General features: G+C 70.3%; 49 protein-coding genes and 3 tRNA genes. 26 read left to right on the top strand and 26 right to left on the bottom strand.

The genetic code is table 11. From position 1 onward, the window contains the following. Nucleotides 1-177: 177 nt before the first annotated feature. Both H2038_RS12600 and folE read right to left on the bottom strand, forming a co-directional pair. A complete protein-coding gene (locus tag H2038_RS12600; RefSeq protein WP_292113808.1) occupies nt 178-621 on the bottom strand; it encodes a biopolymer transporter ExbD in 444 nt (147 codons plus the stop codon). A gap of 162 nt (nt 622-783) precedes the next feature. After that, nucleotides 784-1,401, bottom strand: coding sequence for a GTP cyclohydrolase I FolE (folE, locus tag H2038_RS12595; RefSeq protein ID WP_292113806.1), 618 nt, complete (start codon nt 1,399-1,401; stop codon nt 784-786). A gap of 160 nt (nt 1,402-1,561) precedes the next feature. On the opposite strand from folE, the gene cysS reads away from it, so the two are divergent. Next, nucleotides 1,562-2,971 (top strand): cysteine--tRNA ligase, encoded by a 1,410-nt coding sequence (cysS, locus tag H2038_RS12590; RefSeq protein WP_292113804.1) that lies wholly within the window; start codon nt 1,562-1,564, stop codon nt 2,969-2,971. Nucleotides 2,972-2,992: 21 nt separating this feature from the next. Here cysS and H2038_RS12585 read toward each other — a convergent pair whose 3' ends face one another. From H2038_RS12585 to H2038_RS12575, 3 genes are read right to left on the bottom strand one after another with little or no spacing between them, the layout of a single operon-like run. Next, complete coding sequence (locus tag H2038_RS12585; RefSeq protein ID WP_292113802.1) at nt 2,993-3,205, bottom strand: hypothetical protein; 213 nt, start codon at nt 3,203-3,205, stop codon at nt 2,993-2,995. Between the two features lie 9 nt (nt 3,206-3,214). Next, nucleotides 3,215-3,685: a hypothetical protein gene (locus H2038_RS12580; RefSeq protein WP_292113798.1), complete on the bottom strand. Its 471-nt coding sequence runs from the start codon at nt 3,683-3,685 to the stop codon at nt 3,215-3,217. 34 nt (nt 3,686-3,719) lie between these two features. Continuing rightward, on the bottom strand, nt 3,720-5,525 hold the full coding sequence (locus H2038_RS12575; protein WP_292113795.1) for a tetratricopeptide repeat protein: 1,806 nt from the start codon (nt 5,523-5,525) through the stop codon (nt 3,720-3,722). A 131-nt stretch (nt 5,526-5,656) separates the two neighbouring features. Here H2038_RS12575 and flbT point away from each other — a divergent pair, with 131 nt between their 5' ends. The 3 genes from flbT (at nt 5,657) to H2038_RS12560 (ending at nt 7,444) form a co-directional block, all read left to right on the top strand. Further along, nucleotides 5,657-6,079, top strand: a complete 423-nt coding sequence (gene flbT / locus H2038_RS12570) for a flagellar biosynthesis repressor FlbT (protein WP_292113793.1) — start codon at nt 5,657-5,659, stop codon at nt 6,077-6,079. Further along, nucleotides 6,039-6,410, top strand: coding sequence for a flagellar biosynthesis regulator FlaF (gene flaF / locus H2038_RS12565; RefSeq protein WP_292113790.1), 372 nt, complete (start codon nt 6,039-6,041; stop codon nt 6,408-6,410). Before flbT ends, flaF begins: the two co-directional genes overlap by 41 nt. Nucleotides 6,411-6,613: 203 nt before the next feature. Next, on the top strand, nt 6,614-7,444 hold the full coding sequence (locus H2038_RS12560) for a flagellin (protein ID WP_292113788.1): 831 nt from the start codon (nt 6,614-6,616) through the stop codon (nt 7,442-7,444). A gap of 56 nt (nt 7,445-7,500) precedes the next feature. Here the strand turns inward: H2038_RS12560 and H2038_RS12555 are convergent, their stop codons facing one another. The 8 genes from H2038_RS12555 to H2038_RS12520 all read right to left on the bottom strand — a co-directional run bounded on the left by H2038_RS12555 (nt 7,501) and on the right by H2038_RS12520 (nt 13,478). Beyond that, complete coding sequence (locus H2038_RS12555; protein ID WP_292113786.1) at nt 7,501-8,133, bottom strand: exopolysaccharide biosynthesis protein; 633 nt, start codon at nt 8,131-8,133, stop codon at nt 7,501-7,503. Between the two features lie 109 nt (nt 8,134-8,242). Beyond that, entirely contained in the window at nt 8,243-8,431 is a 189-nt protein-coding gene (locus H2038_RS12550) for a DUF3008 family protein (protein WP_292113783.1), read from the bottom strand. 47 nt (nt 8,432-8,478) lie between these two features. Then, complete coding sequence (locus tag H2038_RS12545) at nt 8,479-9,642, bottom strand: isovaleryl-CoA dehydrogenase (RefSeq protein WP_292113781.1); 1,164 nt, start codon at nt 9,640-9,642, stop codon at nt 8,479-8,481. 37 nt (nt 9,643-9,679) lie between these two features. Then, on the bottom strand, nt 9,680-10,969 hold the full coding sequence (locus H2038_RS12540) for a lysozyme (protein ID WP_292113778.1): 1,290 nt from the start codon (nt 10,967-10,969) through the stop codon (nt 9,680-9,682). A 106-nt stretch (nt 10,970-11,075) separates the two neighbouring features. Beyond that, nucleotides 11,076-12,491, bottom strand: coding sequence for a magnesium transporter (mgtE, locus tag H2038_RS12535; RefSeq protein WP_292113776.1), 1,416 nt, complete (start codon nt 12,489-12,491; stop codon nt 11,076-11,078). 62 nt (nt 12,492-12,553) lie between these two features. Further along, nucleotides 12,554-12,638, bottom strand: a tRNA-Leu gene (locus tag H2038_RS12530). Nucleotides 12,639-12,713: 75 nt separating this feature from the next. Continuing rightward, nucleotides 12,714-13,106 carry a four helix bundle protein gene (locus tag H2038_RS12525; RefSeq protein WP_292113774.1) on the bottom strand — a complete coding sequence of 131 codons (393 nt, stop codon included), beginning with the start codon at nt 13,104-13,106 and terminating at the stop codon, nt 12,714-12,716. Between the two features lie 75 nt (nt 13,107-13,181). After that, nucleotides 13,182-13,478 (bottom strand): FliM/FliN family flagellar motor switch protein, encoded by a 297-nt coding sequence (locus tag H2038_RS12520; protein WP_292113772.1) that lies wholly within the window; start codon nt 13,476-13,478, stop codon nt 13,182-13,184. A gap of 29 nt (nt 13,479-13,507) precedes the next feature. Here H2038_RS12520 and lipB point away from each other — a divergent pair, with 29 nt between their 5' ends. Beyond that, entirely contained in the window at nt 13,508-14,227 is a 720-nt protein-coding gene (lipB, locus tag H2038_RS12515) for a lipoyl(octanoyl) transferase LipB (RefSeq protein ID WP_292113770.1), read from the top strand. Between the two features lie 2 nt (nt 14,228-14,229). Here the strand turns inward: lipB and H2038_RS12510 are convergent, their stop codons facing one another. From H2038_RS12510 to H2038_RS12500, 3 genes are all read right to left on the bottom strand, one after another. After that, entirely contained in the window at nt 14,230-14,406 is a 177-nt protein-coding gene (locus tag H2038_RS12510) for a hypothetical protein (protein WP_292113768.1), read from the bottom strand. 63 nt (nt 14,407-14,469) lie between these two features. Continuing rightward, nucleotides 14,470-16,389, bottom strand: a complete 1,920-nt coding sequence (locus tag H2038_RS12505; RefSeq protein WP_292113766.1) for a BCCT family transporter — start codon at nt 16,387-16,389, stop codon at nt 14,470-14,472. A gap of 60 nt (nt 16,390-16,449) precedes the next feature. Beyond that, nucleotides 16,450-18,099: an HWE histidine kinase domain-containing protein gene (locus tag H2038_RS12500; protein WP_292113764.1), complete on the bottom strand. Its 1,650-nt coding sequence runs from the start codon at nt 18,097-18,099 to the stop codon at nt 16,450-16,452. A 162-nt stretch (nt 18,100-18,261) separates the two neighbouring features. On the opposite strand from H2038_RS12500, the gene H2038_RS12495 reads away from it, so the two are divergent. Then, nucleotides 18,262-19,605: an MFS transporter gene (locus H2038_RS12495; protein ID WP_292113762.1), complete on the top strand. Its 1,344-nt coding sequence runs from the start codon at nt 18,262-18,264 to the stop codon at nt 19,603-19,605. Between the two features lie 22 nt (nt 19,606-19,627). Here the strand turns inward: H2038_RS12495 and H2038_RS12490 are convergent, their stop codons facing one another. The 5 genes from H2038_RS12490 to H2038_RS12470 all read right to left on the bottom strand — a co-directional run bounded on the left by H2038_RS12490 (nt 19,628) and on the right by H2038_RS12470 (nt 24,876). Continuing rightward, entirely contained in the window at nt 19,628-20,011 is a 384-nt protein-coding gene (locus H2038_RS12490) for an ammonium transporter (protein ID WP_292113759.1), read from the bottom strand. Then, nucleotides 20,008-20,322 carry an autorepressor SdpR family transcription factor gene (locus tag H2038_RS12485; RefSeq protein WP_292113755.1) on the bottom strand — a complete coding sequence of 105 codons (315 nt, stop codon included), beginning with the start codon at nt 20,320-20,322 and terminating at the stop codon, nt 20,008-20,010. The genes H2038_RS12490 and H2038_RS12485 overlap by 4 nt, the downstream gene beginning before the upstream one ends. 128 nt (nt 20,323-20,450) lie before the next feature. Continuing rightward, nucleotides 20,451-21,665, bottom strand: coding sequence for a cation:proton antiporter (locus H2038_RS12480; RefSeq protein ID WP_292113752.1), 1,215 nt, complete (start codon nt 21,663-21,665; stop codon nt 20,451-20,453). A gap of 607 nt (nt 21,666-22,272) precedes the next feature. Continuing rightward, nucleotides 22,273-22,725, bottom strand: a complete 453-nt coding sequence (locus H2038_RS12475) for a hypothetical protein (RefSeq protein WP_292113750.1) — start codon at nt 22,723-22,725, stop codon at nt 22,273-22,275. A 165-nt stretch (nt 22,726-22,890) separates the two neighbouring features. After that, on the bottom strand, nt 22,891-24,876 hold the full coding sequence (locus H2038_RS12470; protein ID WP_292113747.1) for an acetyl/propionyl/methylcrotonyl-CoA carboxylase subunit alpha: 1,986 nt from the start codon (nt 24,874-24,876) through the stop codon (nt 22,891-22,893). Nucleotides 24,877-25,056: 180 nt separating this feature from the next. Here H2038_RS12470 and H2038_RS12465 point away from each other — a divergent pair, with 180 nt between their 5' ends. Continuing rightward, nucleotides 25,057-26,550 carry a hypothetical protein gene (locus H2038_RS12465; RefSeq protein ID WP_292113744.1) on the top strand — a complete coding sequence of 498 codons (1,494 nt, stop codon included), beginning with the start codon at nt 25,057-25,059 and terminating at the stop codon, nt 26,548-26,550. Nucleotides 26,551-26,613: 63 nt separating this feature from the next. Here H2038_RS12465 and H2038_RS12460 read toward each other — a convergent pair whose 3' ends face one another. Further along, nucleotides 26,614-27,906 (bottom strand): sorbosone dehydrogenase family protein, encoded by a 1,293-nt coding sequence (locus H2038_RS12460; protein ID WP_292113743.1) that lies wholly within the window; start codon nt 27,904-27,906, stop codon nt 26,614-26,616. Then, nucleotides 27,903-28,328 carry a DUF2231 domain-containing protein gene (locus H2038_RS12455; protein WP_292113741.1) on the bottom strand — a complete coding sequence of 142 codons (426 nt, stop codon included), beginning with the start codon at nt 28,326-28,328 and terminating at the stop codon, nt 27,903-27,905. The genes H2038_RS12460 and H2038_RS12455 overlap by 4 nt, the downstream gene beginning before the upstream one ends. Before the next feature lie 117 nt (nt 28,329-28,445). On the opposite strand from H2038_RS12455, the gene msrB reads away from it, so the two are divergent. Then, entirely contained in the window at nt 28,446-28,922 is a 477-nt protein-coding gene (gene msrB, locus H2038_RS12450; protein ID WP_292113738.1) for a peptide-methionine (R)-S-oxide reductase MsrB, read from the top strand. A gap of 49 nt (nt 28,923-28,971) precedes the next feature. Then, nucleotides 28,972-29,541: a hypothetical protein gene (locus H2038_RS12445; RefSeq protein ID WP_292113735.1), complete on the top strand. Its 570-nt coding sequence runs from the start codon at nt 28,972-28,974 to the stop codon at nt 29,539-29,541. Between the two features lie 4 nt (nt 29,542-29,545). On the opposite strand, the gene H2038_RS12440 is transcribed toward H2038_RS12445, so the two are convergent. Both H2038_RS12440 and H2038_RS12435 read right to left on the bottom strand, forming a co-directional pair. Further along, nucleotides 29,546-29,950, bottom strand: a complete 405-nt coding sequence (locus tag H2038_RS12440; protein ID WP_292113731.1) for a response regulator — start codon at nt 29,948-29,950, stop codon at nt 29,546-29,548. A gap of 64 nt (nt 29,951-30,014) precedes the next feature. Further along, entirely contained in the window at nt 30,015-33,275 is a 3,261-nt protein-coding gene (locus H2038_RS12435) for an EAL domain-containing protein (RefSeq protein ID WP_292113728.1), read from the bottom strand. Between the two features lie 221 nt (nt 33,276-33,496). Between H2038_RS12435 and H2038_RS12430 the strand changes: the two genes are divergently transcribed. The 4 genes from H2038_RS12430 to H2038_RS12415 are packed head-to-tail and all read left to right on the top strand — an operon-like array spanning nt 33,497 to nt 35,936. Further along, nucleotides 33,497-33,943, top strand: coding sequence for a PleD family two-component system response regulator (locus tag H2038_RS12430; protein ID WP_292113725.1), 447 nt, complete (start codon nt 33,497-33,499; stop codon nt 33,941-33,943). Beyond that, entirely contained in the window at nt 33,940-35,208 is a 1,269-nt protein-coding gene (locus H2038_RS12425; protein ID WP_292113722.1) for a pilus assembly protein TadG-related protein, read from the top strand. The genes H2038_RS12430 and H2038_RS12425 overlap by 4 nt, the downstream gene beginning before the upstream one ends. 14 nt (nt 35,209-35,222) lie before the next feature. Then, the gene (locus tag H2038_RS12420) at nt 35,223-35,654 is read left to right on the top strand and encodes a hypothetical protein (protein WP_292113719.1); all 432 of its coding nucleotides are present in this window, start codon (nt 35,223-35,225) and stop codon (nt 35,652-35,654) included. Nucleotides 35,655-35,699: 45 nt separating this feature from the next. Continuing rightward, on the top strand, nt 35,700-35,936 hold the full coding sequence (locus H2038_RS12415; protein ID WP_292113716.1) for a hypothetical protein: 237 nt from the start codon (nt 35,700-35,702) through the stop codon (nt 35,934-35,936). 110 nt (nt 35,937-36,046) lie between these two features. On the opposite strand, the gene H2038_RS12410 is transcribed toward H2038_RS12415, so the two are convergent. Then, nucleotides 36,047-36,121 (bottom strand) — tRNA-Thr (locus H2038_RS12410). Between the two features lie 99 nt (nt 36,122-36,220). On the opposite strand from H2038_RS12410, the gene H2038_RS12405 reads away from it, so the two are divergent. From H2038_RS12405 to H2038_RS12345, 13 genes are all read left to right on the top strand, one after another. Next, entirely contained in the window at nt 36,221-36,394 is a 174-nt protein-coding gene (locus H2038_RS12405) for a hypothetical protein (protein ID WP_292113714.1), read from the top strand. 100 nt (nt 36,395-36,494) lie between these two features. After that, entirely contained in the window at nt 36,495-37,784 is a 1,290-nt protein-coding gene (murA, locus tag H2038_RS12400) for a UDP-N-acetylglucosamine 1-carboxyvinyltransferase (RefSeq protein ID WP_292113709.1), read from the top strand. Then, complete coding sequence (locus tag H2038_RS12395; protein WP_292113707.1) at nt 37,774-38,256, top strand: DUF2948 family protein; 483 nt, start codon at nt 37,774-37,776, stop codon at nt 38,254-38,256. Before murA ends, H2038_RS12395 begins: the two co-directional genes overlap by 11 nt. Then, nucleotides 38,253-38,717 carry a UPF0262 family protein gene (locus H2038_RS12390; protein ID WP_292113704.1) on the top strand — a complete coding sequence of 155 codons (465 nt, stop codon included), beginning with the start codon at nt 38,253-38,255 and terminating at the stop codon, nt 38,715-38,717. Before H2038_RS12395 ends, H2038_RS12390 begins: the two co-directional genes overlap by 4 nt. 122 nt (nt 38,718-38,839) lie before the next feature. Then, nucleotides 38,840-39,058: a translation initiation factor IF-1 gene (gene infA / locus H2038_RS12385; protein ID WP_003164348.1), complete on the top strand. Its 219-nt coding sequence runs from the start codon at nt 38,840-38,842 to the stop codon at nt 39,056-39,058. A gap of 9 nt (nt 39,059-39,067) precedes the next feature. Further along, on the top strand, nt 39,068-39,646 hold the full coding sequence (locus H2038_RS12380) for a Maf family nucleotide pyrophosphatase (protein ID WP_292113701.1): 579 nt from the start codon (nt 39,068-39,070) through the stop codon (nt 39,644-39,646). Further along, the gene (locus H2038_RS12375) at nt 39,643-40,686 is read left to right on the top strand and encodes a ribonuclease E/G (protein ID WP_292113697.1); all 1,044 of its coding nucleotides are present in this window, start codon (nt 39,643-39,645) and stop codon (nt 40,684-40,686) included. Before H2038_RS12380 ends, H2038_RS12375 begins: the two co-directional genes overlap by 4 nt. Before the next feature lies 1 nt (nt 40,687). After that, nucleotides 40,688-40,852: a DNA gyrase inhibitor YacG gene (gene yacG / locus H2038_RS12370; RefSeq protein ID WP_292113664.1), complete on the top strand. Its 165-nt coding sequence runs from the start codon at nt 40,688-40,690 to the stop codon at nt 40,850-40,852. A gap of 63 nt (nt 40,853-40,915) precedes the next feature. After that, nucleotides 40,916-40,991, top strand: a tRNA-Phe gene (locus tag H2038_RS12365). 377 nt (nt 40,992-41,368) lie between these two features. Further along, entirely contained in the window at nt 41,369-42,274 is a 906-nt protein-coding gene (locus H2038_RS12360) for a MotA/TolQ/ExbB proton channel family protein (RefSeq protein ID WP_292113661.1), read from the top strand. A gap of 5 nt (nt 42,275-42,279) precedes the next feature. Next, nucleotides 42,280-42,717, top strand: coding sequence for a biopolymer transporter ExbD (locus H2038_RS12355; RefSeq protein ID WP_292113659.1), 438 nt, complete (start codon nt 42,280-42,282; stop codon nt 42,715-42,717). A 14-nt stretch (nt 42,718-42,731) separates the two neighbouring features. Then, a complete protein-coding gene (locus H2038_RS12350) occupies nt 42,732-43,352 on the top strand; it encodes an energy transducer TonB (protein WP_292113656.1) in 621 nt (206 codons plus the stop codon). A gap of 116 nt (nt 43,353-43,468) precedes the next feature. Further along, on the top strand, nt 43,469-44,212 hold the full coding sequence (locus H2038_RS12345; RefSeq protein WP_292113653.1) for a M48 family metallopeptidase: 744 nt from the start codon (nt 43,469-43,471) through the stop codon (nt 44,210-44,212). The last annotated feature ends 73 nt before the right edge of the window (nt 44,213-44,285 follow it).

Genomic DNA, 44,285 nt, shown 5'->3' with positions numbered 1-44,285 from the left:
GGTAGGGACGCCCGCCGAGCCCACCGGCGAGCGTCCCTACCAGCCCACCGCCGAGGCCGCCCCCGCCCAGCCCCGCCAGTCGGTGCAGTAGGGCCGCGCGACGGCCGACCATCCGGGCGATAAAAAAGGGCCGCGTCCCGGAGGACGCGGCCCTGATCGTCTGAACCGGCGCGAAGCCTATTCGATGTCCTCGTTCAGCAGACCGACCTTGAAGAAGCCGTTCTCCTGGAGGTTGTTCATGACTTCCATGAATTGGTTGTACGACACCTCGGGCTGGGCCCGGACGAAGATGCGCTCTTCCTTGCAGGCCGGGAAACCGCCGCCCAGCGAGGTGCAGGCGTCGGCGGCCAGCGTCTCGAGCGAGGTCTGGCGGTCGGCGAGGAAGATCGAGCCCGACTCCTGGATGGTGATGTAGACCGGTTCCTTGGGGGTGTCGTTCGGATCCGGCGGGGTGGCCGGCGGCAGGTCGAGGCGGATCGACACGGTGGCCAGCGGCGCGGCGACCATGAAGATGATCAGCAGCACCAGCATGATGTCCACGAACGGCGTGACGTTGATGTCCGCGTTCTGCTCGATCGTGTGGGCCTTGCCGCCGCCCGGTCCCGAAAGTTTGGCGCCCATGCGCGTGATCTCCGTCAGGCCCGGCGCGTGGTGCGGCGAGCGTCGCTGAAAGCTTCGGTCCGTCTCTTGGCGTCCCGGAACCGCCTTGTAAAGCGGCTTCGGTCCTCCCGGGGTTCCGGAAGCGCATGTCGCTTCCGATTACGCCCGGCAGGCGAACCGGCCTCAGCCCCTCGCGAGCTTGAGGAAACGGTCCTTGAGCGCCCCGTCGGACTTGAAGACGCCAGTGAAACGGGTGGTGATGGTCGAAACGTGGCGATGATGGACGCCGCGCGTGGTCATGCACTGGTGCTCGGCGTCGATCAGGATGGCCACGCCCTGCGGCTGCAGGTTCGATTCGATGGCCTCGGCGATCTGGTTGGTCAGCACTTCCTGGGTCTGCAGGCGGCGGGCGTAGATCTCGACCACGCGGGCCAGCTTGGAGATGCCCACGACCTTCTCGTTCGGGATGTAGGCCACATAGGCCTTGCCCAGGAACGGGGCCATGTGGTGCTCGCAGTGGCTCTCGACCTCGATGTCGCGCAGCAGCACCATGTCGTCGTAGCCCTGCACGTCCTCGAAGGTGCGGCTCAGCTCCTTCGCCGCGTCGGCCTCGTAGCCGTCGAACCATTCGGCGTAGGCGTCGACCACCCGCTTGGGCGTGTCCCGCAGACCTTCCCGGTCGGGGTTGTCGCCGGCCCACGCCAGCAGGGTGCGGACCGCCTCCAGGGCCTGCTCGCGGCTGGGACGCTGGACCTCGTCAGGATCGCCGACCAGGACCGGCTTCACAGGGGTGACGCTCATTCTGTCTCCGAAGCGGCGAAGTAGCGCCGGGGCGAAGGCCGCCGGAAGGACGCGCGCCGCTCTCCTCAATCTCGGCCGAAACCCTGTCGAGTCTACGGCAAGGCGGCTATATGGGCGATCCCGTCCGTTCCGCAAGAAAACTCAAGGCGCCTGCAGCCCGATGCCGCTGACGATCTACGACACCCTGGAGCGCGAGAAGCGCGTGTTCGAGCCGCGCGATCCGGGGCGGGTGACGCTCTACGTCTGCGGCCCGACCGTCTACGACTACGCCCACATCGGCAACGCCCGCCCGCCGGTGGTGTTCGACGTCCTGGTGCGCCTGCTGCGCCGGACCTACGGCTCCGACCATGTGATCTACGCTCGCAACGTCACCGACGTGGACGACAAGATCAATGCGAAGGCGGCGAAGGAGGGCGTCCCGATCGGCGACGTCACCGCCCGCTACGAAGCCGCCTATCTGGAGGACATGGCGCGGCTCAACGTTTCGCCGCCGGACACCGCGCCTCACGTCACCGATCACATGGACGCCATCGTCGCCCAGATCGCCGCGATCATCGACAACGGATGCGCCTACGCCGCCGAGGGCCACGTCCTGTTCGACGTGTCGGCCTACGAGAGCTACGGCCGCCTGTCCGGCCGCAACCTCGACGACATGATCGCCGGCGCCCGGGTCGAGATCGCGCCCTACAAGAAGAATCCGCACGACTTCGTGCTGTGGAAGCCGTCGAAGCCGGGCGAGCCTTCGTGGCCCTCCCCGTGGGGCGAGGGGCGGCCGGGCTGGCACATCGAGTGCTCGGCGATGATCGAGGCGGAGCTCGGCCTGCCGATCGACATCCACGGCGGCGGCATCGACCTGGTGTTTCCGCACCACGAGAACGAGATCGCCCAGGGCGTCTGCGCCCACGGCCACGCCCACGGACCCGACGCCCACGCGGCCTACAGCCGCTACTGGATGCACAACGGCTTCCTGACCGTGGACGCCGAGAAGATGTCGAAGTCGATCGGCAACGTCCTGTTGTTGCATGATCTGGTCCGCAACATGCCCGGCGAGGTGGTGCGCTGGGCGCTGCTGTCGGCGCACTACCGCCAGCCGCTGGACTGGAACCAGGGACTGCTGGAGCAGAGCCGCAAGTCGCTGGACCGGCTGTACGGGGCGCTGCACCGGGCGGCAGGCGTCGAGGCGTCGACCGACGAACCGCCCGCGGACTTCCTCAAGGCGATCGAGGACGACCTCAACACCCCCGGCGCCATGGCGACCCTGTTCGGCCTCTCCAGCGAGATCGAGCGGGGGATGACGGCGGGGGACCGGATCGCGGTCGCCGAGGCCAAGGGCCGGCTGCTTGCGGCGGGACGTCTGCTGGGCGTTCTGCAGGCGGAGCCGGCGGCCTGGCTGGAGGGCGAGGTGTCGGACGAACTGCGACAGGAGGTCGAGGCCCTCCTGGAGCAGCGCGCCAGCGCCCGCGCCGCGAAGGACTGGCCGGCGGCGGATCGCATCCGGGACCGGCTCAATGCTCTCAATGTCGTGGTGATGGACGGGCCGGAGGGAGCGACCTGGCGGCTGAAAGGCTGAGCCGCTCCCCCGGACGCCTGGTCAGGTGATCCGCTTCGCCGCGACCGGGTCGCTGGCGGGGAAGGTCTCTTCGACGCCTTCGTCGACGAGCGCTTCCTGGCGGCTCTCCGCCTTGCGCTCATCCTCGCACAGCTGGTCGGTCTTGCCTTCTTTCGGCTCGGCCTTGCGGGCGTAGGCGATGTCGTCGGCCGGCGCCTGCTGATGCTCCGGGTTGTGGGGCTTGTTATCGGTCATGTCGGCTCCTCAGCTCGAGGGGTGATCTTCGTCGCCGTCCGGGCCGTAACCCAGATCGTCGATGTCATCGTCGGACAGGCGTTTGGCCTCCCAGTGAGCGGCGCTCGCCTGGGCGCCGCGCACGTCTTCCATGAGGCCGGCGTAGACCAGCTCGACCTCGTCGTGCGTCCGGATCTCGCCGCCGCCTTCGTCGATCTCGGAGATGCGGGGACTGTCGGTGCCGTAAAGGGGGTCGGCCTCGGGCTCGACTCCCGTCGCCGACAGCTCGTCGTCGATATCGGCGTCGGCGCCGTCAGCGTCATCCGCATCTTCCGAGTCAGCGTCGCCTTCGGCCCGGGTGACGTCGAGCACCTCGGGCAGTTCCTCGAAGGTCCTGAACTCGTTGCTCGGCGCGCCGGCGTCGGCCTCGTCGAAGTTGTCCTCGTCGAACACCTCGGAGAAGTCCTGGTCGTCGGGGCCGTTGTCGTCGATCTCGGGCATGGCGAAGCTCCTTCGCCCGATCAACGCCCTGGAGTCAGGCGGTGTTCCGCTGGTTCCGGGCGAACGCCGGTTGCGCGGCCAGCGCCTCAAGCGCCTCCCGCACCCGCGCCAGAGTCGGCTCCCAGGAGTCGAAAGCCTCGCGCCGGAAGAACCGGAGGTGCGGATAGAACGGATAGCGCTCCGTGCCGAGGAAGTGCCAGTCGTCGGGGGCGGCGATCATCCAGGTGTTCGCGCCGACGGCCGCGGCGAGGTTGGTCCCGGCGATGCCCGGGCCGATGACGAGATCAAGCGCCACCGACAGGGCCGCCACGTCCTCCAGGTCGTCCTTGAGGTCGATGGGCGGGGTCCAGATGCTCACGCCGGCGGCCTCCGCGGCCGCCAGATCCTCGCTCACGTCGCCGCACTGCAGGTTGACCATCACCGCTCCCGGGGTGGTCAGGACCGGGGCCCATCGCTCGAAGTTCGAGAAGTAGCGGGCCCGCGAGCCGTTGAGCACCAGACTCTTCCAGTGCAGCCCGACCTTGAGACCCGGGCCCAGCCGCTCCAGCTCCGCCCGCCAGCGCGCCACCCGCTCGGGATCGGCCGGAAGGTAGCCGCCGGCGGCGGGAAACCGCTCGACCGAGGGGCGGAAGGGAGCGAGCAGCGACGCCATCGGAACCCAGGCGTCGACAGGCTCCGGCAGCGCCTCGACGAACGGAACGTAGCGGGTGATGCGGCCGTCGAGCTTGATCGACCGGTGCCCGCCCACCTCCACGGAGGGGAAGGCGCGCTGGAAGAGGCCGACGAGGCGCGGCTCGACGGCGAGGAAGACCTTGCCCTGCGGCCCCACCGCCTCGAGGGCGTCGGCGACGCAGGTTCCGAACACCATCTCGTCCGCGATCCCCTGTTCGCCGACGATCAGCAGCCGCTTTCCGGCCAGGCTCTCCGGACGCTGGTCCCAGCGCGGCGCGTCCACCGCCACCCGCATCGCGTCCGGGAGGTGGGGGTCCAGCCGGATCTCGTAGGCCTCGAAGCCTTCCGGGATGCGGCCCAGGGTCATCAGCAGCATGGCGCGCGCCATGTTCATCATCGCCCGCTCGTAGGGGCTCTCGGCTCCCGGAAGGGCCGCCTCGAGGTCCTCCAGGGCGCCGGCCGCGTCGCCCATGGGCTGGCGGGCGTTGGCCCGGTTGTAGCGGGCCTTGGCCAGCTTCGGGTCGAGGCGCAGGGCTTCCTGGTAGAAGGTGAGGGCGGTCGCCATGTCGCCCTGGTCGCTGAGCACGGTGCCGAGGGTGTTCCACAGCACCGCCGATTCCGGCTCGAGCGCCAGCAGGGCGCGCAGGGTCTCGACCGCGTCGCCGTAACGCTTCTGGTCGCGCTGGACGCAGGCCAGGTTGTTGGTCGCCTCGATGTGACCCGGGTGGGCGGCGAGGTATTTGAGCAGCAGCTTCTCGGCGATCTCGAGGTAGCCCAGCTGCTGCGCCAGCCGGCCGAGGTCCTGGGCCACGTCGGTCTCGTTCGGCAGCAGCTTCAGCGCCGCCTCATAGGCGTGCAGCGCCTGGCCGAAGGCCCCCGACTTTTCGCGGCAGATCGCCAGCACGTGCCAGGCGAGGCCGCTGGTCTCGTCGAGCTGCAGGGCCTCGATGGCGCGCCGCGAGCCGGCGGCGTAGTCGCCGGTGCGCACGGCCGCCAAAGCGGCCTTCAGCCTGTCGATAACCTTCTGGCGGGTGCGCGCGCTCCTTGTTCCGGCCAGCTGCCGCGACAGGCGGCGCAGGGCCTCGGGCGAGGCGGCGTCCCCGGCTGCGCCCTGGGCCGTGGGCGCCGGGGCGTGGACCAGTTCGGGGGCGAGCTCGGGGGCGGACATGGCGCGACTCCTGCGGTGGCGCGACCAGCTTCGCCGGACGGGTCACAAGACATGGTTAACCACGTCTGTTTATTCTGCGTTGGTCCCCGGCTTCCTAACCTCCGGACCGGGCGCGAGGGGAATCCGCCGAGATGCCGTTGAAGCTGTCGCTCAAGCCGGGCGAGAAATTCGTGCTGAACGGGGCCGTCGTCCAGAACGGCGACCGGCGCGGCGTGCTCATCCTGCAGAACAAGGCGAGCGTGCTGCGGGAGAAGGACATCCTGCAGCCCGAGGACGTCAATACGCCGGCGAAGCGCATCTACTTCCCGGTGATGATGATGTACCTCGACGAGAGCGCGGCGCCGAAGCTCTACGACGAGTTCGCCATGCGCCTGACAGAGTTCATGGGGGCCACCCGCAACCCGGCCGTTCTGGCCGACTGCGTGGCGGCGTCCCGGTACGTGATGGGCCGCGAGTACTACAAGGCGTTGATGGCGGCCCGGAAACTGGTCGATTACGAGGAAGGTCTGGCGAATGTCGCTTCAGGCGTACAAGGCGGCGGCCACCCGGGCTGAGAACCCGCGTGAAATGGAGTACCGGCTGTTCGGGCAGGTGACCCGGGCGCTGATGCACGCCGCCACGGTGGATCCCAAGGACATCGCCACCCGCATCGACGCGCTGGACTGGAACCGGCGCCTGTGGTCGACGCTGGCCACCGACTGCGCCAATCCCGACAACGCCATGGACCAGGCGCTGCGGGCGCAGATCATCTCGATCAGCCTGTTCGTCGGCCGCCATTCGTCGGCGGTGATGCGCGGCGAGGAGGACTTCGAGCCCCTCATCGACATCAACCGGATGATCATGCAGGGCCTGGCCGGCCCCGGCGCGCCGGCCCAGGCCGCCTGACCCGGCAGGCCCGGCAATTCTGACCCGGCGACGGCGGCGATTGCCGCCGCCCGACGGCCGGGGGTCGAGCCCTGGCCCCTGTAAAGCCTCGACTTTTCCGCTTCCGTGGACGGGCATGGTTCTTGCGCCAGGGCGTGTGAACCAGAACCGGTTCGACGGCCAGAAGGCCGTTAGCCACCCGACCAGAATGGAAGGAACAGCCGATGGTCATGTCGGTCAACACCAACGTGGGCGCGCAGATCGCGCTCCAGAACCTGAACGCGACCAACGCCCAGTTGGCGACGACGCAGAGCCGGATCAACACCGGGAAATCTGTGGCGAACGCCAAGGACAACGGGGCCATCTGGGCGATCGCCCAGGGCCAACGAGCCGAGATCGGGGCGCTGACCGCGGTGAAACAGTCTCTCGATCGCGGCGTCGCCGCGGTCGATGTGGCGCTGGCGGCGGGCGAGACGGTCTCCGACCTCTTGCTCCAGATGAAGGAGAAGGCTCTCGCGGCGACCGACGCGTCGCTAAAGACCGCGGCCCGGGCCGCCCTGAACGAGGATTTCGTCGCCCTGCGCGACCAGATCGCCTCGGTCACCGCCAACGCCGAATTCAACGGGATCAACCTGCTGGAGACGGGCGCGACGGGGTTCCAGGCGCTGGCCAATGCGCAAGGCTCGTCGACGCTCACCGTCGGCGCCGAGGTCATGGCTCTGGGCAGCACGAACGTCTCGGTCGCGGCGACGCAGACGATCGACACCCTGACGGACGCGACGAACGCCCTGGCGGACGTCACGGCCTCCATCGACACGGTCTCGGGCGCGCTCGCGCGGCTGGGCACCAAGTCGAAGGCGCTCTCGACCCACATCACCTTCGTCGGCAAGCTGACGGATGCGCTGGAGGCGGGAGTGGGGAACCTCGTCGACGCCGATCTGGCGAAGGAAAGCGCCAAGCTCCAGGCCCTGCAGACAAAGCAGCAGCTGGGGGTTCAGGCGCTGGGAATCGCCAACCAGACTCCGCAGCTGGTCCTGTCGCTGTTCCGCGGCTGATTCACGTCAGGCTCTCGCAGGCGCCGGGGAGGGAGACCTCTCCGGCGTCTCGCGTCTCAGCCCAGGCCGAACATCTGGTACACGGCGACGAAGGCGCGGCTGACGATCTCCCAGGCCAGCCAGATGAACAGCGCCACTCCGGTCACGCCGACCCAGCCGATCAGCACCACCAGGCCGTCGCGCTGCATCAGGCCGAAGCCGAAGGTGGAGATGATCAGGGCCGGCACCAGATTGCCGCCCCAGATCGGCAGGATGAGAATGCAGGCGAGGGCGACGGTGGCCAGGCCGATCAGCACCTCGGAGACCTCGCTGGTCATCGCGTGCAGCCGCGGCCGGGACAGGCGCTCGACCATGCGCACGCGCGGCAGGACCTTCTCGACCCCCTCGCGGTAGGCCTTGCGCTCGATCCAGCGCTTCAGCGCCCAGCGCGGCAGCCACAGCTGGTCCTGGCGGGTGGCGAGCTGCAGCCCCATCAGCAGCAGCGGCGCCCCCAGGATGGTGGTGGTGCCGGGGATGATCCCGATGGCGATGTTGAGCAGGCCGAAGAACAGCATCAGGGCCCCGAAGCCCCGCTCGCCGAAGGCGTCGACCAGCTCGCCCAGGTAGAGCTTGCGATCGTCCTTGCGGCCGATGTCCTCGATCACCTGCGAGAACGGCCGTGTGTCGCTCTGGTAGTCGTAGTCGGGCATCGGGCGACGGCTCGGCTGGACGGTTGTATCGGCGATCTATGCACGTCGGGGCGCAAGCGCCACTTAACAAACATCCACATGCGGCGCCGCCGGCCGAGGGGGGCGGCGGTCAGGCGTCGGACTTGTGCTCCGGCTTGTCCTTGCGACTGGTGCTGGCCATCTTCTCCAGCTCCTTCTCGCTCATCGATTCGGCCATCGACTTCGACGGTCCCTGGAGCTTCGACTTCGGCGTGTCGCCACGCTTGGCCGACAGGGCGGCGCCGGCGGCCTTCTGCTGGGCGGCGGATTTGGCGGGCATGACGGTCTCCTTCCGCTTCCGGAACCGCGACGCCCGCCTGCCGGTTCCTAGCTCCCCAGCAACTCCCGCCCGATCAGGAAGCGCCGGATCTCGTTGGTGCCGGCGCCGATGTCGTAGAGCTTGGCGTCGCGGACCAGACGCTCGACCGGCCATTCCTTCGTATAGCCGGCGCCGCCGAGGGCCTGCACCGCCTCAAGGCTGACCTTCACCGCGTTCTCGGAGGCCAGCAGGATGGCGCCGGCGGCGTCATAGCGGGTGGTCAGGCCGGCGTCGCACGCGCGGGCGACGGCGTAGACGTAGGCGCGGGCCGAGTTCAGGGCCACGTACATGTCGGCGATCTTGCCCTGCATCAGCTGGAACGACCCGATCGCCTTGCCGAACTGCTTGCGCTCGCGGACGTAGGGCAGGACGACGTCCAGCGCCGCCTGCATGATGCCCAGCGGGCCGGCCGAGAGGACCGCGCGTTCGTAGTCGAGGCCGGACATGAGCACGGCCGCGCCGCGGCCCTCGCCGCCCATGATGTTCTCCTCCGGGACCTCGCAGTCCTCGAACACCAGCTCGGCGGTGTCCGAACCGCGCATGCCCATCTTGTCCAGCTTCTTCGAGACGCTGAAGCCCTTCATGCCCTTCTCGATCAGGAAGGCGGTGACGCCGCTGTTGCCGTCGCCGGTGCGGGCGTAGACCACGAGGGTGTCGGCGTGGGGCGCGTTGGTGATCCAGAACTTGGTCCCGTTCAGGACGTAGCGGTCGCCCTTCTTCTCGGCCCGGGTGCGCATGGACATGACGTCCGACCCCGACCCGGCCTCGGACATGGCCAGCGACCCGACGTGCTCGCCCGAGATCAGCTTCGGCAGATAGCGCTGCTTCTGCTCCTCCGTGCCCCAACGCCGGATCTGGTTGACGCACAGGTTGGAGTGCGCGCCGTAGCTGAGGCCGATCGAGGCCGAGGCGCGGGACACCTCCTCCATGGCCACCACGTGCTCGAGGTAGCCGAGGCCGAGGCCGCCCCATTCCTCCTCGACGGTGATTCCGTGCAGGCCGAGCTCGCCCATCTCGGGCCACAGCTCGCGCCGGAACTCGTTCTTCTCGTCGATCTCGGCCGCCAGCGGCGCGAGCCGGTCGGCGGCCCAGCGGGCGGTCGTTTCGCGGATCATGTCGGCGGTGTCGCCGAGGCCGAATTCCATCGACTGGGGGGCGTTGGGAATGCTCATGAGGCCGGGCGTAGCACCGCCGGCGCGCCGGGCAAAGTCAGTCGCGCCGCCCCCAGCGACGATAGAGGTTCCACGCGGACACGCCGACGCAGGTCAGGCCGATCAGCGCCAGCACCCAGCCGATGAGGGTGAAGTCGCCGATGAAGGAATCGTCGGTCATCGCCTTGCGGAAGGCGGCGGCCGAGAAGGCGCAGGCCGCCAGGCCGATGGCGCCCATGATCATGAAGGCGCCGGTCTCGCCCCAGTCGAAGCGACGCGTCGACGGGACCCCGGCTTCGTGCCGCAGGACGGGAGCGGAGGGCGGCTCGTCGAAGAGCTCCCCCGCTTCCGGATCGGCCGGAGCGGCGTCAGGCCACGGCTCGCGACCCGGGTGCACGGCTTCCGCCTCGGCGGGCGGCGTCAGGACCAGCGGCTCCCCGAACGTCGGGACGATCGGGGCGCTGTCCTCGGCAGCCGGGAACGGGGCAGGCGGCGGCGCAGCCTCTCCCGCGGCGGGGGGCCAGGCAGGGAAGGGCTCCGGCGTTTCCGCAGTCCCGGAGTCCGGAGGCGCGCTCTCCGGGGCGGGGCTCTCCGAAGCGGGGGCCTCCGCGACGGACGGTTCCGCGGCCGGCGGACCCGGATCGGCAGGCGGCCCCGGCGGCGGCGCTGCGGACGGAAAGCCCGGCAGCGGACCGGGGGCGACGCCGGCGTAGGGGGAGAACCACTGGTGCACCAGCGTCGGGCGCGGCGGCAGGAAGGCCCGTTCCTGAGGCGCCCAGGCGGGGGCGGTCGCCCCGGCCTGCGGCGCAGGCGCGGCGTCTGGCGCTTCGGCCGCCGGCGTTCCCTCGTCGGCGGCGTCTTCAGCCGGCCCGGAGCCGGCCGGCGCAGGGATCTCCGGCGGAGGCAGGGGCGCGGCCAGCAGGTCGGCGAGGTGTACCGGCGACTGCGGATCGGCGAAGAACAGGGCGCGCTCGGCCGCGCGGCGGCGCAGGGCGTTGTCCGCCGACGGCGGCTCCGGCCAGCCGATCAGGGCGTCCGCGGCCTCACCGGCGCGGCCCGAATTGAGACGCTGCAGCACGTCCGAGGCGAGAAAGCGCTCGACGCCGACAGAGATGGCGAAGCTGGCGAGGGCGTCGAACTGGTGCTGGTTCAGCGGCGTCTCGACCCGCTCGTTCAGCGCCTTGACCACCGGCAGGAGGTCGTACTGCAGGAGGAGCTCGGCGTCCTGTTCGCCCACGGTCAGCCCCTCGCGGGCCGAAGCGGTGTGGCCGTAGCCGATCACCCAGCGGCCGTCGTCGCCCCTCGCCGCGCGCGGCCGGAAGCCTTCGAAGCTCTTGATGAGGATCATCCCTTCGCGGGAGACCTTCAGACGTGGCCTGGCGGGTTCGGACACCGGATTGATCCAAATCGAGACGGGAGACGCTCGCTTGAGACGGGAGCAGCAAGCTCCGCGCCTACAGGAGCACGATCGTCGCCAGTCCGAGGAAGATCAGGAAACCGAAGAAATCGGTCGTCGCTGTGACAAAGACCGCCGAGGACACCGCCGGGTCGAACTTGAGGCGGGAGAGGGTGAGCGGCGTGAGCACGCCCACGGTGGCGGCCACCAGCAGGTTGAGCACCATGGCGGCGGCGATGACCAGGCCGATGCGCCAGTCCTCGTCCCGGAACCAGAAGGCGGTCGCCAGACCGATGAGCGGCGCCAGCACCAGCCCGTTGGCCATCCCCACCAGCAGTTCGCGCCAGAAGGTGCGGGGGGCGTTGGAGCTGTTCAGTTCGCGGGTGGCGAGGGCCCGCACGGTCACCGTCAGGGCCTGGGTGCCGGCGTTGCCGCCGATGGCCGAGACGATCGGCATCAGGATCGCCAGGGCCACGATCTGCTGGATGGTGTACTCGAACCAGCCGATCACGCTGGCCCCCAGCACCGCCGTGGCGAGATTGATCGCCAGCCACGGCACTCGACCCCGGACGATTTCCGGCACCGAGGAGCCGCGGTCCTCGTCCGAAACGCCGGCGAGACGGAGGATGTCCTCGCGGTTCTCCTCCTGGATGATGTTGACGATGTCGTCGACGGTGATCTGGCCCACCAGCCGGCCGGCCGAGTCGATGACCGGGGCCGAGATCAGGTGGTACTTCTCGAAGATGTAGGCGACTTCTTCCTGGTCCTGGTCGACGGCGATCTCGTTGACCGGCTCCATGATCTCGCTGAGCGGCGTGGCCCGCGGGGTCCGCAGCAGGCGGCTGATCGGCACCCCGCCCACCGGACGGTTCAGCGGATCGACGACATAGATGTCGAAGAACAGTTCGGGCAGATCCTCGCCCTGGGCGCGCACGTGATCGATGGTGTCGCCGACGTTCCAGAACTGCGGCGCGGCCATGACCTCGCGCTGCATCAGGCGGCCGGCCGAGTCCTCGGCATAGCCCAGCGAACTCTCGATGGCGGCCCGGTCGACCTCGGGCATGGCCGCCAGCACCTTCTCGCGCTGGTCCGCCTCAAGGTCCTCGACCACGGCGGCGGCGTCGTCGGAGTCGAGCTCCTGCAGCGCCTCCGCCAGCGTCAGGTGCGGGACGCGCTCCAGCACCTCCTCGCGGATGCCGTCGTCGAGCTCGGGCAGGGTCTCGGCCAGCAGGTCGGGCGGCAGCCACAGGGTGACCACCGCGCGGTGCTCCGCGGTCAGGAAGCCCATCAGGTCGGCCACGTCGGCGGGGTGCAGGTCCTCGAGCAGGGCGCGCAGCCTCAGGCCGTCGCCGTCGTCAGCGGCGTCGACGACCTTCTCCACGAAGCCCGCCGTCAGGACATAGTCCTCGTCCAGCGCCACGTGTTCGATGTCGGCCTCGTCGGGCGGCAGGGGGGCGGATGCGGTGGTGCTCACGCGTCGACCTCCCTGCATGTCAGATCAGCATTATGCCGATGAGTCGCCCTTCAAAGTATCGATGGTGCGGTCGAGAAGACTCGAACTTCCACGGGTTGCCCCACAGCGACCTCAACGCTGCGCGTCTACCAATTCCGCCACGACCGCTCGCATCGGAGGGGGGCTGATAGCGGAGGTCGCGACGGAAGGAAAGGGGGCTGTCGAGGGAGTAGGTAGTAGGTCTCAGGAATTAGGGGAGGACAGGTCGACCGGCCTTTTCTGAACCTTGACGATCAGCGCTCGCAGCATGCGGCCGAGCTCGTCCGTGCTGGCGAGAAGGGCGCCGGTGGATTGGGGCGGCGCCACGCCGACGCGCTCCGCCAGAAGGAGGTGGGTCTCGAGTTCCTTCAGCGAACCTTGGGCGATCCGCAGGAAGTGTGCGAACGTGGATCGATTGGTCCGACCGTGTCCTTCGGCAATATTGGCGGCGATGGAAGCGGCGGCGCGGCGACTTTGGGAGGTGAGTCCGAAGAGCTCGTCTTTCGGATAGAGCCGGCTGAGTTCGTAGGTGGCGGCGGCGATATCCATGGCCCGTTGCCAGACAAGGAGATCGCGGTAGCTCTGAACGCCCGACATTCTGCTCTCCGCGCAGTACGGTCCGGGTTTGTGACTACTTCCTACTTCCTACTTCCTACTTCCTGCCGCCTCCCCCTACGCCGCCCCCGCCATGAAGTCGTAGACGTCCGCCGGCCGCGTCACCGTGATGGCTATGCGGTCGTCGCGGATCTCGATGGCGCCGCGGGCGACGGGGTGGTTGTTGGCGAGGATCCAGACCTCGTCGTGCTCCGACGCGTCGAGCGGGATCACGGCGCCGCGGCCCATGCGGAGAAGCTGGGCCATAGGCAGCACGGAACGCCCCAGCACGACCGAGATCTCCACGTCGACGGCTTCGATCTGGCTCATGGGGGTACTCGACGCTGACTGGACTTGGGCGGGCTGGTCTTGCATGGCGCTCCCGGCCCCCACATTGGAGCGTCATGGTTTCTCCAACCTTAAGCGAAGCGCCGCTGCACAAACTGGTCCGCGCGGACGGTCGCGCCGCCGGCTGGGCCGTGTCGACCGACCGTGTCCCGTATCCCGCCGCCGTGCGGGCGATGGAGCGGCGGGCCGCCGACATCGTGTCCGGCAAGGCCGGCGAGCTCGTCTGGCTGCTGGAGCACCCGCCGCTCTACACGGCCGGAGTGTCGTCCCGGGACGAGGACCTTCTGGATCCCGGCCGCTTCCCGGTCCACCGCACCGGACGCGGCGGCCAGTTCACCTATCACGGCCCGGGCCAGAGGGTGGCCTATGTGATGCTGGACCTGAGCCACCGCGGGCGCGACGTGCGCGCCTTCGTGCGGGGGCTCGAGCAGTGGATCATCGGCGCCCTCGGCGAGTTCGGCGTGCCCGCCGGCGCGAGGGAGGGCCGCGTCGGGGTCTGGGTGGAGCGGAAGGGGGCCGGCTGGAGCCGCGAGGACAAGATCGCCGCCATCGGGGTCAAGGTTCGCCGCTGGGTCAGCTTCCACGGCGTCAGCCTCAACGTGGAGCCGGACCTGTCGCATTTCGCCGGCATCGTCCCGTGCGGCATCCAGGAGCACGGCGTCACCAGCCTGGTGGATCTGGGCGTGCCGGCGACCATGGACGAGGCCGACGCAGCCCTGAAGACCAGCTTCCGGCGCGTGTTCGGCGCGGTGCACGAGGCGGATCCGCCCGTCTGAGCTCAGGCTTCGGGCGACTCCCGGGCGTCGAGGCCGGCCGCATGGCGGCGACGCATGATGTCCGACCAGTGGTCGGCCAGCACGAGCAGGGCCTGCCGCCGCGCCGGATCCTCCTCCGGCACGGCGTCGCGGATCAGCCCGGACAGCTCACTCCGGATGTCGTCGACGGACTTGCTCATGAAGAGACAAGTCGCTGAGGAAAGGGCGGTTTCACCGGAGCCGCAGAATTCCTCCAGCGCGCCTCAGGTCCCGGGCCTGTGGGCGCGCCGTTGCTGTTCCAGACGTTCGAGCACGTCGGCGATCAGCTGCTCGGTGGTGAAGCCGGTGACGTCGCGGCCGCGGTCCCCCGGGCCGGCGCGGGCGACCAGCCGCCACTCGTGGGTGCGCCGCGGCTCCGGGGCCTCCAGAGCGGTGAAGGCGGGCAGCGGTCGGGCGACGGCCGCGATGCGGTAGGCGAAGGGCAGGCCGCCGGCCGGCGCGGACAGGCTGACGCCGTCCGCATCCCGTTCCACCGTCGCGTCGGGCACCCCTTCCGCTTCCAGTCCGCGCCGGACGGCCTCCAGCGCGGGCCCCGCGTGCTGCTCGATCTGGCGGTCGACGTCGCGCCGGCGCGCCGGCGCCAGAATTCGCTTGAGCCGCTCGCCCAGGGGCGGAACGGGCTTGCCCAGGGGCACGCCCTGCCGATCGGCGTTCATCTGCCGCACGAGGCCGAAGGCCAGCAGGATCATGATGGCGGTGAAGGGCAGGGCGGAGACGAGGGTGGCGGCCTGCAACGCGCCCAGGCCGCCGGCCAGCAGCAGGAGGGCCGCGGCGAGGCCCTCGATCGAGCACCAGTAGACCCGCTGCCAGCGCGGCGTCTCGTCCGCTCCGCCCGAGGCGATGGTGTCGATGACCAGGGAGCCCGAGTCGGCGGAGGTGACGAAGAACACCGCCACCAGCAGCACGGCGATCGTCGAGGTGATCGCCGTCCCGGGCAGGTACTCGAAGAAGCGGAAGATGGCCGTCGAAAGGTCGGCGCTGACCGCCGCCGAGATCGCGCCCTGCGCCCCGCCCATGTCGAGGGCGATGGCGGTGTTGCCGAACACGGTCATCCACAGGAAGGTGAAGCCGGCGGGGACCAGCAGGACGCCCAGGATGAACTCGCGCACCGTCCGCCCGCGTGAGATGCGGGCGATGAACATGCCGACGAAAGGCGACCACGCGATCCACCAGGCCCAGTAGAACAGGGTCCAGTTGGCCATCCAGCCGCGGGGTTCGTAGGCGTACTGGTTGAAAGTCCGGACGAAGAACTCGTCCAGGTACAGGCCGAGGTTCTGGAACACCGCCTTCAGCAGGAAGCCGGTCGGGCCGACCGCCAGCACGAAAACCATCAGCAGCACCGCCAGCACGAGGTTCAGTTCCGACAGTCGGCGGACCCCGCGGTCGAGCCCGGTGAGCACCGAAATCATCGCGGCGCCCATCACCAGGGCGATCAGGCCGACCTGCACCCCGGCGCCGACCGGCAGGCCGACGAGGTAGTTGAGGCCGCTGTTGATCTGCGCCACCCCGAAGCCGAGGGAGGTGGCGATGCCGAAGACCGTCCCCCAGATGGCGAAGATGTCGACCGCGTCGCCGAGGGGCCCGTGGATGCGCCGCCCGAGCAGCGGGAAAAGGCCCGAGCGCAGGGTCAGCGGGAGGCCCTTGCGCCAGGCGAAATAGGCGAGGCTCAGGCCGACCAGGGCGTAGATCGCCCAGGCGTGGACCCCGTAGTGGAAGAAGGTGATGACCATCGCCTCGCGGGCGGCGTCGAAGGTGCGCGGCTCGACGTCGGGCGGGGCGATGTAGTGCTGCACCGGTTCGGCGACGGCGAAATACATCAGGCCGATGCCCATCCCGGCGGCGAAGAGCATGGCGATCCATGACAGCCACGGGAAGTCGGGTTCGGCGTCGTCTGCGCCCAGCCGCAGACGTCCCGTGGGCGCAAGGGCGAGGCCGATGACCGTCAGCAGGAAGCCCGCGACGGCGGCGATGTAGAACCAGCCGAAGGCGCCGATCACCCAGGCCTGGGCCGCCTGGAATATCCGGTCAGACGAGGCGGGGGCGGCCACGGCGGCGGCGAGCAGCCCGCCTATGATCAGGCTGGCTCCCCAGAAGACGCGCGGGTTCATGCGGGACTTGAGCATGGAAGGGGAAGCGTAGCCGCGGCCGCAGGGTTCCGGCGGGCGGCCCGGGGGAGGCTGCGGTCAATCGAACGTGTTGCGCCAGCGCTTGTGCTCGGGCGGGGCGAGGCGGGCGCGGATCTCGAGCCCGTCGGGGCCAAAATCCCGCTCCAGCGACCCGCCGAGTTCATTGCGCACCAGCCGGTCCACGAGGCGGGTGCCGAAGCCCTTGCGCTCGGGCGGCCGGGCCGGCGGCCCGCCCTGTTCCCGCCACAGGAAGTCGATTTCGCCGGCTTCCGGGATCAGCGTCCAGCTGAGCAGGATCTTTCCGCCGGGGACCGAGAGGGCGCCGTACTTCAGGCTGTTGGTGACCAGCTCGTGCAGGCACATGCACAGGGCCAGCGCCGCATGGGGCGGCAACATCACCGACGGACCGGAGGCGGCGATGCCTCCCGCCGCCGGTTCGCCGCAGCGGTCCACCACCGACCGGATGTCCACCGGCTCCCAGGAGGTCTGGGTCAGGAGATCGTGCGCGCCTGCGAGGGCTCCCAGGCGGTGGTCGAACTTCGACGGGGCGTCGGCGTCGCCGTGGCGGAAGGTCTGCACCGCGATGCCCTGCACCGTCGCCAGGGTGTTCTTCACCCGGTGGTTCAGCTCGTTGATCATCAGCTGCTGCCGGGAGGCCCGGCTGCGCAGCTCGGCGGAGGCGGCGCTGAGCGCGGCCTGCACGCGGCCGATGTTGTCGATCCGGCTGGTGCGGATGGCCACGAATTCGCCGTGACCGAGGCGCTCCGCGTCATCCTCCAGCGCCCGCAGCTCGCGGATCAGACCGTTGCCGAAGCCGCGCGCGAGGCCGGCGCCGAGCAGAAGGAGGGCGGCGGCGACGAGCCCGAAGGCGATCCCGTTGCGCCACACCGGCTGCAGGAAGGCCTCTCGCGGGATGACCACCAGGGTGGTCCAGCCGGTCAGGTCCGACCGGGTGTAGGCGACCACGGTCGGCTCGCCGTCGAGGGACCGGCTGGCGGTGACGCCTTCCGCGCTCCGCGACATCGCCGCTCTCATGTTCGGGGTTGCGCTGGCGCCCTGCCAGCGGACGTGGTTCCGGCTTCGCGCAACGATGTGATAGCGGCGGTCGACCAGCGTGGTGAAGGCGGCGCTGGGTACAGGCAGTTCGGAAGGCGTCGGGAGCAGTCCCACCGGATCGATCACAAGCGAAACCACCCGATCCTCCGGACTGTCGGGCACGGCGTGCTCAACCGCGACGACTTTCCGGCCTGTGCTGGAGCCGGTGAACAGGTCGCTGATCACGGGGTCCGGCGACTGCAGCGCCGCCTGTATGCTGGCCGGGCGGGGCAGCCGGACGACGGGGTCCGCCGGCACCGCCGGGTTGGTGTTCAGCAGCCGCCGGCCCGCACGATCGGTGATCACCACCCAGGCCGTGTCGCCGAGTTCGAGTCGGTCCACGCGCTCCCGCGTGGCCGTCCAGTCTCCGGCGAGGACGGGGATCGAGGTGGCGATGGCGCTCGCGGCGGTGGCGTACTTCGCCATGCGCAGATCGACCGTCTTCGAGGCGGACCGGGCGATGGCGAGGAGTTCCGCCTCCTGCGAGCGCCGCATCTCCTGCACGTTCCACGCGACGAGGCCGCCGATCGCCAGGGTGGCCGGCAGCACGATGCAGAGCGCGAACAGCACGAGGATCGAACGCACCGATCTCGGGTTGCCGCCGTTCGCCATGCCCGCCCCTGACTCCGCGCCCCTAAGCGCGCCACTACGGCGCCGGTTCCCGTTCCGAGCGAGTCGCGTCCCGCTGCCATGACACCCAACGGGGTTACGGGTTCGGGCGCAAGGCCTTGAATCCACAACAGGCCCGGTTCATGCAGGTCGGCGGAGGGACCCATGCAGCACGAACAGACCGCCGATCTGCCCTACCTGCGCAAGGTGGTCGGCGCCTCGATGGCCGGGACGGTGGTCGAGTGGTACGAATTCTTCCTCTACGGCACCGCCGCGACCCTGGTGTTCGGGCAGCTGTTCTTCCCCCAGACCGGCAACGAGCTGGACGGCGTCATCGCCGCCTTCGCAACCTATGCGGTGGGCTTCATCGCCCGGCCGCTGGGCGGGGTGGTGTTCGGGCACATCGGCGACAGGGTGGGGCGCAAGTCGCTGCTGCAGTTCTCGCTGCTGCTGATCGGCGCCTCGACCTTCCTGATGGGCTGCCTGCCCAGCTTCGCCTCGATCGGCTACCTCGCGCCCATCCTGCTGGTGACGCTTCGCTTCATCCAGGGCTTCGCGCTGGGCGGGGAGTGGGGCGGGGCGGTGCTGCTGGTCACCGAGCACAGCCCGAACCGCAGCCGCGCCTTCTGGGGCAGCTTCCCGCAGGCGGCGGTGCCGGTGGGCAACCTGCTGGCCACGGTGGTCATGCTGGCCCTGTCGGCCCTGCTGAGCGAGGCCGATTTCCTCGCCTGGGGCTGGCGCATCGGCTTCTGGCTGTCGGTCGTGATCATCGCCATCGGCTACTACATCCGCACCCAGGTGACGGATTCGCCGATCTTCGTGAAGGCGCGGGAGGAGGCCGAGCAGCGGGCGGCGGCGGGCTACGGCCTTACCGAGGTGTTCCGGCGCGAGCCGCGCGGGGTGTTCACCGCCATGGGCCTGAGGTTCGGCGAGAACATCCTCTACTACATGGTGGTCACCTTCTCGATCACCTACCTGCACCACCGCGACGTCGACACCACCCGCATCCTGGCGCTGCTCTTCCTCGCCCACATCCTGCACGTGGTGGTGATCCCCGTTGTCGGACGGGCGGCGGACCGGATCGGCCGGCGGCCGGTGTACCTGGCCGGGGCGGCGCTGACGCTGGTCTGGCCCTTCGTGGCCTTCCCCATGTTCGACACCGGCGCCACGGCGATGATCCTCGGCGCCATCATGCTGGGGCTGGCGGTGCACGGCCTGATGTACGCCGCCCAGCCGGCCATCATGACCGAGATGTTCCCGACCCGGATGCGCTACTCCGGCGTGTCGCTGGGCTACCAGGTCACCGCCATCGTGGCCGGCTCCTGGGCCCCCCTGATCGGCACGGCGCTGCTGCGCGAGTACGACTCCTGGGTTCCGATCGCCTGGTACATCCTCGCGGCGGGGGCGGTGAGCCTGGTCGCGGCGCTGGTGATGCGCGAGAGCCGGGGCGCCTCGCTGGCCGCGATCGACGCCGCCGACCTGCAGCGCCTGGAGGCCGGCCGGGGCTGATCCTCCGGCCGGCCCGGCGGGCTCAGCCGGCCCGCGCCCCGCGCGCCGCGGACAGGCAATAGCCCATGGTCACGGCCATGCCGGCGATCACCGCGGCGCATCCGCCCCAAAGCGCGACGTCGAAGGGCGCGAACACCCACAGGCCAGCGTAGACGAGGCCGCTGATCGCCATCGACCAGCCCGCGACCCGGTTGACCCGCCGCGCCTGCGCCGCCGGGACAAACCGCTTCGGCATGCGGTTGCCGACCCAGGCCAGCATCAGGCCGATCCCGCCCATGACGATGCGATTGACCGCGTCGGCGTCGATCCAGCCGGCCTGCCGCGCCGCCGTCGCCGCGAGGGCTGCGCCGACCAGGGCTGCGGCCACGACCAGATTGGGGACCAGTTCCGATTTCAGCTCGCTCATGTCGTCGCCTCCTTGCCGGGCTCGCCCGGCGGTTCGCCCTCGGGGGCGGCCGCAGCCCCGCCGAAGGAGTGGACGAAGCCCAGCAGCGCCTCTTCGAGCACCGACAGCTTCAGATGGTAGATCACGCTCTTTCCGGCCTTCTCGGCGTGGATCAGGTCCGCCTCCCGGAGCACCGCGAAGTGGGCCGACATGGTCGGCTTCGACACCTCGAACCGCGCCGCGATCTCGCCCGCGCTCATCGGCCCCGCGCGCAGCAGCTGCAGCACACGGCGCCGGGTGGGATCGGAGAGGGCCTTGAAGACGGAGCTCATATGGAGACGTTTAGCTAAATATCGAAATAAGAGTCAAGGAAGGGGAGATTCTCCTGACGCCGCGACCCGATCGCGCCCCGGCCGGTGGACGGGGCGTGGCCGGCGAGCCGACTCCGGGCGGCGCGACCTCAGCCGCTCCGGTCGACTGCCCCCGCCAGCTTGCGAAGGCGCGGCGCGACCATCGGAATGGTCAGCATGGTGGAAGCCACCGCCATCAGCAGCAGGGCGGTGAAGGTCTCATTGGTGATGATCTTCTTGTCCAGCAGGATGTTGGCGAAGATGATCATGATCAGGGCCTTGGTCTGGAGCAGCCAGCCGATCAGGCCGGCCTCGCCCTTGCCCCACTTCAGGATGCGGCCGGCGATCCGGACGCCCAGCAGCTTCCCGCTGACAGAGGCGACGAGCAGCAGGCCCGCCGCGCCGAAGACCATCAGACCGCCGACGTCCCACTGGGTGCGCAGCCCGGTGGACAGGAAGAAGACCGGCATCACCGCGACCAGGATGTGGTGGCGGAACTGGTCCATCCGCTTCTGGTCGAACCAGTCGGCGTCCAGCACCGCGCCCGACAGGAAGGCGCCGACCATGAAGTGCAGCCCGGCCCAGTCCGCGGCGAGGCCGCATCCCGCCAGCCAGATCAGGGACACGTACCAGCGGTCGGGCTCGGGTATCCGTCGCATCAGCGCGCGCAAGGCGAAGGTCGCCGCCGCGAAGCCGACGAGGAAGCCGCCCTGGCGGCCGATCCGCTCCCAGTCCAGCAGGATGAGCGCCAGCACGCCCCAGATAGCGATGTCGTCGAGGGAGGCGTAGCGCAGCGTCCGCTGGCCGATCGGCAGCCGGAGAATCTCCAGCTTCTCCATCAGCAGGACCAGGATCGGCAGGGCGGTCACCGCGCAGGCCATGCCGATGCCCAGCACCACCTGCCAGGTCCGGCCTTCGGCGCCCGTCCAGCCGGGGCTGGTGGAGATCATCACCACGGCGGCGGCGGCGCCGAACAGCAGGGGGACGGCCATGGCCATGCCGGCGGCGACGCCGGTCTCGCCCCTGCGCGTCCAGGCCTGTCTCAGATCCAGTTCGATCCCCGCGATCCAGACGAAGATCATCACCGCCCACCAGGCGATGCCGTTCAGGGCGGCCACCACCTCGGGCGGGAAGACGAAGTCGTAGTATGCCGGAAAGGCCGCGCCCAGAACGCCGGGCCCGAGCAGGACCCCGCCGATGATCTGCACCACCACCAGCGGCGCCCAGTAGTCCGTCCTGAACAGACGCCAGACCAGGTAGGGCGCGCTGAAGATGATCAGCATCGCCAGCAGAAAGAGTTCCGTGGTCGTGATCGCGTCCGGCATCGGTTCCTTCCAGGCCCAGGCTGCGAATGTCCGTCGCCGTCGCTCGGCGATCATGTCGACGGTGATACGAGGCCCGACCCTCCAAATCATCAATTGTCGGCGGAGCAGGTTGCTGACGGCCGCCTGGCGCCGGGGGCGGCGACCGAAGGCGGACTCCCCGGTCCGGCGGGGGACGCGCCCGGCGCGTCAACCAGCCTCCGCGCGGGCAGCTGCGTCATCTTCAGGCGAACGAGAGCGGACGCCGGGGTCGTGCCGGACCTTCAGATTCGTCGCTGGCGCGGCTCGGCTTCCTGACCCGGGCGCGATGCGGGAATCGTCCGCCGCGGCTCCGCTGTTCTCGCGGAACCCCGGCCCCAGCGAGACTGAAGCTGCCGAGCGCTGCGCCGACCAATGATGCTTCGCCCGGTGACGCCATGGTTCTTCCCGACGGCCGGCGGCTCCAACTCAGGTGCGCCGGCGCAGGCGGCGGGCCGACGGTAGTCCTGGACAACAGGACCTGGTCTGGAGTCTTCAGTCTCGGCACAGGTTCAGCCGGAGCTCGCTGCGATCACCCGAACCTGCGCGTATGACGCGCCGGCTATGGCCTGAGCGACTCCGGACCGCGCCCTCACCTCGGAGGCATGGCGGGCGTCGCCTGGCGGCGCGTCATCGTCACGGCGCCGATATGCCCGCCGATGGGAAGGAAACGCACGCTCATGCGGATCGCGCCGCTGAACCCGTCGCGCGTCCGGTCCGTGAGGGTGAAGGTCATTCTGGCCGCGCCCGACCCTGTGGGCATGCCGATCACCAGTCTGCCGCGGTCTATCCGGCACGGCGCCGCGGCGCCGCGGAGGACACAGGCGATCCGGCCGCCCCCCTGACCTGTGATCGTCAGGGGCAGATCGCCGTCGTCGATCTCGATGTTGATCTCAAGTCCCTCTCGCTCGGCCGGAGTGATCATCAGGATCCAGGCGCCGACCACTTCCCGATCGTTGATCGGAGATGGGTCCCGGGCATGGGCCATGTCGCCGATCGCGACAGCCGCCGCCATCGCGCCCGCCACCGCCTGCAGCTTCGCCATGTGGACCTCCGGCCAGACACCTTGCGGTAGCATCAGGGCGCCGAAAGGGATTGGCACGTGAATTCTTGGAGATGTTCGGAGCTGCGCGCCGGGAGGGCGAAGCCACAGCGCTGCCTGGACTTCGGGAAGGCGAGCCGACCGTCGCAACGGGTCGGAAGCCGTCCCCTACCCGAACTCCACCAGCACGTCGTCCGCCGCCACCGGATCGCCCGCCTTCGCCGAGACCGCCTTCACCACGCCGTCGCGCTCGGCCTTGAGGATGTTCTGCATCTTCATCGCCTCGATGATGGCGACGGTCTCGCCGGCCTTGACCTCCTGGCCCGGCTCGACCGGGATGGCGACGACGAGGCCGGGCATGGGGGAGAGGACCAGCCTGGAGGTGTCGGCCGCCTGCTTCTCGGGGAGGCGGGCGTAGAGGGCGGCGATCGCCGGCGTAAGGACGCGGACGCGGGCCTTCGCCGCGCGGTGGCGGATGACGAAGCCGTCGGGGGCGCGGGCGACCTCGGCGGTGAAGGGATCGCCGTCGAGCACGGCGCGGAACTGGGCGAGGCCGGGACGCCAGTCGATGTCGGAGAGGCGGACGGGTTCCTCCTCCCCGGCGATCCCGAGCGTCAGCGCCTCGTCCTCGTCGTAGGACAGGCCGATCGGATAGGCCGCCCGGTCGACCAGCACGACCCAGTCGGTGCGGTCGGAGGGATCCCCGGCCTGCTCCGAGAGGATCTCGTGCATGGCCATGGCCGTGGCCGCCATCAGCCGGATCTGGCGGGCGTCCGGGGCGAGGCCGTGGAAGCCGTCGGGGAACTCGTCCTTGATGTAGGAGGTCGACAGGGCCCCCGAGCGGAAGCGCGGCTGGTCCATGACCGCGGCGAGGAAGGGGACGTTGTGGCCCAGCCCGGCGAGGTGGGTGTCCTCCAGCGCCCGGGCCATGCCCTCGACCGCCTCGGCGCGGGTCGGGGCCCAGGCGCACAGCTTGGCGATCATCGGGTCGTAGTACATCGAGATCTCATCGCCCTCGCGGACGCCGGAGTCGTTGCGCACGGTGTAGCCGTCGGGGTGGAGCCCTTCCTCGGGCTGTTCGTAGCGGACCAGCCGGCCGATGGAGGGGAGGAAGCCGCGGTACGGGTCCTCCGCGTAGATCCGGCTCTCGACGGCCCAGCCGTCGATCTTCAGGTCGTCCTGTTCGAAGGCCAGCTTCTCGCCCCAGGCGGAGCGGATCATCTGCTCGACCAGGTCGACGCCGGTGATCAGCTCGGTGACCGGATGCTCCACCTGAAGACGGGTGTTCATCTCGAGGAAGTAGAAGGACTTGTCCTGGCCGGCGACGAACTCGACCGTGCCGGCGGAGTCGTAGTTCACGGCGCGGGCGAGGGCGACGGCCTGGGCCCCCATGGCGGCGCGGGTCGCCTCGTCGAGCAGCGGGGAGGGGGCCTCCTCGATGACCTTCTGGTTGCGGCGCTGGATCGAGCATTCGCGCTCGAACAGGTGGACCACATTGCCGTGCTTGTCGCCCAGCACCTGGATCTCGATGTGGCGCGGGTCGATGATGAATTTCTCCAGGAAGACCCGGTCGTCGCCGAAGGCGTTGAGGGCCTCGGCCTTCACGGCGGCGAAGCCCTCGGCCATGTCGTCGTCGGAGTGGGCGACGCGGATGCCCTTGCCGCCGCCGCCGGCGGACGCCTTGATCATCACCGGATAGCCGATCTCGCGGGCGATGCGGACGGCCTCTTCGGTCGACTCGATCAGGCCCATGTGGCCCGGAACGGTGGAGACGCCGGCCTCGGCCGCGAAGCGCTTGGAGGTGATCTTGTCGCCCATGGCCTCGATGGCCTCGGGGTTCGGGCCGATGAAGGCGATGCCCTCGTCGCGCAGCCGGCGGGCGAAGCCGGCGTTCTCCGACAGGAAGCCGAAGCCGGGGTGAACCGCCTCGGCGCCGGTCCGGCGCACGGCTTCCACGATGCGGTCGGCGAGCAGGTAGGACTGGTTGGCCGGGGCCGGGCCGATGAGCACGGCCTCGTCGGCCATCTCCACGGCCAGCGAGCCGGCGTCGGCCTCGGAGTAGACCTGGACCGTGGCGATGCCCATCCGGCGGCAGGTCTTGATGATGCGGACGGCGATCTCGCCGCGGTTGGCGATCAGGATCTTCTTGAACATGCAGGCCCGGCTGTGAAGCGAACGTGATCGTCGCGTGAAGGCGAGCGCCCCGATTAGGCCGCGTTCGACGGCGAGTAAACCGGACGGGGGCGTTCGCCGGACCGGGTGCGGGGTTGGCAAGCCGTGCGCCAATGGGCTTTAAAGCCGCCACTCCCTGTTCGAGGCTTCCGGAGCTGACCGATGAATCGACTTCTCACCGCCGCGGCATCGGCCGCCCTTGTGCTGGCCGTCAGCGCTGGCGCCGCCTTCGCCCAGGACTTCCGCGCGTTCGCGCGTCAGGACCTGCAGACGATGCATGACGAACTGGCCGCCAACCACCCGGCCGCCGTGGTCGGCGGGGAGGCCAGCAACACCTTCCGCAGCTGGCTGGACGCCGGCCTGCAGGAGTCGATGGCGATGGCGCCGCGCGTCAACAGCGGCGACGCCCACTCCTACCTGCTGCGCTACTACGCCCGCGGTTTCCGCGACTCCAACATCGCGGCGACGCCGACCTTTGAAGGCATGGGCCCGTACTTCGGCACCAGCTGGCCGGGCTTCACCACCGGCTGGCGCGACGGCAAGTACGTGGTGACCTACGTCAAGCCGGGCGTGCGCGGCGCGCCGCGGGTCGGTTCGGAAGTGGTCGAGTGCAATCTGCGCCCGATCGAGGAGTTCGCCCGCGAGAAGCTGGACCGCTGGGAGGGCAATCTCGAAACCGAAGCGGGCCGGGTGACTTCCGCTCCCTACCTGCTGTGGAACCGCAACAACCCCTTCGCGGACGGCGTGCCTTCGCTGTGCAGCTTCCGGACGGGTCGCGGGCGGCCGCGCGAGATGGAGATCCGCCCCGTGCCGGTGGAGCCGGGCGACCTTGAGCGGGCCTACCGCGCCACCGTCTACATGCCGCCGGCCACGCCGCTGGCGCTGGAGATGGTCAACGGCCGGCCGTGGCTGCACGTGCACTCGTTCGCCGATGAGGCGGGCTGGCCGGCGTTCAACGCCCAGGTTGAGAGCCAGGTGGCGCAGATTCGCGGGCCGCAGGGCTTCGTGCTCGACCTTCGCGCCGCCGGCGGCTCCGGCCTGAACTCGTCCACGGCGCGCGGCTACGGCCTCGCCAACCGCATCTGGACCCCGGAGTTCACCGTCAGCCGCCAGCCGGCCGCCGGCGACATCACCTATCGCGCCAGCCAAGGCAACCGCGACTGGTACGCCGCCGCGCTCGCGCGAATGGAGGCCGACCCGCAGTTCGTGGCCGAGGCCACGCCTGTGATCGAGCAGACCCGCGAGATCGTGGCCGCCTTCGACGCCGCCATCGCCGCCGGTCAGCCGACCTTCACCCTCGCCGGCCGTCCGGCCGTGCCGGACACCGGCGCGCCGAACCCGGTGCAGGGGCCCGTGGTGGTGCTGGTCGACGCCGGCTGCTCGGGCGGCTGCCTCGACACCCTCGACCTGCTGTCCAAGCTGCCGAACGTGCGCATCGCGGGCACGACCACGGCGACGGACACCATCTTCGTCGAGCCGACCATCCTGCGGCTGCCGTCGAACTATGCGGACCTGAGCTACGGCCACAAGGCGTGGACCTCGCGCCCGCGTGGCAACAACCAGCCGTACGAGCCGACCGGCGCCCTGCGCTACGCCGGCGACCCGGCGGACGAGAACGCCGTGCGCACCTGGGTCAGCGGCCTGTTCGGCGGCTGAGCCGGAACACGGCCCCGGAGGCAAGGACGGGCGGGAGCGGCGACGCTCCCGCCCGTTCTGCATTCAGCGCCGGGGCGCGACCCGCCAGACGGTGTTCGACAGGTCATCCGCCACCAGCAGGATGCGGCGGTCGGGGTCGAACAGCACGCCCACCGGACGCCCCCGGGCGCGGCCGTCTCCGGTCAGGAAGCCGGTGACGAAGTCGACCGGCTCGCCGTTCGGCTGACCGCCCGCGAAGGGAATCCAGACGACCTTGTATCCGGCGAGGTCCTGACGGTTCCAGCTGCCGTGCTCGCCGACGAAGGCGCCCTCGGCGAAGCGGCCGCCGAAGCCGCCGTCGCGGGCGAAGCTGAGGCCCAGGGCGGCGACGTGCGAGCCCAGCGCGTAGTCGGGCTCCATCGCGCGCGCCACCAGCTCCGGTTTCTGCGGCCGGACGCGCGGATCGACGTTCTGGCCCCAGTAGCTGTACGGCCAGCCGTAGAAGGCGCCTTCCCGGACCGTGGTCAGGTAGTCGGGCGAGGCCTGCGGGCCGATCTCGTCGCGCTCGTTGACCACCGCCCACAGGGCGCCTGTCGAAGGTTCGATCGCAAGGGCGGTGGGGTTGCGGATGCCCCGGGCGACGGTGCGGCGGGCGCCGGTCGTGCGATCCACCGCCCAGACCACGGCCCGTTCCTCCTCCACAGCCATGCCGCGCTCGCCGACGTTCGAGTTCGAGCCGATGCCGACGTACAGGGTCTGCCCGTCCGCGCTGGCCGTGAGCGCCTTGGTCCAGTGGTGATTGATCTCGGACGGGAGACGGGTGACCCGCTGCGGCGGCGCCGTGATCCGGGTCTGCCCTTCCTGGTACGGGAAGCGGACCAGCTCGTCCTGGTTGGCCACGTAGACGTAGCCGTCGATGAAGGCGAGGCCGTAGGGCGCGTTCAGATTGTCGATGAAGACGGTGCGCACCTCGGGCCGTCCGTCATTGTTCGCATCCCGCAGCAGGGTGATGCGATCGCCGCTCTCGACCGGGGTCGTTCCCTTCTTCTTGATGATCCCCGCCAGCACGTCTTTCGGGCGCAGCGCAGGAGCGTTGCCGCCGCGGCCCTCGGCGACGAGGATGTCGCCGTTGGGCAGAACCAGCATCTGGCGGGGGATCTTCAGGTCCGTCGCAAGGGCGCTGACGGTGTAGCCGGCGGGAACGGTGGGAACCGCGTCGCCCCAGCCCACCGGCCTGGCGATGTGCATCGACGGGACGAGGGTCTCGCGGGCGTCCGGCAGTTCCGGCCGCGGGCCGGTCTGATCGAGATCGGAGCCGCTCCGGCCGCAGGCGGCCAGCGCGAGCAGGGCCGCGGCGCAGGTCATCAGGCGGGTCATTGGTCAACCTCCGGGTGAAGAAGGCCCGAGAAGGCCAGGGCGGCCGCGGCGATCGCCAGCAGGGCGCAGAGGATCGACAGGATGAGGCCGAAGGTCCCCACCGAGCTCCAGGCGTCCTGGCTGTGCTTGAAGGCGTCCACCAAGCCGAGCAGGCACATCGCCGCCAGCAGGCCCGCATAGATCGCGTGGATCGCGCGACCGGCCGTCCGGAAGGCCAGCGCCAGCTCCGCCAGGCTCCAGACCAGCACGAGCCCGCCGAACACCAGGCCGCCGGTGATCAGCCAGGCCGAGAAGTTGCTCCACTGGATCTGCGCCGTGCGGAGATAGGCGATGTCGGTGATCATCGCGGCGGGGAACAGGGCGGTGGGGAAGGCGAGAAGGATCCGGTGGAGCGCTGTTCCGGTCCTGCGTATGGCGGTCATGAGGGCGCCTCCTGAAGCTGTGCAGTCCTCGGGCAATCCATCACCATCCGTTTGGTTCACCCGCAGGGCGGCCGCCGGCGACTGGAACCCGCCGTCGGGGGCGCCTATCTGATCGGTATGACCGACACCCTTCGTTCCGCCTCCGGCTTCGACCTCACCCCCCCGGACGCCGGGGAGCGGGCGCGCCTCGAGGCCGACCTGTCGCCGGAAGAGAGGCGCGTGCTGCTGGCGCACGGCACCGAGGCGCCGTTCTGCGGCACCCTTCTCGGAGAGAAGCGGGCCGGCGTCTTCTGCTGTCGCGAATGCGGCCTGCCGCTGTTTCGCAGCCGGACCAAGTTCGAGAGCGGCACTGGCTGGCCCAGTTTCACCGAACCGGTGGACGAGGCGCACGTGAAGGCGGTGCGGGACGAGAGCTATGGGATGCTCCGCACCGAGACCCGCTGCGCGCGGTGCGACAGCCACCAGGGCCATGTGTTTCCGGACGGTCCGCCGCCCACAGGCCTTCGCTACTGCATCAATTCGGTCGCGCTCAGCTTCACGCCTGAGGGCGAGCCTCTGCCGGACCCGCTGGGACGCGGCGACGGAAGGGCCTGACCTTCGCCGCAATCGTGGCTAGGGTGGTGTCTGTACAGGAGTTCGGCGCATGCTCGTTTCCCTGCTGGCGTCGGCTGCGCTGATCGTCGGCGATCCCGACGCAGCGATCGCAACCGCTCCGGAGACGCCGGTCGCTCTCGACGTCGCCGCCGCGCCCGCCGCGCCTTCAGTCCAGGGCGCGGCCCAGGAGGGGGCGGTGCAGGGCCTCACCACCGACGAGCAGATCGACCGCTGGTTGGCGGCGCGCGAGCCGGCGTCGCCGCACTGGGTCGACGGCGCCCGCCCCGGAGACGACCGCGTTCCCCATGGAGAGATCAGCGTCGGCGTCGGAAGCGGCGGCTACCGTGACTATGGAGCCGCCGTCTCGTTGCCGATCGGCGAGACAGGCCGCCTGGAGCTGTCGTGGCGCCAGGTCGAGAACGGCTATCGCGGCTACGGCTACGAGTCCGGCTATGGCGATGGCTATGGCGCCGGCTGGGGCCACCCGCCCGAGCAGATCCCCGACTACCTGCGCCGGGGGCGTGGCCTGGGGCCTGCCGGGGAGCTCGAATGGCGCCTGGCACAGCCGGACGCGCCCGGGCAGTGGCCCCACGAAGCGGGGCCTCGCCCGCTGCCCTGAGTCCTCAGGCGCGGCCTGCCATCAGGTGGGCGTCGTTCGCCGGGCGCTCCAGCAGGCGGTTCACCGTCGCGGCGAAGGTGCTGAACGACAGGGGCTTGGCCAAGGTCTCGTCCGCCCCGAAGACCCGGGCCATGTTGAGCAGGTTGCCGACCCCGATGCTGCCGCCCGAGGAGATCGCGAGAATGCGCACCCCCGGGTGACGGCGGCGGATCTCGAGGATCGTCTCCAGCCCGTCCCGGTTCGGCATCAGCATGTCGAGGACGACCAGCTCCGCGTGGGTGGCGTCGAGCACCCGCAGCGCCTCGTCGCCGTCCCCTGCCTCGATGATGGCGTGCTGCTCCGCCCGCAGCAATTCAGCGGCGATGGTGCGGATCGTGGGGTCGTCGTCGACGACGAGAATGATGGCCATGGCGCCCTCTTCTGGCCATCCTGCATCGACGAGGTCGCCAAAGCGCAAACGGGATTGCTTAACGTCAGGCCGCAGCGGCGCCCGCCGGCGCGGGCAGGTCGGCGAAGGCGCCGGGGCGGGCGTAGACCCACCCCTGGATCAGGTGCACGCCGGCGGTGCGCAGGAAGCGCGCCTGTTCGGGCGTCTCGACGCCTTCACAGACCACCTGCATGCCGAGGGAGCGGCCGACGGCGATGACCGCATGGATGATCGCCGCGGACGCCGTGTCGTCGAGGCAGCGGCTGACGAAGCTGCGATCGATTTTCAGCGTCGAGAAGCGCAGTTCCCGCAGGGCGTGAAGGCTGGTGTAGCCCGATCCGAAGTCGTCGAGCGCCACCCCGACGCCCAGGGCGCCGAGCTTCTCGAGGGTCGGGCGGGCCTGATCGACGTGCAGGATGGCGGTCTCGGTGACCTCGATCTCCAGACGCCCGAGGGGGAAGTTCGCACGCCCCGCTGCGGCGCGCACCCGCTCTGCGAAGTCGGGGCGCTGGAACTCGCCGGCCGAGGCGTTCACCGAAACCACGAGGTCTTCCCGGCCGCCGGCGACCCGCATGGCGCGCTCCAGCACGAAGTCGGTCAGGGCCTCGATGCCGCCCGCCGCCTCGAGCTCCGGGATGAACTGGTCGGGCGGGCGCGCCTCGCCGGCGGCCGTCGTCCAGCGGACGAGCGCCTCCACCTTCCCTGAGAAGCCGCCGGTGCGGCCCATCATCGGCTGGAAGACGACGTCGAGCTCGCCGTCGGCGATGGCCCGGCGGAGAACGGCCGTCGGGTCGGCGGGCGCGGCGGCCGCCGAGGCGCCCATGGCGACCAGGGTGCGGTCGAGCAGGTCGCCGAGGCTCTGCACCGCGTCCGGCGGGCAGACGCCCTGACGGGCGGCCGTCTCCAGCGCCGAGGCGGCCTGCGACACGGCCCGGGCCCCCAGGCTCAGGCTCATGGACTTGAGGGCGTGGGCCCCGCGGGCCAGCGCCTCAAGGTCTCCATTGGCGGCGGCCGTCCGGCAGTCCGCCAGGCGCAGCGGCGCATTCTCGGCGTAGAGCCCCTCGACCCGGGCGACGAAGTCGGCGCGTCCGGCGGCGACCATCGCCTGGAGCTCGGACCGCGCGGCGGGATCGAACAGGTCGTCGAGGGCTTCGGGCGCCGGCGGCGGCGGCGTCGCCGGGAGGGGCGGGGGCCCCGCCACGGCCTTGTCGCCGCAGTGCTGCTGAAGCGTCCGCGACAGGTCCTGCAGGGTGAAGGGCTTGTGGATCACCCCGTCCATGCCGGCGCTCTTCCACGCCTCGGCGGCCGTTCCGACCACGTGGGCGGTCAGGGCGACGATGACGGCCCGCGCCCGTCCGTCGCGAACCTCTTCCTCGCGGATGCGCCGCGTCGCCTCGAAGCCGTCGAGCCGCGGCATCGATCCGTCCATGAGCACCAGGTCCCAGACCCCGCCCTGCAGCGCCTCCACCGCCTCGACGCCGTCCTCGGCGAAGTCGACGACGGCGCCGAGCCGCGCGAGGGCCTCGCCCGCCACCTCGCGATTGACCTCCGAATCGTCGACGACGAGGACGCGCACGCCGGGGAAGGAGAGGGCCTCGACGTCCGTGCGGGCGGCCGCCTCGTCGGGGCTCTGGCCGGCCTGGACGGCTGCGAGGGCGGCGATCAGCTCGGCCCGGCGGACCGGCGCCGCCAGGTCCCAGCCCCGCAGGCCCGCCCGGCTCCCGACGAAGGCGACGCGGAGACCGTCCGGTTCGACGCGAAGCGCCGCGCCGGACGCCGCTTCGGGGCGGGCGCGGGCGACGCCCAGCGCATCGAGATACAGGTCGAGGGCTTCCATGGCGCGCGATGGCGCGCCTTCGAGTGCGACGCTCCAGTCGGCGGCGAAGGCGGGGAGCGCGGGCGCCGCGCCGGCCGCGGGGAGGGGCACGACGAAGCCGAAGCTGGAGCCCACGCCTTCCTCGCTGTGCAGACGCCATTCCCCGCCCATGGCGCGGACCAGCCGGTCGCAGATGGCGAGGCCGAGACCGGTGCCGCCGTGCTTGCGGGTCGTGCTCTGGTCCTGCTGGGAGAAGGCCTCGAACAGGCCGGGCAGCTTGTCGGCGGGGATGCCGGGGCCGGTGTCGATCACCGAAACCTGCACGCCCTCCGCCGGCGCGGCCGCGGCCTCGATGCGGATCAGGACGCCGCCGGCCTCGGTGAATTTGATGGCGTTGTTGACCAGGTTGCTGATCACCTGCCGGAGACGGGTCGGGTCGCCGGCGACCGGCGGCAGGCGGGGGTCGACGTAGACGGCGAGGTCCAGACCCTTCTCGGCGGCCCGTTCCGCGAACAGGCTGGCCACGTCCTCGGCGACGTCGGCGAGGTCGAAGGCGATGCTCTCCAGCTCCATCTTGCCGGCCTCGACCTTGGAGAAGTCGAGGATGTCGTTGATGATGCCGATCAGGGACTTGCCGGACCTGGCGATCACGTCCGCGTGGCGGCGCTGCCGCTCCGGCAGGTCCGATTTCGCGAGGAGCTCGCTCAGCGCCAGAATGCCGTTCATCGGCGTCCGGATCTCGTGGCTCATCACCGCGAGGAAGTCGGACTTGGCGGCGTTGGCCGCCTCGGCCGCGGCCTTGGCCTCGGACAGCTCGGCCGTGCGTTCGGCGACCTGGCTCTCCAGCCCGGCGACGTGGTCGGCGATCCGCCGGTCGCGCTCCCGCAGCCCGCGAAGCATGTCGCGCAATCCGGAGACCAGATCCGCCACCTCGCCGTCGGCGGCGACCTCCGGATCGGCCGAATAGTCTCCGGAGTCCCGCACCGTATTGGTGAAGGCCGCCAGACGGACGATGGGGTCGCTGATCCGGCGCGCGAGGCGCAGGGCGATGAGCAGGCCGGCGAGGGTGGCGACGCCGGCGCCGAGAAGGGTGATCAGCACGGAGGCGAGGACGCGGCCGCGCAGGCCCGGGGTCTCGGCCAGCAGGGTGATGCGTCCGACCGCTTCCCCGTGGCTGATCACCGGCGCGGAGACCTCCATGGTGCCGGTGTTCAGCACCGACCAGACCGAGGCGGCGCCGCCGTCGGCGAGCCGGGTGTCCGATTGCAGCCGGACCCCGCCGCCGGTCTCGGCTACCAGCGCGCCGTCGGTCAGCTGGATGCGCCCGTAGGTCACGTCCGGCGTCTGGGCGATGGATCTCAGGGCGGCGAAGGCGCCGGCCCGGTCGCCCTCGCGCACGGCGTCGGAGGCGAGCGAGCCGATCACCTTGGCGGTCTGGGTCAGGCGCTGGGTTTCGAGGTCGGTCTGACGCCGGGCCTCGGTCCAGCCCATAAGCGTAGCCGTAACAACCGCAGTGGTGGTCAGGGCGGCAAGGACAAGCCCGACCAGTTTTCTTCTTATGGAACTGCGGTATTTGGCTGCTCTAACCTTGCCCAAGCGCTCGTCCCCGACTTCGGAATGCCAAAGCTATACCGTCCCTTAATGACTCGACGCTTAATGGTGGCGGCAAGTCGGGGGACTTGGGAGCATGGTGGAGCTCCGGGGAGGTCCCAATGAGTGGTTTTTTCTACGTCCTGGAGGACGAGGCGCGTCTGCTCTTCGTCGACGACGACCCGATCCTGCGCGAATTCGCGCAGGTGAACCTGTCGTCGCCGACCACGCGGGTGGACGTGGCCGCGGGCGGCGAGGAAGCGCTCCAGCGACTGGCCGAGCACGCGTACGATCTCGTCCTGCTCGACCTTGAGATGCCCGGCGTCGACGGCTTCGAGGTGCTGGCGCGCATGCGCGACCAGCCGGGGCTGCGTGACGCGCCGGTGATCGTGCAGACCGGTCGCGAGGACGTCGAGGCCATCGACCGCTGCTTCCATCTGGGCGCGACCTCCTTCGTGATGAAGCCGCTGAACTGGCGGCTGCTGAGCTACCAGATCCGTTACGTGCTCCGCACCGAACGGCGCTCGGCGGCGGATCTGTCAGCGCCGGAGTCCGTGAGAGCTGCATGATCGACGGTCTTCTCGGCGCCTCGCTTCGGTTCCTTGAACGCTTCCGGGCGGCGGAGCGCGGCACGATCGCGCTCAAATTCGCCTTCATCGGCCCCGCCGTCATTCTGCTGGGAGTCGGGGGGATCGACCTGATGGCGGTGCACGCCGCCAAGGGGCGGCTGCAGTCGATTGCGGACGCCGCGGCCCTGGCGGGCGCGCCGGCGCTGGCGCTGGCCACAGACGGCTCGGCGGCGCGCGAGCGGGCCGACGCCTTCGTCCGGGGGCAGATGGCCGAGTGGGGCGACGCGCCCGCCTACCAGGCGACCTACGAGGTTCTCGAGCGCGGCGGACAACGCGCGCTGCGGGTGCTGCTGCGCGGCAACCGCACCTCCTTCTTCGCCAACATGCTGCCCCCGGGCGGCTGGAACTTCGTCGGGGACGCCACCGCCTCCACCGCCGGCCTCGTGCCGCTGTGCGTGCTGGTCACCGGCGGAACCGGCAGCCAGAACCTCTATGTCAAGGACTCGAGCCGGATGAACGCCCCGGCCTGCCTCGTGCACTCGAACCGCGAGATCGAGGTGGAGGGCGCCGCCACGGTGACGGCCGCCTCGGTGCAGGCGGTCAGGACCGCGCGGGGTCCGATCAGCCCGGCCGCGAGCACAGGAGCGGCGCCGATCGACGACCCCTTCACCGATCTCGATCTCGACCGGCACGGGGGGCTGGGCGTCGCCTGCACCCCAAGCGAGCTGACGAAGAACGTGAAGGTCTCTTCGGGCACCCACTATGTCCCGCCCGGACGACACTGCGGCGGCATCGAGGTCTACGGCACGGGCCGCGTCATCCTCCAGCCGGGCGAGCACTTCTTCCTGAAGGGGGCGCTGGTCGTGAAGGAGGACGCCCGGCTGGAGGGGCAGGACGTGGTCCTGTTCTTCGACGAGGCCTCGAAGTTCGACTTCACCGACCGCGCGCTCGTCAACCTCGATGGCCGCAAGGAAGGCGCCTATGCGGGGATCGTGATGGGGGCGATGCGCAACAACCGGCAGGACTTCATCATCTCGGCGGACAATGTCGAGAGCCTGCTGGGCGTCATCTACGTGCCCTCGGCCCGTCTGATCGTCGAGGGCGACTCCGACGTCGCCCGGGACAGCGCCTGGACCGTCATCGTCGCCCACGAGGTGCAGCTGAAGGGTTCGCCCTCCCTGTTCATCAACGCCAACTACGACGCCAGCGACGTGCCGGTGCCGACCGGGGTGGGGCCGCGCGGCGGCGCCCGCCTGATCCAGTAAGGGGAGCGGCCGCCATGGCCATGGAAGCGGACAGCCTCGTCGGCCGCATCGAGGACAGCGAGCAGGCCCGGCCTCCGGAGCGTCGCGCCCGCGTCGAGCGCCGCGGGCGCGACCGGCGCAAGCCGGGCAACCGCGTCAACCGCGAGGCTCCCTGTCGGTCCCTGATGAAGACGCTGGGCGCCTACGGCGTCGGCCTGATGGCGGCGGTGCTCGCCCTCACCCTTCTCGCCAGCGAAATGACCGGCATCGGCGTGCCGGTCGTGGCCCTGGCCTTCGAGGCGGCGGCCATGGGCGCGGCGGTCCTGCTGCTGGCGCTCGGGTCGCTGGAGCAGCGGCTGATCGAGATCCGGCTGGAGCTGATGATGCTGAACGGCGGCCGCCGCCAGGGCGACCGGCGCGGGGGCGATCGTCGGGGCGGGAGCGCGGGAGAACCGCCCGCCGCCTGATCCGTTGGTCCGGTGCGGCGCCTGTCGCGCCGGCGGAGACGGACGATGAGCGACCACGACCGGGCCAACCAGGGCCATCAGGAACACGGCTCGGAAGGGCTGGGCCAGCGCCGCGTCGGCGAGCCGGGGCCGGGGCCGCGCCAGGAGCATCCCTTCCCGCCCTCCGCGGGCGGCCCGGGACCGGGCTCCGGCGACGACGCCGCCACCGATTCGGAGGATCAGTCGCCGGGACGGGGTCGTCCGGCCGGCGATCGTCCCGAAGCGCCCGAGGACGCTGCCTGAGAGGGCAGCGTCGCAGCGCTGACTTCCATTCGACTGGCCGCGCCGCTCCGCGGAGGACGACCCGGAAACGCGAACGGGGCCCGGCTTGTGACCGGGCCCCGTTGCTGTGGTGGTGCCGCCGGGCAGGATTGAACTGCCGACCTCAGCCTTACCAAGGATGCGCTCTACCACTGAGCTACGGCGGCGAAACCTGAGGAGCGGGCCCTATAGCCAACCGGGGACAACTGGGGAAGCCCCCAATTCGGAAGCTTGCGGAAAAGTTTGGCTGCGGGTCTGATCGCGCCATGGACAAGGCTCCGATCCCCGCACCCGAAACCGCGCCGGCCGTCGAGGCCCCCGCTCCGGCGGCTCCGCCCGCGAAGGCGAAGTCGGAAAAGGCGCTGCGGCTCGCCGCCGCCCTGCGCGACAACCTCCGCCGCCGCAAGGCGGCGAGCCGGCCGGCAAGACCGAGCAACTGAAAGTCATCGGCGGCCGCGGCCGCGGCCTTTCGCAGCCGCAGCGGTCCGCGCTAGATAGCCGATCCCCCGGCGGCCTCCGTCGCCGGACGCAAGAGACGACATGGACAGCATCGCCATCACCGGCGGCGCCACGCTGAACGGGACCATCCCGATCAGCGGCGCCAAGAATTCCGCCCTGAAGCTGATGGCGGCCTCCATCCTGACCGACCGGCCGCTGCGGCTGACGAACATGCCGCGCCTGGCCGACACCAAATTCCTCGGCCGGCTGCTGCGCGAACTGGGCGTCGAGGTGACCGAGAGCGGGGAAGGGGCCGGGCAGGAGACCCTGTTCCACGCCGCCGAAATCCGCTCGACCTTCGCGCCCTACGACCTGGTCCGGCAGATGCGGGCCTCGTTCAACGTGCTGGGGCCGCTGCTGGCGCGGACCGGGGAGGCGCGGGTGTCGCTGCCGGGCGGCTGCACCATCGGCGCCCGGCCGGTCGATCTGCACCTGCAGGCCCTGACGGCCATGGGCGCCGAGATCGAGCTGGACGAAGGCTATGTGAACGCCCGGGCCCCGAAGGGCCTCAGGGGCGCCGAGATCGAATTCCCGTTCGTTTCCGTCGGCGCCACCGAACACGCCCTGCTCGCCGCGGTGCTCGCCGACGGCGTGACGGTGCTGAAGCGGGCCGCGCGCGAGCCGGAGATCGGCGATCTCGCGCGGTGCCTGATCGCCATGGGGGCGCGGGTCGAGGGTGTGGACACCGACGAACTGGTCATCACCGGCGTCACCTCCCTGGGCGGGGCCGACTGGCCGGTGATCGCCGATCGCATCGAGATGGGCTCCTACGCGGTCGCCGCGGCCATGGCCGGCGGCGAGGTGCGGCTGACGCGTTCCCGCCCGGAGCTGATGCAGGCGCTGACGGAGAAGATGGTCGCGGCCGGCGTCGAGGTGGAGCCGACCTCCGACGGGGTGATCGTGCGGCGCGACCCGGCGGTGCGGCTGAAGGCCGTGAACGTCGCGACCGAGGTCTATCCAGGATTCGCCACCGATCTGCAGGCGCAGTTCATGGCGCTGATGACCCTGGCCGACGGCGAGAGCGTCATCCACGAGAACATCTTCGAGAACCGCTTCATGCACGCGCCGGAGCTCGGCCGTCTCGGTGCGGATATCCATGTGCACGCCGGCGAGGCGGTGGTCCGCGGCGTCGAGGCGCTGCACGGCGCGCCGGTGATGGCCACCGATCTGCGCGCCTCGGTCAGTCTGGTGATCGCCGGACTCGCCGCCCGGGGTGAGACCACCGTGCGGCGCGTGTATCATCTGGATCGCGGCTTCGAGCGTCTCGAGGAGAAGCTCGGCGCCTGCGGCGCGGAGATCCGGCGGATCAAGGGCGACGAGCATGAGCACTGAGGCGCAGGACGCGGGGGAGGCGAAGGCGGCCGTCGAGCCGCTGCGCCTGCTCGCCGAGGACGCCGATGACCTGCAGATCATTTCGGCGGCCCTGCAGGACGCCGTCCTGCGCCCGGTCGACATCGTCTGGGAGCCCGCCGCCCGCCGCGTCACCCTGGCGCTGAGCCGCTTCTGCTGGGAGTGCGGGGGCACGCGGGTGATGTCGGCGATGCAGTTCGGCGACGTGCTGGCGGTGAAGAGCCGGCGGCTGCCGCGGGGGCCGGAGCAGGCGCTGGAGCTGCTGGCGATCGACTTCGCCCCGGGCGAGCCGCCGGGCGGGGCGGTGATGCTGATGTTCGCCGGCGGCGGCGACCTGCGCATCGACGTCGAGTGCCTCGACGCGGTGCTGACCGACCTGTCCGACCGCTGGCCCGCCGGCGCGGCCCCGGTGCACCCGGTGGAGGAACCGGAGACCGGAGCGACGCCCTCGTGAACGAGCACCGACTGACGTCGATCGATCTGGATCCGGCCACCCTGCCGCCGGCCAGCGCCGAGATCGAACACGAGCGGCGGGTGGCGATCTTCGATCTGCTGGAGAAGAACAGCTTCGAGCCCGCCGGCGCCCCGGGCGGGCCCTACAGCCTCACGCTGTCGCTGCTGGACGGCCGCCTGGTGCTGGACGTGAAGGGCCCCGGCTTCTCGAGGGCGCACGGCCTGTCGCTGACCCCGCTGAACAAGGCGGTGAAGGACTACATCGACATCTGCGACAGCTATTACGAGGTCCTGCGCGGCGCCGACGCCGGAAAGATCGAGGCGATCGACATGGGCCGGCGCGGTCTGCACAACGACGGGGCCGAACTGCTGCAGTCCAGGCTTGAGGGCAAGATCGCCATCGATCGCGAGACCGCGCGACGGCTGTTCACCCTGCTGACGGCGCTCTACCGGCGGGGATAGGCCGTCCGGGGCCTGCGGCGGCTCGACTATCGTCGCGTTTTGAGGCATATGCCCGCACCTCCGACGTGCGCGGCCGCCCGGCGCGCGGCGGGTCGACGTGTCAATCGGGCGTGGGAGGCCGCATGGCCAAGGAAGAACTGCTCGAGTTTCCCGGCGTCGTCAGCGAACTGCTGCCGAACGCGACGTTCCGCGTGACGCTCGAGAACGACCACGAGATCATCGCCCACACCGCGGGCAAGATGCGCAAGAACCGCATCCGCGTGCTGGCCGGCGACAAGGTCCTGGTCGAGATGACGCCCTACGACCTGACCAAGGGCCGCATCACCTACCGCTTCAAGTAAGGGCAGGGCGTGTCCGCCCGTCCCGAACTGGTGCTGGCCTCGGCCAGTCCGCGCCGCGTGGAGTTGCTGGCGCTGGTCGGAATCGCTCCCGACCGAATCGAACCCGCCGACATCGACGAGACGCCGCTGAAGGGCGAGACGCCGCCGCGGCTGGCGGCGAGACTGGCCGTCGGCAAGGCGCAGGCGGTGGCCGCCGCCTCGCCGGATTCCGTCGTGCTGGCCGCCGACACCGTCGTCGCCGTCGGCCGACGCTTTCTTGAGAAGGCCGCCGACGAGGCCGAGGCGGAACGCTTCCTGCGTCTGCTGTCGGGGCGGAACCACCGCGTGTTCACCGGCGTCGCCGTCGCCTCGGCGGGCGCGGTCCGCCACCGCGTGGTCGACACGCGCGTGACCTTCAAGGTTCTTTCGGAGCCGGAGATCGCCGCCTACGTCGCGTCCGGCGAGTGGCGCGGCAAGGCCGGGGGCTATGGCATCCAGGGCCGCGCGGGAGCCTTCGTCACCCGGCTGGTGGGCAGCTGGCCGGCCGTGATGGGCCTGCCGCTGTACGAGACCGTGAATCTGCTCGGCGGCGCCGGCTGGCGCCCGTGACCGGCGAACGGCGCGTCTGGCTGGACGATTCGCCCGGCGAAATGCGGGGCGTCATCGCCGACGGCGCCGGGTTCCAGCAGGTCCTGACGCACTGCGAGGGCGAGCCGGAGCAACGGCGGCTGGAGGCCCGGTCCGTCGGGCGGGTGCAGCGGGTGGAGCCGAATCTGAAGGGCGCCTTCGTCGAACTGGTCGCGGGCGACGGCGGGGCCGCCTTCCTGCCGCTGAAGGGCGGACAGCGGGTGCATGTCGGCGAGAAGGTCGAGGTGGAGGTGGTCTCCGAGGCCCGCGAGCGGAAAGGCGTAACGCTGAAGCTGCTGGGTCCCGGAGAGGGGGAGCCGCGCCTGCTCGCGCGGGGGCCGACCGTCCCGGAATGGCTGGAGCGGCTCGCCCCGGGGGTGGAGCCGATCCGCGGCGCGCCGGCCATCGAGGCCGGCTGGGCGGCCATCGACGAAGCCGAAGGCCAGCCCTTCGCCGGCGACGACCTTGACGTCGCCGTCGAGCGCACCCGCGCCATGGTCGCCGTCGACTTCGACTACCGGCCGTCGCCGGGCCGCCGCGTCTCGCCCCATGACCGGCTTGAGGCCAACCGGCGCGGTCTGCGGCTCACGGCCCGGACCCTGCGGCTGCGCAGCCTCGGCGGCCTGGTCGCCGTCGACCTGATCGGCGTCGGGCACGACGGCGAGGCCCTGATGAAGACGGCGCGGGCGGCGTTCGGGCCGGACCCGGAGATCGCCTTCGGCCCGGTCAACCGCTTCGGCGTGATGATGATCTCCCTGCCGTGGCGGTTCACACCGCTGGCCGAGCGTCTGCGTCCCCCGGCGGGCGGACCCGAAGGCAGCCTTCAGGTCGCGGCGAGGGAGGCGACGCGGCGCCTGCGTCACGCGCTGCTGTCCGACACGGCCGCGCCCCACATGGTCGTGCGCGTTCCGACGGCCGTGGCGGAACGCGCGGCGCCGCTGGTGGCGCGACTGGGACCGCGCGCCCATGTTCGCGCCGATGACAGCCTGCAAGCAGGCGACGAAGTGCTGGAGACCGGCTGACATGGCCACCTGCCCGATCTGCCGCCGCAACCCGGCCGACGCCAAATACCGGCCCTTCTGTTCGAAACGGTGCGCCGACGTGGATCTGCAGCGTTGGTTCACCGGGGGTTATGCGGTGCCCGAGAGCGTGGATGAACGGTCCTCCGACGAGCGGGAAGAAGACTGATCTGACCGCTTGCCTCCCGGAAACGGCTCGCCTATAGACGCCGCTCCCGCGAGGCGACGGCTCGCCTGGGTAGCTCAGTTGGTAGAGCAGCGGATTGAAAATCCGCGTGTCGGTGGTTCGAATCCGCCCCCAGGCACCATCCGCTTTCCATGTGTCGGAAAGCGGCGTACGCCCATCATGAAATTGTCGCTTTCGGCCCGGAACGTGGGCATCGGGCGCGCGTGCTCTCCCCTCGGGGGAAAAGCGCCGCTGCGCACTTGACGCTCTGGTAAGCGTTCGTCAAAGGAGCTTGACCGCTTTCCTTTGCGAGCGGCCGGGGGAGGGCGGGAAACGGTTCCCGAACTTCGTCGACACCGCCCCGGCGGCCGTCAGGCAACCGGAAGCGTCAGGAGGCGTTCCGCAGATCGAAGTTCCGAGAACTTCGGCGATGCGGGCGACATTTCATCGGGGGTCGGCCGCAGCCGCGGCTGGTCTCCAGGGTTCCACGAGTCAGACCAAAGCAGGAACTGGCGACCTATGTTCGAAATCAAGAAGACCAATCTCCTCCTGGCCATGGCCGGCGCCGCCGTGCTGATGGCCGGTACGCCGGTCCTCGCGCAGGACGCCGCTGCGCCGGCCGATCCGGCCGCCGCGGCCGCGACGACCACCACGGCCGCTCCGGCCGCCCCGGCCGACGTCGCCGACGCCGGCGGCGAAGCTGCCGCTGAACCCGCCCGCGTGGGCGGTGAGCACGCCGGCGAACTCACCGTCGCGACCATGTTCATGGACGCGGACATCGTCGTTAAGGTCGTGATGATCGGCCTGGTGCTGGCTTCGGTCTTCTCCTGGACCCTGCTGCTCATCAAGCTGTTCGAGTTCGGCGCCCTGAACCGCAAGACCGACCAGTTCCTCGAGAGCTTCCGTGGCGCCCGCACCATCGCGGACATGCGCCGCGTGGCCATCTCGGACGAGTTCGAAGGCAACCCGCTGGCCGACATGGCCGCCGCGGCGACCGACGAAATCGAGCTGTCGCGTCAGGCCGGCCTGTCCGTGACCGGCGACCACCGCGACTCGGCCCTGTACCGCGCCCAGACCGCCGTGTCGGCGGTGCAGTCGGGTCTCGCCAAGCGCCTGTCGGGCGGCCAGCAGTTCCTGGCGTCCGTCGGTTCGACCGGTCCGTTCATCGGTCTGTTCGGCACCGTGTACGGCATCATGCGCTCGTTCATCGGCATCGCGAACACCAACACGACCAACCTGGCGGTCGTGGCCCCCGGCATCGCCGAGGCCCTGCTCGCCACCGGCATCGGTCTGTTCGCCGCTATCCCGGCGGTTATCTTCTATAACTACTTCAACACGCGGATCGCGGCCTACGGCACCCGTTCGGACGGCTTCAACGCCGAGCTGATGAACGCGATCTCGCGTAACCTCGACAAGGGGGCGTAACCCGGATGGCCGCCAAACTTTCAGGCGGCGGCGGCGGCAAGTACGCCATCGAGCAGAACTCGGAAATCAACGTCACGCCTTTCGTTGATATCATGCTGGTTCTGCTCATCATCTTCATGGTGGCGGCCCCGCTCGCCAGTGTGAACGTTGAGGTGAAACTGCCGCGTGCGGTCGCTGAGCCCGCCGAAAATCCGCCGGTGCCGATCTACGTGTCCATCCAGGACAACGGTCGGGCCTACATCGGCGACTTCCCGGTGGACATCGACGCGGTCGGGTCCGAGCTTTCGACCCAGATCGGCCGACGCAACCCGGCGGATGAGCGTATCTTCATCCGGGCCGACCAGCAGACTCGCTACGGCGACTTCATGCAGGTCATGAACTCGCTCCAGGACAACGGCTTCTATTCCGTGGCCCTGGTCGGCGAGGACAACTCGACGCAGTAGGACCGGGTGAAAGCATGACAGATATCGAATACCACCGGTCCCGATACGATCCGCCGAAGACCAAGGTGCCCATGGGCGTCGTGGTCGCCAGCCTGGTGGTCGTCTCCATCATCTTCGCGATCCTCGCCTTCTACTTCATGAAGGCGCGGTTCGAGATCCAGATGAAGGAGTACTCGGACGAGGCGGTCGACGTGGAGATCATCGAACCGATTCCGCCGCCGCCTCCGCCGCCGCCTCCGGTGACGCTGCCGATCGAGCCGACCAAGAAGGAGGATCGGGTCGAGTACACGGGTCCGCCCGTCATCGTCCCCGGCCCGCCGCCGCCGCCGGCTCCGCCGGCTCCGCCGCGGCCGTCGGTGATCACCCAGCCCAGCTGGTCCCGTCCGGTCCAGCCGGAATTCCCCGAACGCGCCCAGTCGCGCGGCATCGAGGAAGGGTCGGTTGAGGTGTCGTGCACCGTGCGTCCGGACGGCAGCTTGGCGAACTGTCAGATTCTCAACGAGAATCCGTCAGGCGCAGGCTTCGGCCAGGCCGTTCTTTCGGCCACCCGTCGCGCCCGCGTTTCCCCGCGGACCGTGGACGGGGCCGCCCAGGGCGCCACCGTGCGCTGGACGGTTCGCTTCCGGCTCGGCTGACGCCTTCCAAGGCAAAAGGAAACGCCCCGCAGGTCCGCCTGCGGGGCGTTTTCGTATGGCGGGAGCCATCGACGCCCTCCTCGCGTTCCATGGCGACGCTTTGATGGAGAAGACTGATGCGCCGCACCGCCCTTGTCGCCCTGCTCGCCGCCGGCGCGGGCCTGACCGCCTGCGCCTACAACGAGACCCTCGGCCGCAACCAGTTCCTGATCGTCGACGACAGCGCCCTGGTCCAGCAGGCCGACGCCGCCTGGACCGAGGCCCTGCGCACCCAGCGGATCTCGTCCGACGCCGCCGCCAACGCCCGCGTGCGGCAGGTCGGCGGCCGCATCGTGCAGGCGGCGGGTCTGACCGGCCGCAGCTGGGACTATGCGGTTTTCGTGAGCGAGAGCCCCAACGCCTTCGTCCTGCCGTCGGGCAAGATCGGGGTCACCACCGGACTGCTGTCGCTGGTCCGCAATGACGATCAGCTGGCGGCGGTGATCGGCCACGAGGTCGGCCACGTCGTCGCCCAGCATGCGGCGGAGCGCTACTCGCAGAACGCCGCCGCCAGCCTCGGTCTGGGCGTGATCCAGGGCGCCGCGGGCGACTACGCCCGGGCCGCGGGCGCCATCGGCGGGCTGGGGGCGCAACTGGGGGTCCTTCTGCCGTTCTCGCGCACCCATGAGCTGGAGGCCGACCGCCTCGGCGTCGACTACCTGCAGCGGGCCGGCTACCGCCCCTCGGAGGCCATCGCCCTGTGGCGGCTGATGGCGCAGCAGCGCCAGGGCGGAACGCCGGAGTTCGCCTCGACCCACCCGTCCGACGCCAGCCGCATCGCGGCGCTGCAGCAGTACATCGAGAGCCGGGGGTGGGCGTAGGGGAGGGATCAGGGCGTAGGGGTTAGGGAATAGGATGAGGCGGCGAGCGGCTGTCGCTCACGGCGGCTTGGCC

The organism is Brevundimonas sp. (genome assembly GCF_013912005.1).
Classification (GTDB): Bacteria; Pseudomonadota; Alphaproteobacteria; order Caulobacterales; family Caulobacteraceae; genus Brevundimonas.
This window is presented reverse-complemented; position numbering and strand designations above follow the sequence as displayed.

Bases quoted from the DNA above. Each gene is read 5' to 3' on its own strand.
- H2038_RS12600 (WP_292113808.1), bottom strand. From the start codon at position 621: ATGGGCGCCAAACTTTCGGGACCGGGCGGCGGCAAGGCCCACACGATC.
- folE (WP_292113806.1), bottom strand. From the start codon at position 1,401: ATGAGCGTCACCCCTGTGAAGCCGGTCCTGGTCGGCGATCCTGACGAG.
- cysS (WP_292113804.1), top strand. From the start codon at position 1,562: ATGCCGCTGACGATCTACGACACCCTGGAGCGCGAGAAGCGCGTGTTC.
- H2038_RS12585 (WP_292113802.1), bottom strand. From the start codon at position 3,205: ATGACCGATAACAAGCCCCACAACCCGGAGCATCAGCAGGCGCCGGCC.
- H2038_RS12580 (WP_292113798.1), bottom strand. From the start codon at position 3,685: ATGCCCGAGATCGACGACAACGGCCCCGACGACCAGGACTTCTCCGAG.
- H2038_RS12575 (WP_292113795.1), bottom strand. From the start codon at position 5,525: ATGTCCGCCCCCGAGCTCGCCCCCGAACTGGTCCACGCCCCGGCGCCC.
- flbT (WP_292113793.1), top strand. From the start codon at position 5,657: ATGCCGTTGAAGCTGTCGCTCAAGCCGGGCGAGAAATTCGTGCTGAAC.
- flaF (WP_292113790.1), top strand. From the start codon at position 6,039: ATGTCGCTTCAGGCGTACAAGGCGGCGGCCACCCGGGCTGAGAACCCG.
- H2038_RS12560 (WP_292113788.1), top strand. From the start codon at position 6,614: ATGGTCATGTCGGTCAACACCAACGTGGGCGCGCAGATCGCGCTCCAG.
- H2038_RS12555 (WP_292113786.1), bottom strand. From the start codon at position 8,133: ATGCCCGACTACGACTACCAGAGCGACACACGGCCGTTCTCGCAGGTG.
- H2038_RS12550 (WP_292113783.1), bottom strand. From the start codon at position 8,431: ATGCCCGCCAAATCCGCCGCCCAGCAGAAGGCCGCCGGCGCCGCCCTG.
- H2038_RS12545 (WP_292113781.1), bottom strand. From the start codon at position 9,642: ATGAGCATTCCCAACGCCCCCCAGTCGATGGAATTCGGCCTCGGCGAC.
- H2038_RS12540 (WP_292113778.1), bottom strand. From the start codon at position 10,969: ATGATCCTCATCAAGAGCTTCGAAGGCTTCCGGCCGCGCGCGGCGAGG.
- H2038_RS12525 (WP_292113774.1), bottom strand. From the start codon at position 13,106: ATGTCGGGCGTTCAGAGCTACCGCGATCTCCTTGTCTGGCAACGGGCC.
- H2038_RS12520 (WP_292113772.1), bottom strand. From the start codon at position 13,478: ATGCAAGACCAGCCCGCCCAAGTCCAGTCAGCGTCGAGTACCCCCATG.
- lipB (WP_292113770.1), top strand. From the start codon at position 13,508: ATGGTTTCTCCAACCTTAAGCGAAGCGCCGCTGCACAAACTGGTCCGC.
- H2038_RS12510 (WP_292113768.1), bottom strand. From the start codon at position 14,406: ATGAGCAAGTCCGTCGACGACATCCGGAGTGAGCTGTCCGGGCTGATC.
- H2038_RS12505 (WP_292113766.1), bottom strand. From the start codon at position 16,389: ATGCTCAAGTCCCGCATGAACCCGCGCGTCTTCTGGGGAGCCAGCCTG.
- H2038_RS12500 (WP_292113764.1), bottom strand. From the start codon at position 18,099: ATGGCGAACGGCGGCAACCCGAGATCGGTGCGTTCGATCCTCGTGCTG.
- H2038_RS12495 (WP_292113762.1), top strand. From the start codon at position 18,262: ATGCAGCACGAACAGACCGCCGATCTGCCCTACCTGCGCAAGGTGGTC.
- H2038_RS12490 (WP_292113759.1), bottom strand. From the start codon at position 20,011: ATGAGCGAGCTGAAATCGGAACTGGTCCCCAATCTGGTCGTGGCCGCA.
- H2038_RS12485 (WP_292113755.1), bottom strand. From the start codon at position 20,322: ATGAGCTCCGTCTTCAAGGCCCTCTCCGATCCCACCCGGCGCCGTGTG.
- H2038_RS12480 (WP_292113752.1), bottom strand. From the start codon at position 21,665: ATGCCGGACGCGATCACGACCACGGAACTCTTTCTGCTGGCGATGCTG.
- H2038_RS12475 (WP_292113750.1), bottom strand. From the start codon at position 22,725: ATGGCGAAGCTGCAGGCGGTGGCGGGCGCGATGGCGGCGGCTGTCGCG.
- H2038_RS12470 (WP_292113747.1), bottom strand. From the start codon at position 24,876: ATGTTCAAGAAGATCCTGATCGCCAACCGCGGCGAGATCGCCGTCCGC.
- H2038_RS12465 (WP_292113744.1), top strand. From the start codon at position 25,057: ATGAATCGACTTCTCACCGCCGCGGCATCGGCCGCCCTTGTGCTGGCC.
- H2038_RS12460 (WP_292113743.1), bottom strand. From the start codon at position 27,906: ATGACCCGCCTGATGACCTGCGCCGCGGCCCTGCTCGCGCTGGCCGCC.
- H2038_RS12455 (WP_292113741.1), bottom strand. From the start codon at position 28,328: ATGACCGCCATACGCAGGACCGGAACAGCGCTCCACCGGATCCTTCTC.
- msrB (WP_292113738.1), top strand. From the start codon at position 28,446: ATGACCGACACCCTTCGTTCCGCCTCCGGCTTCGACCTCACCCCCCCG.
- H2038_RS12445 (WP_292113735.1), top strand. From the start codon at position 28,972: ATGCTCGTTTCCCTGCTGGCGTCGGCTGCGCTGATCGTCGGCGATCCC.
- H2038_RS12440 (WP_292113731.1), bottom strand. From the start codon at position 29,950: ATGGCCATCATTCTCGTCGTCGACGACGACCCCACGATCCGCACCATC.
- H2038_RS12435 (WP_292113728.1), bottom strand. From the start codon at position 33,275: ATGGGCTGGACCGAGGCCCGGCGTCAGACCGACCTCGAAACCCAGCGC.
- H2038_RS12430 (WP_292113725.1), top strand. From the start codon at position 33,497: ATGAGTGGTTTTTTCTACGTCCTGGAGGACGAGGCGCGTCTGCTCTTC.
- H2038_RS12425 (WP_292113722.1), top strand. From the start codon at position 33,940: ATGATCGACGGTCTTCTCGGCGCCTCGCTTCGGTTCCTTGAACGCTTC.
- H2038_RS12420 (WP_292113719.1), top strand. From the start codon at position 35,223: ATGGCCATGGAAGCGGACAGCCTCGTCGGCCGCATCGAGGACAGCGAG.
- H2038_RS12415 (WP_292113716.1), top strand. From the start codon at position 35,700: ATGAGCGACCACGACCGGGCCAACCAGGGCCATCAGGAACACGGCTCG.
- H2038_RS12405 (WP_292113714.1), top strand. From the start codon at position 36,221: ATGGACAAGGCTCCGATCCCCGCACCCGAAACCGCGCCGGCCGTCGAG.
- murA (WP_292113709.1), top strand. From the start codon at position 36,495: ATGGACAGCATCGCCATCACCGGCGGCGCCACGCTGAACGGGACCATC.
- H2038_RS12395 (WP_292113707.1), top strand. From the start codon at position 37,774: ATGAGCACTGAGGCGCAGGACGCGGGGGAGGCGAAGGCGGCCGTCGAG.
- infA (WP_003164348.1), top strand. From the start codon at position 38,840: ATGGCCAAGGAAGAACTGCTCGAGTTTCCCGGCGTCGTCAGCGAACTG.
- yacG (WP_292113664.1), top strand. From the start codon at position 40,688: ATGGCCACCTGCCCGATCTGCCGCCGCAACCCGGCCGACGCCAAATAC.
- H2038_RS12360 (WP_292113661.1), top strand. From the start codon at position 41,369: ATGTTCGAAATCAAGAAGACCAATCTCCTCCTGGCCATGGCCGGCGCC.
- H2038_RS12355 (WP_292113659.1), top strand. From the start codon at position 42,280: ATGGCCGCCAAACTTTCAGGCGGCGGCGGCGGCAAGTACGCCATCGAG.
- H2038_RS12350 (WP_292113656.1), top strand. From the start codon at position 42,732: ATGACAGATATCGAATACCACCGGTCCCGATACGATCCGCCGAAGACC.
- H2038_RS12345 (WP_292113653.1), top strand. From the start codon at position 43,469: ATGCGCCGCACCGCCCTTGTCGCCCTGCTCGCCGCCGGCGCGGGCCTG.